Source organism: Planotetraspora sp. GP83 (assembly GCF_041262585.1).
GTDB lineage: Bacteria > Actinomycetota > Actinomycetes > Streptosporangiales > Streptosporangiaceae > JAOEGB01.
The window spans coordinates 173015-229593 of sequence record NZ_JBGCBZ010000010.1; the positions used below are offsets into that span (position 1 = coordinate 173015).

Sequence of the window (56579 nt, forward strand, 5' to 3'; positions counted from 1 at the left end):
TCGGGGCGGCCGTGGCGCGGCACAACCTGCTCGACATCAAGATCGGGATCCGCGGGTCGCGGCTGTATCTGGTCTTCGACCTCCGGCCGACGGTCGATGAGCTGCTGTCGGGCCTCGGACCGGCGCTGGAGGAGGCCGAGCCCGCCGAGCAGTTGAACCGCTTGGCGCAAGCCGTACGGGTAGGAGTGGACGTCCGGTGGGCGGCGGTCGAGCTGGCGGACGGCACCCGGGTGGTGGCGGGGCAGGAGGACGGAGAGCCGGTGCTGACCGTCCCGGCCGGACTCGGCAGCATCGCCTGCGGGCCCAAGGTCGCCGGCCGCCTGACGCGTGAGGACCGGCGGCTGCTCGGGGCTCTGGCCGTGCCGGTCGGGCTGGCCGTACAGAGCGTCGCCCTCGCCGCGCGGCTCATCAACGCGCAGGAGGCGGAGCGGCGGCGCATCGAACGCAACATCCACGACGGGGCGCAGCAGCAGCTCGTCGCCCTGATCGCCGGGCTGGAGGTCGCGCGCGCCACTGGAGGCGGCGCCGATGTCCTCGTGCTCCTCCGCGAGCAGGCCAGACAGGCCCTGACGGATCTGCGGGAGCTCGCGGCGGGCATCCACCCGTCCGTGCTGAGCCAGGGCGGTCTGGTGGAGGCGGTGGAGGAACGGTGCTCGGGTCTCCCCGTACCCATCACGGTGACGGCCGACCCGGGTCTACGCGTCAGGCGCTTCCCCGACGAGATCGAGGGGGCGATGTACTTCACGGTGAGTGAGGCGGTCGCCAATGCGCTGAAGCACGCGTCGGCCTCCAGAATCGAGGTGCGGCTCTCGCTCCGCGAAGGCCGCCTGGAGGCGACGGTGACCGACGACGGCAAGGGGTTCGACACGGGCGCCGTCGCGCGCCGAGGGCTGGCTACGCTGGCCGACCGGATGACGGCTCTTGGCGGGGGTCTGGAGCTGACGAGCGGACAGGGAGAGGGATCGCGGGTGCGAGCGTGGGTGACGACGCATGCCTGAGCCGCCGGGGAGCGGGCCGCCTGCTCCGCGCCGGTTGCGGGCGGTCCTGGCGGACGACCACTACCTCGTCCGTGAGGGCACACGGCAACTGCTGGAGACCTCCGGGGAGATCACGGTCGTGGGAGCGGTCGGCACCGCCGGCGAGTTGGTGGACGCGGTCCGCCGGCTCGGCCCGGACGTGGTCGTCACCGACATCCGCATGCCGGGCGGGGAGTGGCGGTCCGGCTTCGAGGGCATCGACGCGGCCCATTCGATTCGAGCCGGCCATCCCGGCGTCGGCGTCGTCGTGCTCTCCCAGTTCTCGGACTCCCTGTACGCCTTCGAGCTGTTCAAGCACGGCACCGAGGGCTTCGCCTACCTGCTCAAGGACCGGGTCGGCGACCTCGACGAGCTGCTCGGCGCGATCCGGTCGGTGGCCTCGGGCGGCTCCGTGATCGATCCCAAGGTGGTGGAGGGGCTCCTGGCCCGCCGTGCCGTACGGGGAGATCATGAGGCGCTGACGCCACGCGAGCGGGACGTGCTGCGGGAGATGGCCCACGGCAGGTCCAACGGCGGCATCGCGAGGGCGCTGATGCTGTCGGTTTCGGCCGTCGAGAAGAACGTCAACTCGATCTTCCTCAAGCTGGGACTGGAGAACACCCCCGACACCCACCGCCGCGTCGCCGCCGTCCTGGCGTATCTCGGCGCGTCGTAGGAGTCGTAGGACGAGTCCCCCGCGAAAAGCGGACGGCCACCGCGAGAACGCGGTGGCCGTCGCCGGTCGTGCGAGTGAATCCCCTGGAATCCGAGGTGTCCGAGGAGTCCTAGTGGCCGACGGCGCGGAGGGCGTCGACGATGCCCCTGCCGTAGAAGCCGTTGTTGGACGCCGTTCCCTCACAGGTGTGCGTCGCGGTGACCGTGGCGCCGCTCGGCAGGTGCCGCGTGTAGGTGTAGGCGGGCGGGGTCGGGCAGGGCGTCTTGGTGGCCGTGCCCTTGAGGACGCCCTCCACGATGGACGGGTTCAGGGTCAGGCCGCCGTGCCGGAAGTCGCGATGGCCGTACCGGCTGACGATGAGCGCCGCGACGCCGGCCGCGCGCGGCGAGGCCATCGAGGTGCCCTGGAGGTACTGGTAGTACGCGCAGACGTCGCCCTCGCAGTCCTTCACGACATAGGGGACGGTCGGGTTGCCGTCGGCGTCGATCTCACCGTTGGCGACCGCCAGCGCCTTCGGGTAGGCCGACAGCGTCGCCTTGGTGATGTCGCGGGTGTTGTCCGGGGTGTCGTAGACGTCACCGCCGGGCGACGCCACGTCCACGTAGCCGTTGCCGTAGTCCGAGTAGTACGCCTTGCGGGTGCTGATGCCGGTCGAGGACACGTCGATCACGTGCTCGCCCTCGCTCGGCATGGAGACACAGCTCGTCGGGATCGTACGGCTGCGCGGCTGCCGGCCGGGCACCGACGCGAAGTCCGGGCTGGAGGCGTCGGTGATCGCCTTGGTGTAGTCGGTGGCGCCGTTGCCGGCCGCCGAGACCAGCGTGACCCCGTGCCGGTGGGCGTAGTCGAGCGCCCGCTGGACGGCCGTGATGATCGTCCGCTGCTCCAGCTGCTCGTCGGCGGTGTCGGCGGGGTTGTCCGCGCAGTTGAACAGCCACGGGTCGATGTAGTAGCTCATGTTGACCACGTCGACGCCGATGTCGCCGGCGTAGGTGAGCGCGTCGACGCTCGGCTGGAGGAAGAAGAAGCCGGAGTCCTGGCCGGCGCGCAGGTTCACCAGGGTGACCTTCGGCGCGACGCCCGCGATGCCGAGCTTGTTGATCGGGGAGGCGATCGAGGAGGCGACGTGCGTGCCGTGGCCGTCCTCGTCCACGTCGTTGGGGTCGGTGCAGGAGCCGTCGGGGTCGCTCTCGCACGGGCCGTCGACCACGGTGCCGTTGGCGTCCGCGGGCAGGTCCACGGTGAAGTTGCGGCTCAGGTTCTTGTTGAAGTTGGGCGCGATGTCAGGGTGGGAGCCGTCGATGCCGGTGTCGAGGACGCCGACGAGGACGCCCTTGTCGCCCGGCTCGTACTTGTGGGCCTGGTCCGCGTGGATCTGCTTCATGTCCCACTGGAGGTCGGCCAGGGGCTCGTCCTTGACGTCGCGCCGCCACTTGGCCGCGGAGGCGCCGTCGCGGCCCTCCCGCTCCACTGCCTTGCTCTGGACCGCCTTCTGGACGGCCGCGGCTGAGACGCGGGCCTCGGCGGGCACCTTGCCGATCGTGCGGTTGTGGGCAACGCCTTCGATGGCCGCGTTGTCCTTGATCGCGCCGATGAAGCCGGTGTTGGTGGTGCTGACGGTGGCGAGACCCACCTCGGTGTTGACCTTGATGATGCTGCCGCCCGCGGCCTCGATCGCCTTCTGGGCGTTCGCGGCGCCGGCGCCTTCCTTGTAGAGAACGACGTACTCGGTCTGAGCACCGGGCTCCGCGGTCGTTCCGACCGCCTGAGCTGGGGCCGCCAAGGTAGCCGCGACTATCGCGGCCGCCGTGGCGACGACTGTGACGCGCTTCACATCCACCTCCGTGTGGACTTCGAGGGCGCTGACCATGTTTCGAGATTTCGGGCGCTTGTCATAGCTCTGTGAAGATTTGCGACCAACGTGTGACATGACTGAGCTGTCAAGCGATCTCAGGCGGGCTTCCGAGATCGCTGTGCGGCCGCGGGGATCAATCACGTCACCGGACGGTTACGGCCCCGCATTGGCGGAGACTACTAGGACGTCCTAGTATTTTTCTCGGGATCTGAGATTTTTGGAGGGCCTCGTGGACCCGGAGCACACCACTGGCGAGATCGAGCCCGGCCGCAGCCGCTGGCAGGCACGATACGACGCCGCCTTCAAGCGCGCCCGCGAGTTCCGGACTCTTTCCGGCCTGGAGGTGGAACCCGTATACGGCCCGCCCTCTCCTGACCTCGCCGACGACCCGCGATTCGAGCGGATCGGCTGGCCCGGCGAGTTCCCCTTCACCCGCGGCCTCCACGCGACCGGCTACCGGGGGCGGCCCTGGACGATCCGGCAGTTCGCCGGCTTCGGCAACGCCCGGCAGACCAACGAGCGCTACAAGATGATCCTCGGCGCGGGCGGCGGCGGCCTGTCCGTGGCGTTCGACATGCCGACGCTCATGGGCCGCGACTCCGACGAGCCCCTCGCGCTCGGCGAGGTCGGCCACTGCGGCGTCGCCATCGACTCCGCCCTCGACATGGACCTGCTGTTCGACGGCATCCCGCTCGGGGACGTCACCACGTCGATGACCATCAGCGGCCCGGCCGTACCGATCTTCTGCATGTACGTGGTGGCGGCCGAGCGCCAGGGCGTGCCGGTCGGGAAGCTCAACGGGACGCTCCAGACCGACATCTTCAAGGAGTACATCGCGCAGAAGGAATGGCTGTTCGCCCCGGAGCCGCATCTGAGGCTGATCGGCGACCTCATGGAGTTCTGCGCCGCCGAGATCCCGGCGTACAAGCCGCTGTCGGTGTCGGGCTACCACATCCGCGAGGCCGGCTCCACAGCCGCGCAGGAGCTGGCCTTCACGCTGGCGGACGGGTTCGGCTACGTCGAGCTCGGCCTGTCCCGCGGCCTCGACGTGGACGTCTTCGCCCCTGGCCTGTCGTTCTTCTTCGACGCGCACATCGACTTCTTCGAGGAGATCGCCAAGTTCCGTGCCGCCCGGCGGATCTGGGCCCGCTGGATGCGTGACGTGTACGGCGCGCGGACCGAGAAGGCGCAGTGGCTGCGCTTCCACACCCAGACGGCGGGTGTCTCGCTGACCGCGCAGCAGCCGGACAACAACATCGTCCGCACGGCGATCGAGGCGCTCGCGGCCGTCCTCGGCGGCACGAACTCCCTCCACACCAACGCCCTGGACGAGGTGCTCGCCCTGCCGTCGCAGAAGGCGGCCGAGATCGCCCTCAGGACCCAGCAGGTGATCATGGAGGAGACCGAGGTCGTCAACGTCGTCGACCCGCTGGGTGGCTCCTGGTACGTCGAGGCTTTGACCGACCGCCTGGAGGCCGAAGCCGAGGCCATTTTCACGAAAATTCGGGAAATGGGGACCGGGGACATGACTTCCGGGATCCTGCGCGGCATCGAGGACGGCTGGTTCATGTCGGAGATCGCCGAGTCGGCCTTCGACTACCAGCGGAAGCTGGAGAAGGGCGACAAGCGGATCGTCGGGGTGAACTGCCACACCGCGACCGTCGAGGAGCCCCTGGAAATCCTCCGCATCAGCCACGAGGTCGAGCTGGAACAGCGCCGCGTGCTCGCGGAGCGCCGTGCCGTACGGGACCAGAAGGCCGTGGACGCCGCCCTCGCCGCTCTCGCGAGCGCGTCGCGGACCGAGACCAACATGATCCCGCCCATGCTCGACGCCGTCCGCGCCGAGGCCACGCTCGGCGAGATCTGCGACGTCCTCCGCACCGAATGGGGCACCTACACCGAACCCGCGCGTTTCTAACTGCATGATCACGCCGGAAAGGCGCGGGGTTGGCGTGGATTGGGTCCGGGGGTACGGCAGGATTGGGGGTATGGCAGCGGACTTCTCTCGACCTGGATCGCTCTACGGCGCCGTGGACCTCGGCGCGCGCAAGCAGGCTCTGGAGGCACAGGCGCGGCGCGAGACCGCCGGGCCCGCCGGAGCCGCCTCGGCCGTCATCGAGACGACCTCGGCCACCTTCAACGCCGACGTGGTCGAGCGCTCTCTGAACGTTCCCGTCATCGTCGAGGCGACGGTGCCGCGGGCCGAGCAGGTCCAGCAATTCAGCGGCACGATGGAGAAGCTGGCCGCAGAGGCCGGGGGAGCCTGGCTCCTCGCGAGGGTCGACGTCGAGGCGAACCCCGAGCTCGCCCAGGCCCTGCGGATGAGGGCCGTCCCGACCGTCTACCTGGCGTTCCAGGGCCAGCTGATGCCCCTGTTCGAAGGGCCGCTGCCGGAGGCTCAGCTCCGGCAGGCGCTGGCGCAGGTGTTCGAGCAGCTCGGCATCGAGCTCCTCGCCCCACCCGAGGGCGAGGGTCCGGCGGAGCCGCCCATTGACCCCGATCTTCTCGCCGCCGAGCAGGCCATCGAGAAGGGCGACCTCGACGCGGCCGCCGCGGCGTACGAGCGCCTGCTGGCGAGGAACCCGGGCGACGAGGACGCGAAGATCGGCCTCGCGGGCGTCGGCCTGGTCCGTCGCACGCAGCACCTGGACGAGGCCGGGGTCCTGCGCCGCGCGGCCGAGGATCCGGCTGACGTCGATCTGCAGATCCAGGCGGCCGACCTGCAGATGCTGAGCGGGGCCGTGGACGAGGCCTTCGAGCGGCTCGTCGGAGTCGTGAGGCGCACCAGCGGCGCGGACCGCGACAAGGCCAGAGTCCACCTGCTCGGGCTCTTCGACGCGCTGCCCTCCGACGACCCGTCGGTAACCAAGGGCCGGCGCAACCTCGCCAACGCGCTCTTCTGAGAACACCCCGGCCCGCTGCCGCGGGCGTTCATGGACATTGATGAACATGGCCACAGCGATCCCTCGGCAGTCCGGCTGTTTGCCGCACGATGAGGTCCGGTAGGGGCATAAAGGGAACGTGCAGGTCGTCACCATCTCCGCGACGTACGGCACGGGCGGCAGCGTCGTCGGGCCCGCGGTGGCCGACCGGCTGGGCGTGCCGTTCCTCGACCGTGCGATCCCGAGCACGGTCGCCCAGGAGCTCGGGGTCACGCTGGAAGAGGCGCTGGCCCATGACGACCGGGCTGACAGCGGGCTCGGGCGCCTGCTGGCCGGAATGATGCGGCTGCCGACCGTGACGCTGGGCGGCGTGGACCTCTATGTCCCGGCCGGGATGCCGCTGTCGCCGGACGAATTCTCCGCCCGGACCGAGCAGGTGATCCAGGAACTCGCGCGCTTCCATGGCGGCGTGATCCTCGGCAGGGCGGGGGCGATCGTGCTCGCCGACCATCCGGGGGCGCTGCACGTCCGCCTCGACGGCCCGCTGCGCCGGCGCATCCTGCAGACGGCCGCCTATTCCGGAGTGACCGAGCGTGAGGCCAAGAAGATCGTCTGCGACAACGACCGCGCGCGGAGCGCCTATGTGCGGCAGTTCTACCATGCCGACCCGGCTGACCCGGGGCTCTATCACATGGTCCTTGACAGCACGGTCATCCCGGTGTCCACGTGTGTGGAGCTGATCGTGGCGGCATCCGCCGTGCTGGGCTGAATCACCCGGCTCGGGATGGCACGATGGAGTACACCCCACGGAGCCGTTGAGCCGGGTGCGACCGTGAGACGAACGACGAACGACAAGTCGGGCGAACGCACAAGCAGCACTGGGCGAGCACGGCCGGAAAGACCGCAAAGGAGCGGATTCACGTGGCCACCGTGCCGAGCGTTTCGTACTCGATCACCGTTCGTCTTGAGGTGCCCGCGGGGGGCAAGGCCGTAAGCCTGCTCACCCACGCGGTGGAAAGCGCCGGCGGCGTGGTGACCGCCCTCGACGTGACCAACGCCGGCCACGAGAAGCTGCGCATCGACGTCACCTGCGCCGCCAAGGACACCGACCACGCTCAGGCGATCGTGGACAGCCTCGGCGCGATCGACGGCGTCGTCATCCATAAGGTGTCGGACCGGACCTTCCTCATGCACCTCGGCGGCAAGATCGAGATGCAGTCGAAGGTGCCGCTCCGCAACCGTGACGAGCTGTCCATGGCGTACACGCCGGGAGTGGCGCGGGTCAGCCTGGCCATCGCGCGCAACCCCGAGGACGCCCGCCGCCTCACGATCAAGCGCAACTCGGTCGCCGTGGTCACCGACGGCTCCGCCGTCCTCGGCCTGGGCAACATCGGCCCCGCCGCGGCGCTTCCGGTGATGGAGGGCAAGGCCGCCCTGTTCAAGCGGTTCGCCGGCATCGACGCGTGGCCGATCTGCCTCGACACGCAGGACGTGGACGAGATCGTCCGCACGGTCCAGGTGATCGCACCGGGCTTCGGCGGCATCAACCTGGAGGACATCTCCGCGCCGCGCTGCTTCGAGGTCGAGCGGCGGCTCCGCGAGCTGCTCGACATCCCGGTGTTCCACGACGACCAGCACGGCACCGCGATCTGCGTGCTCGCCGCGCTGACCAACGCGCTGAAGGTCGTCGGCAAGGAGATGTCCGGCGTTCGGATCGCGATGGCGGGGGCGGGCGCGGCGGGCACCGCCGTGCTTCGCCTGCTGCTCGCGGCCGGAGCGACGGACGTGATCGTCTGCGACTACCGCGGCGCGGTCCACCCCGGGCGCGACGACCTGGACGACTCGCTACGCTGGATCGCCGAGCACACGAACGGCGAGGCGTACGACGGCGACCTGCGTGGCGCGATCAAGGGGGCCGACGTCTTCATCGGCGTCTCCGCGCCCGGCATCCTCACGGGGGAGGACATCGCCGCGATGGCGGACGGTGCGGTGGTGTTCGCGCTGGCCAACCCCGAGCCCGAGGTCTCGCCCGACGACGCCCGCGAGCACGCGGCGGTGGTCGCCACCGGGCGGTCGGACTACCCGAACCAGATCAACAACGTGCTGGCGTTCCCCGGCGTCTTCCGCGGCCTGCTCGACGCCCAGGCCGACGGCGTCACCCAGGAGATGCTGCTCGCCGCCGCCCGGGCGCTCGCGGCCGTCGTGACCGACGAGGAGCTGGGCCCCAACTACATCATCCCCAGCGTCTTCCACCCTGACGTGGCCAACGCGGTCGCGGCAGCCGTACGGGAGTCGGCCGGAGGGAAGGCGCGCGGCTTCACGGAGGCGTGATCCCGGCTACGCTGCGTGGACGGGTTGCCCGCGCTGAGTAATATTACGGGTCGAATAGGGAGTGACGTGCACGATTGGGTGTTCCTCCCTCATGATGGGATGTATGGCGGAAGCGATCTACGTCGGCGGGTTGCTCGTGGCGACGCCAATCCTTGACGACCCCAACTTCCGGCGTAGCGTCGTCCTGGTCCTTGAGCACGATGAGGACGGCGGCACTCTCGGCGTGGTTCTCAACCGCCCGAGCGAGATCGCGGTCACGCAGGTGCTGCCCTCCTGGGATCCCCTGGTCACCGGGCCCTCCGTGCTCTTCGAGGGCGGCCCGGTGCAGACCGACAGCGCCCTTGCCCTGGCCGTGGTCCTGAGTGGCGAGGAGCCCCTGGGCTGGCGGCGGCTGCAGGGCAGGTCCGCCGTCTCCCGCCTGGGCACGGTGGACCTCGACGCGCCCCCCGAGATCCTCGCCGGGGAGATCTCCCAGATGCGGATCTTCGCGGGGTACGCCGGCTGGACGGCCGGTCAGCTGGAGAACGAGCTCCAGGAGGGCGCCTGGTACGTCGTGGACTCCGAGCCGGGGGACACCTTCCACTCCGATCCGGCCACGCTCTGGCGCACGGTCCTGCGCCGCCAGCACGGCGACCTCGCCCTCGTCGCCACCTTCCCCGACGACCCCCTCCTGAACTAGGTCGCGCATGATCACGGACATGGTTTTCTGCGTGATCACCAGCCATTCCGCGCGGGCGCGGGGTCAGCTCGCGTGCAGTTGGGGCACGGGCTGAGGAGGGCCGGCCGGCTGGTCCCAGCCTGGGCGGAAGGACTCGCCGGCGAGCGCGAGGACGTCTTCGAGGCGTTTGGCGACGAGGCCGGGGTCGCGCGGGCCGGGGCCGAAGCAGACCCTGCTCATGCCCGTGAAGACGGACACGACGAATTGCGGGCGCAGGTCATCGGGCTCGGTCCCCTGTCTACGGGCGACCTCGGCGACGAGTTTCCTCTCGTTCTCCATGAGGAGGCACATCTGCCCGGCGAGCAGGGCGGGAGTCGCCTCGATCACCTGCTGCGCCTTCGTAAAACGCGTTGCCTCCTCGGGATCCTTGTCTCGTAGGATGCCGAGCATGGACCGCATGGCCTGACTCAACGCCGCGTGTGGAGACTCGCTCTCCGGGCGGGCCGCCAACTCGGTCAGGAAGATCTCCTGCCCCTCCGCCGGCAGCGCGAGCGCGACCTCCTCCTTCGACGCGAAGTAGCGGAAGAACGTCCGTGGTGAGACGTCGACTTCGGCCGCGATCTGGTCGACCGTCGTGGCCTCGTAACCCTGCGTCAGGAAGAGGTCGAGAGCCGCGTCTATCAGGGCGTTCCGCGTCTGCTCCTTCTTGCGCTCACGCAGACCCATGGCCGTCACCTCCTCGAAATGTGGGATTCACAAGCTGCCAGATGTCACCGTATGTCGGATAAAAGGGTTTGTCATCTGTCATGAACTGTCATAAGTTACGACGCGTTGACTGAGGATTTGCTGTCTGAGGCTTTCAAGGGGGACCACCCATGGCGCAAGCCGTAGCCGTACAACCCGAGGCCCGCGCGGGCCGGGGCCAGGGGCATCCCTGGCTCACCCTGCTCGCCGTGTCGCTCGGCGTCATCATGGTGATGCTCGATGGCACGGTCGTCGCCATCGCCAACCCGGTCATCGGCGTCGAACTCCACGCGTCGCTGTCGGACCTCCAGTGGATCACCAGTGGTTACCTGCTCGCCCTGGCGGTCTTTCTCATCACCGCGGGCAAGCTCGGCGACCTCTTCGGCCACAAGAAGATCTTCCTCATCGGTGTGACCGGCTTCGCCCTGACCTCGCTGGCCATCGGCCTGACGTCGTCGGTTGGGGCACTGATCGCCTTCCGCGTGCTGCAGGGTCTGTTCGGCGCGCTGCTCCAGCCCGCCGCGCTGGCGCTGCTGCGGTCGGCCTTTCCCGGTGACAAGCTGAACATGGCGATGGGCGCGTGGGGCGGCATCATCGGCCTGTCCAGCGCGGCCGGGCCGATCATCGGCGGCCTCCTGGTCGAGAACGTGAGCTGGCAGTCGGTCTTCTTCATCAACGTGCCCGTCGGCGTGGCCGCGCTCGCGTTCGGCCTGTGGGCGCTGAAGGAGAGCAAGGCGCAGACCCTGTCGAGGGTCGACTGGCTGGGCGTCCTGCTGCTGTCGGGTGCGATGTTCTCGCTGGTGTGGGCCATCATCAAGGCGCCCGAGTGGGGCTGGGGCGACAAGGCGACCATCGGCTTCCTCGTCGCGGCGGTCGTCATCGGGGCCGTCTTCCTGTTCTGGCAGACGCGGGTCAGGGAGCCGCTGCTGCCGCTCAGCCTGTTCCGCAATCCCTCACTGTCCATCGGCACCGTGCTGATGATCCTCATGGCGTTCTCGATGTTCGGGGCGATGTTCTTCCTCACGTTCTTCTTCCAGGGCGTGCACGGGCTGACGCCGCTGGAGTCGGGCCTGCGAATGCTGCCCATGAGCGCGGGCATGATCGTCGCGTCACCGATCGCCGGTGTCCTCATCGGCAAGATCGGTCCGAAGATCACCATAGCGGGCGGAATGCTGATCACCGCGATCGCCATGTTCCTGATGTCGCGGCTCGGCGTCGACGCCGCCTTCGTCGACAGCGCGATCCCGTTCGTCCTGCTGGCCTTCGGTCTCTCGCCGGTCTTCGTCGGCGCGACCGAGATCATCGTCGGCAACGCGCCCGAGGACCTCAGTGGCGTCGCAGGTGGCGTGCAGAACTCCGCCATGCAGGTCGGCGGCGCGCTCGGCACGGCCATCCTCGGAGCGGTCGTGGCGGCCAAGGTGTCGAGCGTGCTTCCCGGCTACCTCGGGCCCGCGGCGGAGACCATCCCGCCCGCGCAGCTGGAGGGGCTCAAGACGCTCGCCTCGGTCGGCATGGCGCCTCCCGGTCTCACGGGCCAGACGGCCGCTCTGATCGGCAACGCCTCGCACCTGTCCTTCATGGACGGCCTGCACCTCGGCTTCGTGGTCAGCACGGCCGTCGCCGTGATCGCCGCGATCCTGGCCCTGTTCGTCAAGGCCGGCCGCAAGTCCGAGGGCGCCCCGATCCACGTCGGCTGACGTTTCCGGTCGTTTCCGGTCGTTTCCGGTCGTTTGCCGGTCGTTCGAGGTCGTACGGCTCCCGCTCCGCTTGTGGGGCGGGAGCCGTACCGCTGTCTGAGGGGGCGTGAACCGGCGCGCGTCCCGGGCGGTGAGGGTCGCTCAGTAGACTCCGTATTCGTGAGTAGCACGAAGATTCTTCCCGAGAGCGACGTCGCACCGAGGCTGTCGCACGGCGACGGCGACCACGAGCGCTTCTCGCACTACGCCGACAAGAACAAGATCACGGAGAGCTACGTGACCGGCGCGCCGGTCCGGGCCCTCTGCGGCAAGGTGTGGGTGCCCAGCCGGGACCCGAAGAAGTATCCGGTGTGCCCGGAGTGCAAGGAGATCTACGAGGGCCTGCCCAAGGGCGAACCCTCCGGCGACTGAGTGTCGATCCGGGGTGATCACCTCCGAGACGGCTAACGTCAGGCTTCTGACCAGCCGTATCGGGGGAGCGAATGGCCCGGTGTGCGATCACCGTCCTTCTGGCGTGCCTGTTCACGCTGGGGGGCGTCCCTGCCGGAGCCCGCGCCGGCACGCGGGCCGGGGTCACGGCCGGGCCCGAGTGCCCGGACGGCAGCCGGCTCTCCAGAGGGGTCCCGAGGGCTCGGCCCGGCTGGGCGCGCTCGGGCCGGCTTGCGGCGCGGCCCCCGTACGGGCTGACGCATGCCTTGGAGCCGCGCGAGCCCGGGCCGGACGAGATGGCCCGGATGGCCGCGGATCTGCGCCGGGGGCTCCGTGACACGAACGGCGTGCGGCGCGTCTCCGCCCCCGCCGTGGGGTTCACGGTTCCGCTGTGGGTGCACGTCATCAAGGACGGCGCTCTGGGCGCGCCCGACAGCGCCGTCGCGCGGCAGGTCGAGGCGCTCAACGCGGCCTACGCCGGGAAGTTCGGCGGGGCCGACACCGGCGTCCACTTCCAGCTCATGGGGATCACCCACACGGCCAACCGGGAATGGTTCCGCGACCCGCTGGGTGACGAGGCCGCCATGAAGACCAAGCTCCACGTGGGCGGCCCCGAGACGCTGAACCTCTACATCGCCCAGCTCAGCGAGCTCGTGCTCGGCTACGCGACCTACCCGTACTGGTACAGGGACGAGCCTGGCATGGACGGCGTGGTGATCGACTGGCGCAGCGTGCCGGGCGGCCCGCTCCGCAGCTTCGACAGGGGCTTCACGGCCGTCCACGAGATCGGCCACTGGCTCGGCCTCATGCACACCTTCGACAACGGCTGCGCCGCCCTGGGCGACTCCGTCGACGACACCCCCGCCGAGGCCTCTCCGACCACGGGCTGCCCGGCGAGCAAGGACACCTGTCCGGCGCCGGGCGACGACCCGATCCACAACTTCATGGATTACGCCCAGGACCGGTGCATGACCCAGTTCACCGCGGGACAGGCCGTACGGATGCGGCAGATGTGGGACGTCTACCGGCGGCCGCGGTCACCGCTCGTCTAGATCCGATTGCAATGTCCGGTGGTCCGTTGACTGGGCACCGCCTCTGTGAGTAACTCCACAGCAGCGCTCATGGGAGTCATGGGTCGCTTCGGTGCTTCTGCCGGTCCCGTCCCCCCATGCGCGCGCCCGGCTCGGCCGCTCCGGGAGGGCTCTTTGGACGATCAGTGGACGCGCCGGGTGTGGCCGCCCGCTGGGCAGGATTCCCCCGCCGGGCCCGGCCGGGAGGACCCGGGCAGATCCGGCGGCAGCTCCGGTCAGGACGTTTCCGGCAGGTCCGGGCGGGATCCCTTCGGCCGGTCCAGCCGCGACGTTCCGACCTGGGCCGGGCAGGACGCTTTCGGCGGGCCCAGGCAGGACGCTTTCGGCGGGGCTGGGCGGGACTTCGGCGGGGCCGGGCGGGACGCTTTCGGCGGGCCCGAGCAGGAGGACGCCACCGAGCCCGAGCAGGACCTTCCGCCCTCCGCCCGCTGGTACGGCGCGCCGGCCCCGCCTCCGCGCCAGATGCCGAGCTGGCTGCAGCGTCTCCTCGTCGGCGCGGCCGCTCTGGTGGCCGCCGGGGTGGTGATCGGCGCCGTCGTCCTGACGATCCTCAACCGCGCTGAGCACGTGCCCCCGACCGTGGTGACCGACCCGCTGGCGGGGGTCTCCTACTCGCTGCCCAAGGACTGGACCGAGGGAGTGGTCGCCCCCGTGACCGGCTTCACCTCCGTCGCGGCCGACGGCGACCTGGCGACGGTCATGGCGAGACCGGGCGACCGGGTGGACCCGCCCAACCTCCGCTCGGCCGTACTCGATCTCAGCGAGCTCTACACGCGGCTTCTGCTCCACGGTGACAAGGTCGACGTGGTCGACGACCGGGCCGTCACGGTCAACGGGCGGCCCGGCCACACGCGGGCGATCCGGGCCGAATACCGAGATGTCGTCAACCAGCCGGCCTTCATGAGGGTGACCTTGCTCACTCGCCCGGACGGCAAGAGCACGGTGCTGCTCGCCCTCGCGCACCCCGACGAGCCTCGTACACGTGCGGACATCGAGGCGGTGATGTCCGGCGCCAGGTGACCTCCACAACGCCTATATCACAGCCGATACCGGGTGACGCGAATCTCGGCGGGTCGGCACGTCTTGTCGGTCGGTCCGACTACCCTGAGGTCACTGTGAGGGAGCGAACCGATAGATACAGCATTGTCCCGACGAGCTCGGGGAGGCGTCGTTGAGCGTTTCGGCCGCGTCCCATCTCTCCCCTTCCTACCCCGATCGAGCCGCCTGGGGCACCGCGCCCAAGCTGCGCGCCTGGCAGCAGGAAGCCTTTGACCTCTACTTTCAGCGCGAACCGCGAGATTTCCTCACGGTCGCCACGCCGGGCGCGGGCAAGACCACCTACGCCCTGCGGATCGCCAGCGAGCTGCTGAGCCGGGGGATCGTGCGGGCCCTGACGATCGTCACGCCCACCGAGCACCTGAAGCGCCAGTGGGCCGACGCGGCGGCCAAGGTCGGCATCGGCATCGACCCCGAGTTCAAGAACAGCCAGGGCGCGACCTCGCGCGACTACATCGGCGTCGCCATCACCTACGCCCAGGTGGCGATGCACCCCGCGCTCCACCGCGCCCGCACGGAGGCCCGCAGGACGCTGGTCATCTTCGACGAGATCCACCACGCGGGCGACGCCAAGTCATGGGGCGACGGCGTGCGTGAGGCGTTCGAGCCCGCGACCCGGCGGCTGGGCCTGACCGGCACGCCGTTCCGGTCCGACGACAGCCCGATCCCGTTCGTGTCCTACGTGGAGGACGGCGAGGGCGCGCTGCGGAGCGCCTCCGACTACTCCTACGGGTACGGCCCCGCCCTCGCCGACGGCGTGGTCCGGCCCGTCATCTTCCTGGCGTACTCCGGCGAGATGAAGTGGCGGACGCGCGCGGGCGACGAGATCGCCGCCACGCTCGGCACGCCGCTGACCAAGGACCAGCTCTCCCAGGCGTGGCGGGCCGCGCTCGACCCCAAGGGCGACTGGATCCGCCAGGTCATCCACGCGGCGGATCGGCGGCTCACCGAGGTCAGGCGCGGCATGCCCGACGCGGGAGGCCTGGTCATCGCGTCCGACCACGAGTCGGCCCGCGCCTACGCCAAGCACATCCGGACCGTCACGGGCGAGGGCGCGGAGGTCGTGCTCTCCGACGACCCGGGCGCCTCCAAGAAGATCAAGGGCTTCTCCTCCTCCGAGGCCCGGTGGCTGGTCGCGGTGCGGATGGTGTCCGAGGGCGTCGACATTCCCCGGCTGGCCGTCGGCGTCTACGCCACCAGCATCTCCACCCCGCTGTTCTTCGCCCAGGCCGTCGGGCGCTTCGTCCGGGCCCGCAAGCGCGGGGAGACCGCCTCGGTGTTCGTGCCGTCGGTGCCGATCCTCATGGGTCTCGCGGCCGAGCTGGAGGCCGAGCGCGACCACGTGCTCGGCCGGCGGCGCGACGAGGACGGGCTCGACGACCTGCTGCTGGAGCAGGCACAGCAGGAGAAGAAGCAGCCTGACGCGGTGGGCGACGAGCTGCCCTTCCAGACGCTGGAAGCGTCCGCGACCTTCGACCGGGTGCTCTTCGACGGTGGCGAGTTCGGCACGGCCGCCGCCCCGGGATCGCCCGAGGAGGAAGACTTCCTCGGCCTTCCCGGCCTTCTGGAACCGGACCAGGTGGCCTCGCTGCTGCGCAAGCGTCAGGCCGACCAGCAGGCCGCCCGGCGGAAGGCCAAGCCCGCCGAGGAGGCGGCGCCCGCCTTGGCCCCCCACGAGCAGATGCACGAGCTGCGCAAGGAGCTCAACGGCCTCGTGGGCGCCTGGAACCACCGCACCGGGCAGCCGCACGGCGTCATCCACGCCGAGCTGCGCCGGGCGTGCGGCGGTCCCGCCATCGCACAGGCCTCCGCCGACCAGATCCGCGAGCGCATCGCCATGATCCGCAAGTGGGCCACCCAGCGTAAGTAACGCCCTCACTGCTCAGGGCTCCGGCCCCGCGGACCGGCCCCCGCGGACCGGCCCCCGCGCGTCGCGGAGTCGGCACGCGTACGGCCCCGGCTCGGCCTCGTCGCCGAGCCGGCGCGGTGCACCCGCCGCCCTCTCGCGGCCGGGTTTCATGGCGGGGCCGCCACCCCGGCCCAGCTCTGCCGTACCGGTCAGGCGCCGGAAGGGTGAGGCCTCTGCGGGATGCGGTGGCCGGTGCGGGCGTCGACAGCCACATAGTGGGCGCGTGGCCGGAGCGGCCGGTTGAGGTGGAGGTCGAGCGAGGCGAGCCCGTCGGCCACGCGGACGGGCAGCGTACGCGTCCCGTGGCGGTGGGCCTTGACCGTGCCTTCCCGTAGCCAGATCCGCAGCCGCCGTCCGCTGTGGTGTAGCGCCACCGTGGCCGTGCCGCACTCGTGGGTGGCGGCTGCCCAGTAGACGGTGACGTCGTCCAGGCCCGTGGCATGGCGCGACAGCCGTACGGCCTGCGGGGCGAGAGCACGGACGGCGCAGCGCGGAGACGCGCCATCCGAACGGCCGGCCTGCTCATCCGGCTGCGAGGACCCGGGATCAGCGGCACCACTACCTGTGGCGGGTCCGGCAGGACGGCCGGGGCCGAAGAGCTTCCCGTAGCCGCCATGATCGGCGTCGGCATGGCGGGCGAGGACGGAGGCCGGTGCGATGGGTCCGAGGGGCTCCTCGCCGAACCCGACGACCAGCGTGGCCGCCTGTAGTGCCGCCAGCGTCAGCGCCGCCGTGGTGCGCAGCATCCCGTGGTGCGCCCGGCCGAAGAGCAGCCAGACGCAGACCGGGGTCAGGACGAGCCAGGAGAGGCCGAGCAGGAACACGAACATCGGAGGCTGCCAATCACGAGGAGTTGTCGCTCTCCGTAATACACCTATGACACGCCGTAGTGTAGCCATTGAACACCCCATGACGCTCGCGTCGGCCTGCCGTGGCGATCACATGGACCGCGCGTCGGATCCCGCCCGAATGATCAGACCTTCCGCTGACCGCCGCGGGTGCGGCTCCTCAGGCGTGGACGACGGGGGTGCCGACGAGTTCGACTCCGGCTTGGGAGAGCTGGGCGAGGGCGGCGTCGGTCGTCTCCCGCGCGACGCCGGCCGTCAGGTCCAGCAGGACCCGTACGGCGAAGCCGTTCCGAGCGCCGTCGAGGGCGGTGGCCCGGACGCAGTGGTCGGTGGCGATCCCGACGACGTCGAGGGCCTCCACGCCACGCTCGTGGAGCCATTCGCTGAGGCCGGTCCCGCTCGCGGTGGACCCCTCGAAGCCGCTGTAGGCGGCCTGGTGGGCGCCCTTGCTGAAGATCTCCTCGACCTTGGCGGTGTCGAAGGCCGGGTGGAAATCGGCTCCCGGCGTGCCGACGACGCAGTGCGTGGGCCAGGTGTTCACGTAGTCCGGCTCGGCGGCGAAGTGCGCCCCCGGGTCGACGTGGTAGTCACGGGTCGCGACCACGTGGTCGTAGCCGTGCCGGGCGGCGTGCTCGCTGATCGCGGCGGCCACCTCGGCGCCGCCGCCGACGGGCAGGCTGCCGCCTTCGCAGAAGTCGTTCTGCACGTCCACGATGACGAACGCGGTTCTCATGGGGTCACCTCACGACGATCGCGGGAGACGGGCGTCGTCCTCATGCGCCGGTCTCCCGCGATCAATTGAAGATAGTAGGGACTGCGGGGTCTCCAGGGGAGAGGCTGTGGGCCATCGACGGCAATTCGGCCAGCGTCGCCCGATGCCGTTCGCGCGCGCTTTCCAGGGGCTCACGGCCGACGACCCGCCCGTCGCGGACGAGTTCGGCGAGTAAGGGCCGGTCAGCGGCGTCCGCGACCATTGCGCTCCGCTGGCCGGGCTCGCCGGTGACGACGACCTCGGCGGTCGCCGTGCCGCCGCTGGTCCGGCGGTAGGCCCACTTGCGGCCGCCCTTGCTCGGCTTGCCGACCGACCGCTTGGCGACCGGCTGCAGCCGTCCGGAGGCGTCCTCGCGGGCGACGAGCTTGTAGACCAGGTTGGCGGTCGGATGGCCGGAGCCGGTGACGAGCGCGGTGCCCACGCCGTACCCGTCGACCGGGGCGGCGGCGAGCGCGGCGATGGCGAACTCGTCCAGGTCGCCGGTGACGATGATCCGGGTGCCGCTCGCGCCGTACGCGTCGAGCGCCCGCCGCACCTCCAGCGCCGCCACCCCCAGGTCGCCCGAGTCGATCCGGACCGCCCCCAGGTCGGGCCCCGCCAGCTCCACCGCCGTCCGTACGGCTTTCGCCACGTCATAGGTGTCCACGAGCAGGGTCGTGCCCACCCCGAGGGATTCCAGCTGTGCCCGGAAGGCGTCCTCCTCGGAGTCGTGGAGCAGGATGAACGCGTGGGCGGCGGTGCCCGCGGTCGGCACGCCGTACCGGTAACCGGCCATGAGGTTGGAGGTCGAGGAGAAACCGCACAGGTAGGCCGACCTGGCCGCGGCGACGGCGGCCAGCTCGTGGGTGCGGCGCGAGCCCATCTCGATCAGCGGCCGGCCGCCCGCGGCATGGGCCATCCGGGAGGCGGCGGAGGCGATGGCGCAGTCGTGGTTGAGGATCGACAGCACCACGGTCTCCAACAGCACGGCCTCGGCGAACGTGCCCTCCACCACCATGATCGGGGAGCCGGGGAAGTAGGCCTCGCCTTCGCGATAGCCGTACGCATTTCCGGAGAACCGGTAATCGGCGAGAAACGCCAAGGTCGGCTCGTCGACCACGCGGGCGGCGCGGAGGAACTCGATGTCGGCGGGCTCGAAGCGGAAGTCCTCCAGCGCGTCGAGGACTCTGGCGGTCCCCGAGACCACGCCATACCGCCGCCCTCCGGGCAGCCGCCGGGCGAAGACCTCGAAGACGGCCCGCCGATGCGCCGCCCCGCTCGCCAGGGCTGCCTGGAGCATCGTCAGCTCATAATGATCAGTGAGCAGGGCGGATCCCATGGTCGTTCGCACGAGGTGAAGACTACGACCGTCGTGGTGCAGGATGGTGATGTGGGTAGCACCGCTCCAGCCGAGGTCGAGCGTCCGTCGTCGGACGTCCGGCCCGATCTGCCATGGCTGACGATCGTCTGGAACGACCCGGTCAACCTCATGTCTTACGTCACCTACGTCTTCCAGACGGTGTTCGGCTATCCGCGCGGGAAGGCGGAGAAGCTGATGATGGACGTGCACCACAAGGGCAAGGCCGTGGTCGCGAGCGGCACCCGCGAGGAGATGGAGCGTGACGTCCAGATCCTCCACTCGTACGGCCTGTGGGCCACCGTCCAGCAGGACTCCTGACCGGGGAGCAGGGCTATCTGAATGAGCACGGGTTTCAGGTCGACGCGTAAGGGCGTCTCCGTCCATCTCGACGCGGGAGAGGTCTCCATCCTGCGGTCGCTGGTGTCACAGATCCTCGGCCTCGTGGAGCCGGGGGCCACGGGCGACGACCCGCTGGAGCGCGCCCTCGGCATCGGGTCCCCGGAGCCCCCGTCGGATCCCGTGCTGGCCCGGCTGTTCCCGCCGGCGTACGGGGACGACGACAAGGCGGCGGGGGAGTTCCGCCGCTACACCGAGGCGACGCTGCGCGACGCCAAGCGGGCGGACGCCACGACGCTGCTGGAGACCGCCGAGCCGGGGAAGCTGGAGCTGTCGCCCGAGCAGGGCCAGGCGTGGCTGCGGGCCATCAACGACGTGCGGCTCGCGCTCGGCGTGCGGCTGGACGTGACCGAGGAGATCCACGAGGAGATCGCCTCGATGCCGGAGGACGACCCGCGCTACCCGGCCCTCGTGACCTACGACTGGCTGACCTATCTCCAGGACACCCTCGTCCGCGCGCTTTGGTAGTTTTCACGCATGCTGACGATCGCACGCGAGCTGGTGGACAAGATCGTGGCCCATGCCCGCGCGGACCATCCCGACGAGGCATGCGGCGTGGTGGCGGGGCCGGCCGGATCCGACCGCCCGGAGCGGTTCATCCAGATGGAGAACGCCGAGCGTTCCCCGACGTTCTACCGGTTCGACTCGCGCGAGCAGCTCAAGGTGTGGCGTGAGATGGACGACCGGGACGAGGTGCCCGTGGTGATCTACCACTCGCACACCGCCACCGAGGCGTACCCGTCGCGCACGGACATCACCTACGCCTCGGAGCCGGACACCCATTACGTGCTGGTCTCCACGGCCACCGACGAGCCCGAGTTCCGCTCGTACCGGATCCTCGGCGGCGTCGTCACCGAGGAGGAAGTCAAGATCGTCGAGGCGAACGGCTAAACTGGCGGTATGCCTTACGACGACGCTCGCCCGGTGTCGTTTCCGGCTGTCCTCTCACGCCGGGTCAACCCCGGATCTCCCGTGCAGAAGTTCCTCTTCGCGCATACTCCATCTGTCGTCGTCTACGACTGTCGTTGATAGTCCCCTTTCTGGAATCCGTTCTGGAATCCCCGCCTGCCTGACCATGTTCCAATCAGGTGGGTGCTCATCATCATGACGACCACTGATCAAGGAGATTGAGCCGCGATGGCCATCGAGGTCCGCATTCCGACCATCCTCCGCAGCTACACAGACGGCGCCAAGGCCGTCGACGCCAAGGGCTCCACGCTCGAAGAGCTCATCGGCGACCTCGACGCGCGCCACCCGGGGCTGAAGGGCCGCCTGGTGGACGACGCCGGGCTGCGCCGCTTCGTCAACGTCTACCTCAACGACGAGGACGTCCGGTTCCTCGGCGGCCTGGGCACGCCCGTGGCCGACGGCGACACCGTGACCGTGCTGCCCGCCGTGGCGGGCGGAGCCCGTTAGATGCGTTTCGACTCGTTGATCGACTCGGTCGGCCGGACTCCTCTGGTGGGCCTTCCCCGGCTGTCGCCGTCCGACGAGGTGCGGATCTGGGCGAAGCTGGAGGACCGGAACCCGACCGGGTCGGTCAAGGACCGGCCCGCGCTGTGGATGATCGAGCAGGCGGAGAAGGACGGCCTGCTCACACCCGGCTGCACGATCCTTGAGCCGACGTCGGGCAACACCGGCATCTCGCTGGCCATGTCGGCCCGGCTCAAGGGATATCGGCTGATCTGCGTCATGCCGGAGAACACCTCCGAGGAGCGCCGCCAGCTCCTCCGGATGTACGGCGCGGAGATCATCTCCTCACCGGCCGCCGGTGGGTCCAACGAGGCGGTCCGGGTGGCCAAGGGCCTGGCGGAGGAGCACCCCGAATGGGTGATGCTCTACCAGTACGGCAACCCGGCCAACTGGCGGTCGCACTACGAGTCCACCGGGCCGGAGATCCTCGAGGACCTGCCGACGGTGACCCACTTCGTGGCCGGCCTCGGCACGACCGGCACGCTCATGGGCGTCGGGCGCTACCTCCGCGAGCGGGTGCCCGGCGTGCAGATCGTCGCCGCCGAGCCCCGGTACGGCGAGCTCGTGTACGGCCTGCGCAACGTGGACGAGGGCTTCATCCCGGAGCTGTACGACGAGTCTGTGCTGACCACGCGGTTCTCGGTGACCTCGGCCGACGCCCTGCGGAGGACGCGCGAGCTGCTGGCGACCGAGGGCATCTTCGCGGGCATCTCGACGGGTTGCGCCCTGCACGCCGCCCTCGGCATCGCCCGCAAGGCCGTACAGGCGGGGGAGCGGGCCGACATCGCGTTCATCGTGGCGGACGGCGGCTGGAAGTACCTGTCCACCGGCGCCTACGAGGGCACCCTGGAAGAAGCCGAAGACCGCCTCGACGGCCAACTCTGGGCCTGACCCCCACCTCAGGGGGGTGATCATGCATGGGTTCCCGTGAACCCGCTTTGAGCTGGGCGAACGACGTTGATGACCATGCACTCAGCTCGAGTGCATGGTCACCAACGTTATTTCGCCAGGTCAGAACTGCGATCCAGGAATGTGTGCATGATCACGACCTGGGTTGTGGCAGTTGGACGGCCTTCCCGGGAATCTATGCATGATCACTCCCCATCGGTGGGGGGCTAGTTGAACAGGACGCGGAGGGTGAAGGTCGCCTCGGTGCCGCTGTACTTGCCGCTCAGGCCGACCGCGCGCAGCGCCTCGGCGTTGGCCTTCTCATCGCCCTGGAGGTTCGCCGCGTACAACGGCTCGAGCTTGTCGAGGTCCACGAACAGGGCGTAGGTCGCCGCGTCGGCGTCCGGGACGGCCCGCTTGAACGTCTCGCTGTCGCCCAGCGTGCCGCCCTTGGCCAGCTTGTCCGCGTACCCCTGCGCGCTCGCCACCACCAGCCGGCCATCGCCCGGGGCCTTCGCGAGCTGCAGCGGCGTTCCCGAGTCCGCGAGGAACTTCTCGACCTTGCCGAGCACCTCCTGCGCCTTGCCGGGATCCGTCGCGAGGACCGCGCCGACGTTGGGCTGGTCGCCGTTGAGGCCCTGCTGGTCGACCGCGACCGTGAGGCTTTTGCCGAGCAAGGTCACCAGGTCGTCCGGGAGCGCCAGGCCGTAGTTCTGCTGCGCCTGGTCGAGGAACTGGGTGAACGACTGCCCGTCGGAGGTCGACTCGGCGGCCTTCCGGATCTGGGGCCACTGCTTCTCCAGAACGTCGCCCAGGCCGGAGACCGACAGGGCGCCCACGGTCGAGTCGGGCAGCTCACCGATCTTGACGGGCTCCGGCTCGGTGGCGCCGGTGGCGCTCCCGCCACGGGTGATGCCGGTCAGCTCGGCGTAGTCGCCGTCGAACCGGAGAGCGCCGGCGAAGCGCGTGTTCTTGATCGGCTCCAGGATCGCGGCGTCGGCGCTCTGGTCCGCCCCGCTCGCCTTGGCGATCTGGCCCAGGTCGGCCCAGAAGGACAGCACGCCCGGCTCGCCGAGAGCCGACAGATCGTCGCTGAAGTCGGCGTTCTGCGTCAGCGGCGCGGCCTTGCCGTACGCGTCGGCCTCGACCTGCGTCTGCGCCAGGATCGCGTAGCCGTCGCGGAACGTGAGGCCGGGCTGCTTCCCGGTGGCCAGCTTGGCGATGCCCGTCCGCGCCGCCGCCTCATCCTTGACCTGTACGGCTACCGCGATGCCCGGGTCCGCTCCGGCCTTGGCGGGAGCGAGGACGGCCACGCCGATGCGGTCGCCGAGCCAGGGCTCGACGTCCTTGGCGTAGTCGACCTTCCCGAGGTCGGGGGCGTCCTTGCGCAGCGCCTCGAACACGGCCTTGCGCGGGTCGTCGCCGGTGAAGGAGTCCTTGGTGACGGAGAACTTCCGCGCGATGTTGAACAGGGCCACCTTCTGGTTGGCCGCGGGGTCGAGGTCGAGCCGCACGTACGCGATGGCGTTGCCGGGCAGGACCTCCTGCGGCTGGGTGCCGCCGCCGCTCAGCTTGGCGACCGCCCACACGCCGCCACCGCCGACCACGCCCACGAGGACGGCGGCGACGAGGGCGGCGATCCACCCCCGGCCGCGCTTCGGCGGCGCCGCGGGCGCGCCCGGGTTGCCGTGGGCGGCACCCGCGTAGTCGCCCGCGTTTCCGTACGCGCCCGCGTTTCCGTATGCGCCCGGGTTTCCGTATGCGTCAGCGGGCGGTGCCATGCCGTAGCCGAGCTCCTCCGGCTCGTGCCACTGCGGGAGCTGCTGGGTCCGCGGGTTGTCGTGTCCGGCGGGCTGGGCGGGGTGGACGGGCTGCGGCGTCCGGTACGCGATGGTCCGATCCGGATCCTGGTCGGGAGGGAATGGGTATCCGGGGGGAGTGTCGGCAGGCATGGCTCGCTCACAGTCTGATCATCAAGGACATCCCGCAGACTATGCCGCGAAGCTAGCGAATCGCTTGCAATGGACTTGATTGGCCCGAGCCGGACAGCCGACCGCCGCCGCCCTGCCGCCCCGCCGCACCCCCACACCCCCGCGGCGACGGCCGGACGGCATCGCTAAAGTACTCACCAGAACAACATTCGGGAGTCTTCCCGGCTGGACGGCGAGGAGAGCGGTGACCAAGTTCGACGAGGCGACGCAGGCGATCAGGGTCGACGACACCACGTATGACGTGTGTCTCGACGATGGATATTCGATGAGCGGCCCGCTGAACGGCGGTTATCTGCTGGCGACCGTCCTGCGGGCGGCGGTGGACGCCTCGCCGCACGCGCATCCGGTCTCGACGAGCGCCCAGTTCCTCCGCGCGCCCGTGCCGGGGCCGGCGAACGTGCGAATCGAGCAGCTCAAAACGGGCCGGACGGCGACGATGATCCGGGCGACGCTCGTCCAGGACGGCCGGCCGTACATCGAAACGCTGGTGACCACGGCCACGCTCGACGTGGCGGCCGTCCCCGACTGGTCCAGCGGGCCGTCCACGCCGATGCCGGATCCCGCCGGCTGCGTAAAGCTGCCCGAGCCCAAGCCCGAGTCGCGGATGAACTTCAGCGCCCAGATGGAGCTGCTGTTCGACCCGCCGACGATCGGATGGCTGTACGGCGACCCGACCGGGCGGCCGGAGTCGCGGGCGTACTTCAGGATGGCCGAGCCGCAGGATCCCGACCCCTACGTGCTCGCGTTCGCCGTGGACGCGCTGCCGCCTGTGGTGTTCTCGGCGGGCGCCAGAGGGTGGGCTCCCACGGTCGAGCTGACGTGGCATCTGCGCGCGCTGCCGGCGCCGGGCTGGCTGACCGTCCTCGGGAGTGGGCGGCTGATCAGCGACGGCTGGTTCGACGAGGACGTCGAAGTGTGGGACTCCGCGGGCCGTCTGGTGGCCCAATCGCGGCAGATCGCCCGGGTGGGCCGTGGTTAGCAAGCTTTCGCCTGAAACAGGGCTAAGGGTGAGTCTGATGTGAGGATTCTTACCGTGAGCGGCCGCGCGGGCTCCCCTAACCTTGGGAACCGTGACCTTGGAAAGCGTGCCGGACAACAGCAGGGCGATCGGAATCTTCGACAGCGGCGTGGGCGGCCTGACCGTCGCCCGGGCCATCATCGACCAACTTCCCCACGAATCGATCTTCTACGTGGCCGACACGGCGCGTCAGCCGTACGGGCCGAAGGGCATCGCCCAGGTTCGCAGGTACGCGCTGGAGGTGATGGACCACCTCGTCGAGCACGACGTAAAGATGCTGGTGATCGCCTGTAACAGTGCCAGCGCGGCGGTGCTCAGGGACGCCCGGGAGCGGTACGCCGTCCCGGTCGTCGAGGTCATCCAGCCCGCCACCCGGCGGGCCGTACGGGCCACGAGGAACGGGCGGGTCGGCGTGATCGGCACGCGGGCCACGATCGAGTCGATGGCCTACCACGACGCCTTCGCCGCGGCCCCCGACGTGGAGCTGGTGGGCGTCGCGGCCCCCCTGCTCGTCGACTTCGTCGAGCGGGGCGAGACGATGAGCGAAGAGCTCATCGAGGTCATTCGCGGCTATCTCAAGCCCGTCCAGGACGCCGGCTGCGACACCCTCATCCTGGGCTGCACGCACTATCCGCTGCTCGCGGGGGCGCTGTCCTACGTCGCGGGGGACGAGGTCACGCTGGTGTCCAGCGCCGACGAGACCGCCAAGGACGTCTATCGCATCCTCCACGACCGGGGGCTGTCGGGCGGGGCCGGAACGCCGCTCCACCGCTTCCGCGCCACCGGGGACACGGCTCTGTTCGCGCAGTTGGGGCAGAGGTTCCTCGGGCCGGAGATCCAGGCGGTCGAGCTCGCGGCAGTCGGTGAGGAATCCGGCATTGGGAGGTCGGTATGAAGTTGACGATCGTCGGGTGCTCGGGCAGCTTTCCCGGCCCGGACAGCCCCTCGTCCTGCTACCTGCTGGAAGCGGAGGGTTTCCGGCTGCTGCTTGACTTCGGCAACGGGTCGCTGGGGGCACTCCAGCGGCATGCCGGACTGTACGACGTGGACGCGATCTGCCTGTCCCACCTGCACGCCGACCACTGCCTCGACATCTGCGCCTACCACGTGGTGCGCACGTACACGCCCGTGGGTCCGCTGCCGAAGGTGCCCGTCCACGCGCCCAGCGGCGCCTCCCGCAGGCTCAACGCGGCGTACGGCATGCCCGATGAGCCGGTCCTGGAGAAGTCCTTCGACTTCGTGACGCTGTCGCCCGGCATGCGGGAGATCGGCCCCTTTCAGGTGACCGCCGCGCTGATGAACCACCCCATCGAGACGTACGGCTTCCGCGTCTCCCACGGCGGCCGCTCCGTGGCCTATTCGGCGGACACGGGCGAGTCGGCCGAGCTGGTCAAGCTGGCCCACGACGCCGACGTGCTGCTGTGCGAGGCAGCCCACATCGACGAACCGGGCCTTCCCGCCAATCTCCACCTGAACGGCCGGCAGGCCGCCGAATACGCGAGCCAGGCGAGGGCCGGAACCCTGGTTCTCACCCATCTCGTCCCGTGGTACGACCAGGCGCGAATTCTCGAGGACGCGTCGCGCGGCGACTTCGGCGGCCCAATCGAACTGGCCAGGAGCGGCGCGGTCTACGACCTCGGCTGAACGGCTGAACGCCTGGACGGCTGGCTGAACGTTGCGGGTGGACGCCTGGGCGAGCAGGTGAACGCCCGTCCAGCTCCGTCGCCCGGTCCCGAGCGGCCTGCTCGGTGCGGGCGATGATCGCAGCGGGCTGACTAGAATGAGGCCCGCGTTCGCCCTTGAGGGTGAGCTCGCACAAAGGCAGCGGAAGGAGGAAGGGGAAGTGTGCTTGGGAGAGTGCAGACCCCCTGACTGAGTATGGCTCGTGCAGACGGACGTCGACCCGATCAGCTTCGCCCCGTGACCATCACGCGGAACTGGCTCGCCCATGCCGAGGGCTCCGTGCTCGTGGAGTTCGGCGGCACGAAGGTGCTGTGCGCCGCGACAGTGGAAAGCGGCGTGCCGCGCTGGCGCAAGGGCAGCGGACTGGGGTGGGTGACGGCCGAGTACGCCATGCTGCCCCGCTCCACCAACACGCGCAGTGACCGGGAGTCGGTCCGCGGCAAGATCGGCGGCCGCACCCACGAGATCTCGCGGCTGATCGGCCGGTCCCTGCGGGCGTGCGTGGACTACAAGGCTCTCGGTGAGAACTCGATCCTCCTCGACTGCGACGTGCTCCAGGCCGACGGCGGCACCCGCACGGCCGCCATCACCGGCGCGTACGTGGCTCTCGCGGACGCCGTGGCCTGGATGCGGCAGCGGAAGATGTGCCCCGGCGACCCGCTGACGGACTCCGTCGCCGCCGTCTCCGTCGGAGTCGTCGGCTCCGAGTCGCTGCTCGACCTCTGCTACACCGAGGACGTCAAGGCCGAGACCGACATGAATGTGGTCATGACCGGCGCAGGTGACTTCGTCGAGGTGCAGGGGACTGCCGAGGGCGCGCCCTTCGACCGGGCCACGCTGAACGGTCTGCTCGACCTCGCCGCCGCCGGCTGCGCCGAGCTCACCCGCCTGCAGGCCGAGGCGCTCGCCTGACGCGCCGGACCTCGGACGGGCATGGACAGGGGCACGGATAGGGGTATGGAAAGGGAGGAGACGGCATGAACAAGCTGGTCCTGGCCACGCGGAACGCCGGAAAGATCGTGGAGCTCCGCAGGATCCTGGCCGAGACCGGTGTGCCGGTCGAGCTGGTCGGCCTGGACGCCTTCCCGCATATCGGCGACGTCGCCGAGACCGGCCTCACGTTCGCCGAGAACGCCCTGCTCAAGGCGCACGCCGTCGCGTCCGAGAGCGGCCTCCCCGCCATCGCCGACGACTCCGGGCTCTGCGTCGACGCCCTGAACGGCATGCCGGGGATCTTCTCCGCGCGCTGGTCCGGAGCGCACGGCGACGACAAGGCGAACCTCGACCTGCTGCTCGCCCAGGTGTCGGACGTGCCGGAGGGGCGCCGCCAGGCCCACTTCGCCTGTACGGCCGCGCTCGCGCTGCCCTCGGGGGAGGAGCACATCGTGGAGGGGGCCATGCACGGATTCCTCATCCGCGAGGCCAGGGGCACCAACGGCTTCGGCTACGACCCGATCTTCGTGCCGGACGGCGAGAGCCGTACGACGGCGGAGATGCCGGCCGCGGAGAAGGACGCCATCAGCCACCGTGGCCGGGCCTTCCGCGCCCTCGCCCCGGTCATCGCCCAGGTTCTCGCCTAGATCATGTCCCGCGGATCCGTGTAATCCCGCCGTAAGACCTTCCCCTCCCCGCCGGGCGTAGCGTTCGCACTGTGAACGTGAACGAAAGCGGCGTCCGCCTTCCCGGGTGGGCGGCCGCCACGATCGGCGTGGCCTCGGGCGCGGTGGCGCTCGGAGTCGCCGAGTTGGCTGCCGGTCTCATCAACCCCAGCGCCGCGCCGGTGATCGCGGTCGGCGGCGCCGTGGTCGACCGCACCCCGGCGGGGATCAAGGAATGGGCCATCAGGACCTTCGGGTCCAACGACAAGCCGGTGCTGATCAGCGGCATCGTCATCGTGGTCGCCCTCATCGCCGCCGGCATCGGACTTCTGGCGCGGAGAAGGATCGGGTACGGCAAGGCCGGGCTGGCCCTCTTCGGCCTTGTCGGAGCGGTCGCCGCGGTCAGCCGGCCGGATTCCGGGGGCCTCGACTTCCTCCCTTCGGTCCTCGGGGCGGCCGCCGGGGTCTGGGCACTGTCGTGGCTGTTCCGCCGGACGGAACTGCCCGAATGGGAGATCGCCCACCGCGAGCGCAGCCAGCCGCGTTATCTGGGTGATCGGCCTGAGCAGCGTGTACGGCATGAGCCGCGCGCAGCGCACGAGCCCGAGCCCCATGAGCTACGCGAACCGCATGAGCCCGAGCCTCAAGAGACCGAGCCCCATGAGCCGGAAGACGACGTCTACGCGTTCGACCGGCGGCGGCTGCTGACGGGTGTCGCCGTGGGGGTGGGCGTCGCCGGGGTGACCGGGCTCGGCGGCCGGCTGCTCGCCGGCTTCAACGACGCGGACGTGGCCCGCAGAAGCGTCGCCAGGGCGCTGCCTCGCCCGGCCGTTCCCGCGAAGGCGCTGCCGCCGGGCGCTGACCTGCGCATCAAGGGCCTGTCGTCGTTCGTCACGCCTAACCCGGAGTTCTATCGCGTGGACACGGCTCTGGTCGTGCCGTCGGTCGATCCCAAGAGCTGGACGCTGAAGATCCACGGACTGGTGGACAGACCCGTCGAGCTGACCTTCGCCGACCTCCTCAAACGCCCTCTCACCGAGGCGGACGTGACGCTGACCTGCGTGTCGAACGAGGTCGGCGGGCCGTACATCGGCAACGCGCGCTGGCTCGGCGCACGCCTGGCCGACGTGCTGCGCGACGCCGGGATCAAGCGGGACGCCGACATGCTGCTCAGCGTCTCGCAGGACGGCTGGACCTGCGGCACGCCGGTGGACGTCGTCATGGACGGCCGGGACGCACTGCTCGCGATCGCGATGAACGGCGAAGTGCTCCCCACCGCCCACGGCTTCCCAGTGCGCCAGGTCGTGCCGGGATTGTACGGATACGTGTCGGCCACGAAGTGGGTCACCGAGATCAAGGTCACCCGCTTCGACCAGGACGAGGCGTACTGGACACCGCGCGGCTGGGCTCCGAAGGGTCCGATCAAGACCCAGTCCAGGATCGACGTGCCGAGGAGCGGAGACGACGTCCCGGCGGGCCGTACGACGATCGCGGGCGTCGCCTGGGCGCAGCACCGCGGCGTCGACGCGGTCGAGGTGCAGGTGGACGGCGGCGAGTGGCGGCAGGCCACGCTCGCCCAGGTCCCCGGCCCCGACACGTGGCGGCAGTGGTCGATCGACTGGGACCTCGCCCGCGGACGGCACACCATCTCCGTGCGGGCGACCGACGCCACCGGCCACACCCAGACGCCCGAGCAGATGCCGCCCGCTCCGGACGGTGCCACGGGTTATCACTCCATCGTCGTCCAGGTCGGCTGACCAGCTAGAGCGCCGGTCAAGTAGGGGGAAGAGTCCACGTCCCCGAGCTTCCCGGGAAACCCTGCATGATCACGGCGACGGGTTATCTGACCTCTCTAGGACATTCCCGGTCGAAGGCCCTGGCGGTGGGTCGGGACTTCGGAAAATCCAGCGTGCCGTGCTTGGGGCGCCCCTACCATCGGCAGCCTGATGTGCGTGTCAGGGAGGGGGCCGCAGCACGTGACTCAGGAGATGGCTCGCCGGCATTCTCGATGGAGGTTGCCGGCCGGTGTGTACAACCCCGTCGTCAGCGCCGACGGACGCCGATGGCGTGACTACGAGCTGGCCGCGGAGGCCCCGGCACCCGTGGCCGAGGACCGCTGCCAGGAGACCCGCGCCACCGACCCGCCGAGCGTCACCGGGGCGTTGAACGGGCCGGCCGGCGGCGCGGCGAATGGGTCGGCCAACGGCTCGCTCAACGGCTCGCTCAACGGCTCGCTGAACGGCGTGGCGAACGGGTTGGCCAAAGGAAAGCTCAACGGGGCCGTCAATGGGGCGGCCAAAGGTCCGGTGGCCGGGGCGTCCGGCGCGGTGGCGGACAAGACCCCCACTGGGGCGGTCGCCGGTGCCGCCAAGACGAGTCCGAACGACGGCGAAGGCGACGCTGAGCCGGACGCCGAGGAGGACGGCGAAAAGGACTGGTTCAGCAGCTCTCGCCGGCCGCCCAGGCTTGAGGAGACCAGACCGTACGGCAGGCCGGGAGGGCTGGCGCGGCCGGGGCCCGAGGCTGAGGAGGGCCCGGCCCAGGAGGGCCTCGCCCAGGCGGTGAACGGGCGTTTCCCCGATCCGAGAGGCACGTGGATCCGCCTGATCAACGCGGAGGGACCGACGGAGGACCCGTTCAGGTCCACCAACGCGGTCGACTGCGCGCTGGCGGTCATGTCGACCTGGCACGGCGAGCCGGTCGTGGCCGCGCGCAGGCAGCCCGAGTACGACGCGGGAGGCAAGCCGCTGCTGACCGGCGAGACCGGAGGAGTGGCGAGGGCCGAGCAGTGGCTGGGGCATCGGTTCGAATACGTGGGTCACGGCCGCCGCGCCTACGTCGCCATCGCGCAGCGCCTCATCTTCGGGGGACACGGAGCGGCGGGCATGCTCATCACCCGATGGCCCGGGGGAGGCAGCCACGCGTGGAACGCCGTCAACTGCCGGGGCGAGGTGCTCTGGATCGACGCCCAGAGGGGGCACATGGCGGTGGAGCCGCCGTACGAGGACGTCACCGGGGTGTTCTGCGTGGTCATCGACCGGGAAGGGCAGCGCCTCTGATGGTCTCGCCCGACGAGGCGCGGGAGTTGGCGGAGCGATATTTCCGGGATCGCTCCGCCAAGGTGGAAATGCTCGCGGTCGAGGGCGGCTACGTGGCCTGGGTGGCCGACGATGAGCCCGAGGACCCGAGCATTCCACCGGAGACGGTCGGTGGCGGTTGCGTCGTCATCGACGGCACGACCGGCGACATCGCGGTCCGGCCCCTGCTCGGCTCCCATCACGTGGCCGAACAGTGGCCCTCGTCTGCGTGATCATGCTTAGGCGCTCGCGAGCGAGTCCACGATGGACGCCCTTGCGGCTCGCCGGGCCGGTAGGACCGCCGCGAGCACTCCGGCCAGGCCGGAAGCGGCGATGAACAGCAGGACCTGCGTGACCGGGAGCCGGAAGAGGACGGTCTCCGTGAGAGTCTTCGTGGCGGCCCAGCCGTACACGCCGCCGAGCACGACCCCGACGAGGGCGCCCACGACGCCGAGGACCAGCGCCTCGACCGACAGCATGCCGCGCAACTGCGGCTTGGTGAGCCCGAGGGCGCGCAGCAGCGCGGACTCGCGGGTCCGCTCGTAGACCGACAGCGACAGCGTGTTAGCGATGCCGAGCAGCGAGATGACGATCGCCAGGCCGAGCAGCCCGGTGACGATCAGGAGCATCGTGTCGATCGCGTCGTCGAACTCGCCGCGGATCTCAGTCGTGCTGCCGACCTTCACCGCGGGGTACGCCTCGGTCGCGCTATCTACGATTTTTCGCGACTTGTCGGCCGGAACTCCGTCCGCCGCGTTGATCAGAAGGTTGGTGTCGTCGACCTTGCCGAAGTACTGCTCGAAGGCCGGCTCCGGCACCATCACCCCCGGCAGCAGGGAGATTTCGGAATCGAGCAGCGCGACGATCCGCAGGCTCGTGCTGGTCTTGTCCGTCTCCAGCTTGAGGGTGTCGCCGACCTTGAGCCCCATGTCCTTCGCGATGGGGGCGTTCAGCGCGACCTGGCCCGGCCTGAAGCCGTCCATGGAGCCGGATGTGGCCGACGGCTTGATGGTGGTCCCCAGCGCCGACTGGTTCACCGTGCCGATGGTGAACCGCTCGCCGTTGAGCTTGGCCTCTTTCCCCCTGATCTCGGTCACGGAGGCCAGCTCTGGCCGGCCGCGAAGCGCGTCCGCCACCGAACGGGGGACCGCGCCCGACTGGGCGGTGACCAGGTAGTCCGCCGGGAACTGCTGGTCGAGTTCGTTGCCGATGGTCGCGCGCATCGTCGCCGTGAGGACCGACATGAAGGTCATCAGGGTGACGCCGACGGTCAGCGCGATGGTGGTCGTGGCCGCCCGCTTCGGGTTGCGCCGCGAATTGTCCACGGCCAGGCGGCCCGGCACTCCGAAAAGCCGTGCCGGCAGCCAGCCGGTGAGTCCGCTGAGCGGCTTGACGATCACCGGACCCAGGATGAGAACGGCGAAGAAGATCAGCACGCCGCCCGCCATCACGACCATGAGCGCGCTCTCGCCGGGCTTCATGGTCACGCCCGCCGCCGTCAGCCCCGCGCCTCCCAGCCCGAACAGGGCGGCGAAGATCACCCGGACGACCCCGGCGCGGAACGTGTGCTCCTCGACCTGCGTGCGCAGCGCCGCGATCGGGGCGACCTTGGTGGCCTGGCGGGCGGGCAGCAGCGCCGCGCCGACCGTCACGACCAGGCCGGTCGCGAGCCCGATGACGATCACCTGTGGCGTGAGCGCGACCGTGCCCGTGGGGATCTCCGCGCCCACGTTCCTGAGCACGAGGACGGCGACAGCTCCCAGGCCGAGGCCCATCAGCAGACCGAGGACGGCCGAAATCAGGCCGACCACGGCCGACTCCAGCACGATCGACCCGAAGACCTGGCCACGGGTGGCGCCGATGCAGCGCAGCAGGGCCATCTCCCGCATCCGCTGGGCCACCAGGATGTTGAACGTGTTGTAGATCACCAGGGCGGCCACCAGCAGCGCGACCACGCCGAACATCAGCAGCCCGAGCTTCAGGAAGCCGGTGTCGGCGCCGTTGGCCTTCGCCAGGTCGTGGGTCAGCTCCTCCCCGGTCTGCACCTCGACCTTCGAGCCCAGACCTGAACGGCCCACGGCAGCGGCGACAGCCGTACGGAGACTGTCCGGGGCCGGGCCGGCGGTGAGGACGTCGATCTCCTGGAAGCCCTTCACGCCGGTCATCCGCTGCGCGGTGGCGGCGGTGAAGGCCACCGCTCCCCTGTAGGCCAGGTCCTGCTCGACGCCGACGTCGAAAACGCCGACGAGCTGGAACTCATGCCGGGCGTTCTTGTGGTCGAGGACCGCGATGGTGTCGCCCGGCGCGAAGCCCTGCGCCTTCGCGGTGTTCTTGTCGAGCGCGGCCTGGCCCTCCGCCGAGGGAGCCTTGCCGCTCGTGATGTCGATCCGGTTGGCCGGAATGGACACCCCCGCGGTGGGGAAATCGCCGACGACCTTGCCGTCCTTGCCGATCAGAGCGGCATCGCCGTACACGACGGGCTGGGCGTCCTTGACCCCCGCGACGGATCTGACGGTGTCCAGCAGCTTCGCGGGGAGCGGGTCCTCCTTCGGGAGGACCGCCACGTCGATCTTGTCGGCCGCGGCGGTGAACGACTTGGTGAAGCCCGCCTCGATGGTGTCGGTGAGCACGAACGTGCCCGCGATGAAGCCGACGCCCAGCGTGATCGCCAGGGAGGTCAGCAGTAGCCGGAGCTTGTGCGCCCGGAGGCCGGCCAGAGTGGTCTTGAACACGGCTCAGGCCTCCAGTGCCATGAGCATGTCGAGCACGGTCTGCTGAGTCGGCTGTGCCAGCTCGCTCACCAGCAGCCCGTCCCGGAGGAAAACCACCCGGTCGGCGTAGGAGGCCGCCATCGGGTCATGGGTCACCATGACGATCGTTTGGCCGAGCTCCCGCACCGACCGGCGCAGGAACGACAGCACCTCCGCGCCGCTGCGCGAGTCGAGGTTGCCGGTCGGCTCGTCGGCGAAGATCACCTGTGGCTTGCTGATGAGCGCCCGCGCCACGGCGACGCGCTGCTGCTGGCCGCCCGACAGCTCGTTCGGCCGGTGCTTCAGCCGGTCCCGGAGGCCGACCGTGTCGATCACCTGGTCGTAGAGCGCCCGGTCGGCCTGCCGTCCCGCGATCTCCAGCGGAAGCCGGATGTTCTGCTCGGCGGTCAGGGTCGGCAGCAGGTTGAACGCCTGGAAGACGAAGCCGACCCGCTCGCGGCGCAGCAGCGTGAGCTGCTTGTCGTTCAACCGGGTGATCTCCACGTCACCGATGCTGACGTGGCCGTCCGTGACCGAGTCGAGCCCGGCGAGGCAGTGCATCAGCGTCGACTTCCCGGAACCCGACGGCCCCATGATGGCCGTGAACGCTCCCGTGGCGAAGCTCACGTCGATCCCGCGCAGAGCGCGCACCGCCGCGTCGCCCTCGCCGTATACCTTGGTCAGTCCCCTCGCGACTACGGCGCTGCGGACATCGATGGTTGTCGTCATACAGCGAGGCTATGGTCGTGATCATGACCGATCCTCGGCCCGCCGGATGGACTTCGCGTCCACTTTCCGATGGTCCGTACGGCACGCGTGCGACTTCTGATGTAGTCCCGCCTCAGCCGTTGGGACGATCTGGCGCGACCAGCCCGCTCTCGTACGCGTAGACGACGGCCTGGGCCCGGTCGCGCAGCCCCAGCTTCGCAAGGATCCGGCCCAGGTGGGTCTTCACGGTCGCCTCCGCGAGCTGCAACTCCTTGGCGATCTCGGTGTTGGAGAGCCCCCGGGCCACGTGGAGCAGGACCTCCCGCTCGCGCACCGTCAGCACGTCCGCGTCCCGCCTGGGGGTCTGCGACGCCGGCAGGTGTACGGCGAAGCGGTCGAGCAGCCGGCGGGTCGTGCTGGGGGCGACGACCGCGTCACCGGAGTGAACCGACCGGATGGCGCTGACCAGCTCCGCGGGCGGCACGTCCTTGAGGAGGAAGCCGGAGGCCCCCGCCTTGATGGCGGCGAAGGCGTATTCGTCAAGGTCGAAGGTCGTCAGGATCAGCACCTTCGGCCCGCCGGGGCTAGAACAGATCAGCCGCGCGGCCTCGACGCCGTCCATCCGCGGCATGCGCACGTCCATCAGGACCACGTCGGCCTCGGTCGTACGCAGCGTCTCGATGGCCGCCGCCCCATCCGCGGCCTCCCCGACCACCTCGATGTCCGGCTGCGCGCCGAGCACCATCCGGAACCCGGTCCGCACCAGCTCCTGGTCGTCGACCAGCATGACTCGTATCACTGCCGCCCTGCTCTCGTCGCCGTTACGTCTCCGCGCCCACCCAGTGTCGTGCCTGTCGTGTTCCGGCATCGGGGTGGTCACGCCGCCACGCCGACCGGGATTCGGGCGACCACCTGGAACCCTCCGCCGGTCCGGGGCGCCGCCTCGACGGTCCCGCCGTACATCGACGCCCTCTCCCGCATGCCGACGAGCCCATGGCCGCCCTCGACCCATGGCGCGGACGCGCCCCGGCCGTCGTCGGCGACCCGCAGCACGATCTCGCCCCTCCCGTAATGGACGTCGACCTCGGCGCGGACACCCGGCCCGCCGTGCTTGAGGGTGTTGGTCAGCGCCTCCTGGACGATCCGGTAGATCGCGAGTTGTTCTCCCTCGGGGAGGGCACAGGGCGTTCCGGACACGGTGAAGCCGATCGGCAGCCCGGAGTCGCTGACCTGCCTGACCAGGTCGCCGAGCTGCGCCACCCCCGGCTGGGGCGCGTACTCCTCGCCGCCCGCGGCGTCCTGACGCAGCACGCCCACCAGACGGCGCATCTCCGCGAGCGCCTGCCGCCCGGTCGTCGAAATGGCCTGTACGGCACGGCGCGCCTGCTCCGGATCGCTGTCGATGGCGAACCCGGCGCCGTCGGCCTGGACGACCATCACGCTGACGTTGTGCGCGACGACGTCGTGCAGCTCTCGCGCGATGCGGGCGCGTTCGGCGGCGGCGGCGATGCGCGCCTGCTGGTCCCTCTCGCGCTCCGCCCGCTCCGCGCGCTCGACCAGGCTTTCGACGTAACGCCGCCGGGTGTTGGCGTAGATGCCCGCGAGCCAGATGGCGATCACGAACACCGACATCGACGGGAACGCGTCCAACTGGGAGAAGTCCCAGCGGAGCACGGCCAGCAGCAGGCCGAACTCCGCGACGAGTCCCGCCGCCACCGCCCAGCGAGCCGTGCACCGGGCGGCCACGCCGTACATCGCGATCATGACGGCGAAGTCCGCGGGGAGCAGCGTCACGTCGGCGACCCACTGGGCGAAGCACACGAGAGCCACGACCGCGAACACCTCGCGGGGGCGGTTCCTCCGCCACAACAGCGGCGTGATCAGCGCGGCCGACAGCACGAGCGTGGCCGGTATTCCGATGTACCTTCCGAAGGGTGGGCCGCTCTTGTACACATCGAGGGTGAGCAGGCAGAACAGCACCAGCGGTGAGACCACGAGCGCGTCCACCAATTTGCTGTGGCGCCGACTCCAGGCGCGCAGTCTGCCGAACACGATTCCAACCATACGTATCCGCTGCTCAGCGATGTTCCGTCTTGGGGTGGATCCGAGAGTACGACTCAGGTCGCATACGGGGCGGGCTCGGCGTTTACGCCCTCCTTACGGATTGCCCCGCATTCTTGTCTCCGGGAGCGCCTCGCTGAGGCGGGTAAAGGGAGATCTGTGATGGCGGATCAAGACGCCGGGTCGCGCGGTGCTGAGGACGAGCCGCGCGACCCAAGGCCGGGAGAGGGCACCAGACCGCTTTCCTCCGAGGCGGCTCCCTCAGAGACCACGGCGGAGCCAGGCTCCGGACCTGCTGCGGGGTCCGGAGTAGGCTCCGCCGGCCAATCAACGGCGGGGCCAGGGTCCGCGGCGCCCTCCGGGCCTGCGGCCGCAGCGGAGGGGTCTGCGGCAGAACCCGGCCACGCGCGCCATGGGACGGAGCCCGGCCAAGCATCAGGCCCGGGTTATGGGGCGGGACAGGCATCGGGACCGGGTTATGGGGCTGGAGCGGGGCCCGCGGGTCCGTCCGGGCCAGGGACGACGCGCTCGCTCCCGGTCCCCGGCTCCGGCTCCGGCGGGTACGCGTACGGGCCCGGCGGCGCGGGCTGGAACGCCCCCGGATGGGGTACGGCACGGCCGACGCAGCCGGCAGCCGCCATGCCCGGCGGGTTCGCCGGAGGGCGGAGGACGCATGCGGGCCAACTGGTCGCCGTCGGCCTGGCCGGGGTGCTCATCGGGGCGATCCTCGGGGGAGGCGTCGTAGCCGTCGGCGGCGCGTTATGGAACCGGGTCCACGGCCACTACTACCGGGTGAGCTACGAGAACCAGGACCCTCGCGCGGGTCGAGGGCCCTGGGAACGGCCGTTCGGACGCCGCTTCGGCGAGGACATACCGCCCGGGGTCGGGCAACTGCCGCGGTTCTGCCAGCGCACTGACACAGGATTCCGCTGTGACATGCCCGGGCCGGGCAGCCCCATGGCACCCTCCGCGCCTACGCCGCCGACGGCGCCCAAGCCGCTCACCCCGATCCCCTCCCCGACCTCGTAGCGCCACAAGTCTCGAGGGTGACCAATCCCCTTGAGTACGACTGCTTGGCCGGTTCAGCGCGCTCGCGCGTCGCCTTCCTCGGCAGGCTCTGGGCGCGGAGCAGGCTGATGGCCTTGCGGATGGCCGCCGACCGTGACCGGGCGCCCTCATCGGCCACATACCTTTCCAGGAAATCGACATCGTCCGCCGCGACAGTCAAGTGCAACTTGGAAATCGCCGTACGGGGTTCCGAAGGCTGATCGACATTAATTCGATTTGAATTCGAGTGGGGTCGACGAGATTCGAACTCGCACTGAACGGCACCTAAAACCGTCGCCTCTACCGATTGGGCTACGACCCCTTTTCCTCTTCCTTTGCCTGCGAAATTCGCCGTTTGTGAATGGCAATTCGGGCAGAGAAAGCGGAGGTTCTCTATTCTATTGTCGAGCCAGTTTCCATTGATATGGTCGATGTGCAGCGTCAACGGCCGCCCCTGCCAATCGTTGCCTATCCTACAGGTCGCGCACTCATAGGGGACACCGATTTCTCGCAGCGCACGCCGCAAGGTCGTGGGCTTCTGGCGCGGTGACCCGACCGGCATCATGACCAGGATCTCCGCCGGGAGATGCCGTCGGGGCGAGGGCTTGCCCTTGTTCGGAGACACCCTGCCGAAGTGGGATGTGTCGATGGCGAAGTGCTTGAGGCGGCGACTGATGTGCGCGTGGGTGCCACCCGACCAGGGAATGTTCAGGTAGCGCAGTACGTCTGCGATGCTTTTCGAGTTGGCCGCCGCTTCGGCGAGAAGTTCGGGGGTGTACTTGTACTTCTGCACGCCGTAAGGCTATTGACTGGCACTGACATTTTCGGCGCCAGTCGCACGCCGTACAAATCAGGAAATGCCGAGCTCTTTCACCAGGCGGGCGACGTGGCCGGTGGCCTTCACGTTGTAGAGGGCCTTCTCGATCTTCCCGTCGGCGTCGATGACGAAGGTCGAGCGGATGACGCCCATGATCGTCTTGCCGTAGTTCGTCTTCTCGCCGTACGCGTCGTATGCCTTGTGCACGTCGAGGCCCACGTCCGACAGGAGCGGGAAGGTCAGGCCGTCGCGCTCCCGGAACTGCTGGAGCTTGGCCGGCTTGTCCTTCGAGACGCCGAGCACGACGAAGCCCTTGCCGGTCAGGGCGCCCAGGTTGTCGCGGAAGTCGCAGGCCTGCTTGGTGCAGCCTGGCGTCATCGCGGCTGGGTAGAAATAGAGGATGACACGCTTGCCGCGGAACGACTCCAGCGACACGTCGTTGCCGTCGGCGTCGGTAAGGGTGAAGTCCGGCGCGGCGTCGCCGGGCTCGAGCCTGCTCATGAAGTCCTCCTGCGAAGGTGACCCGCGGCGATGCGCGGGCAAGCGTCAACCAAACTACCGGCTCGGCCGCTGTGCGGGGTGCTTGCCGGACCTGGCAGACTGATCACAACGGATATCACAGGAGGGGATCGTATGGCGGACACCGATCCCGATGCGCTGGAGCGAGAGATCGAGCGCACCCGGGAGGAGTTGGCTCGCACGGTCGATGCCATCGCGGACCGGGTGAGCCCTAGACGAGTGGCGGAGCGTGGCGTGGCCAAGGTCAAGGCCAATGCCGAGCACCTGGTGTCGTCCCTCGGGGACCTGGTCGGGGGCGTCGCGCCGCATCCCGCCACGTCCTCGGAGGAAGTGGGGCCCTGGGAGGAGGAGTACCCGGCGCGCACCGTGGCTCCGGTCCTCATCGGCCTCGGCGCCGTCCTGGTGGTGGGCGCCGCGATCATTCTGCTGCGCCGCCGTAACCGCTAACCCCAGGCGTGAATGCATGATCACGGCCCGTTCGGGGGGCGGGGATCGCGTGATTACAGGCGGTTAGAGGAACGTCTTGCCCTCGCCTCGATAGGTGGGGACCTCATCGACGACGCGGTCGCCTTCGATGAGATAGACGCTGGCGAAGCGCTCGGACAACTCGCCCGCCTTGGCGTGGCGGAACCAGACGCGGTCGCCGATGCGCAGGTCGTCGGCGGCTTCGCCCTTCAGCGGAGTCTGGACCTCGCCCGCTCCCTCGTTGGCGTCGTACCGCAGCCCGGCCGGCAGGTACGGCTGGGGCAACCGGCTCGGCCCCGGCGCGCCGGAGGCCGGATATCCGCCGCCGAGCACCGTGGCGACGTCCGGGGACGGCTTGCGCACCACGGGCAGCGCGAACAGCGCGGCGGGCCGGCCGGTGAAATTCCGGTAGAAGTCGAACAGCCGGGGGTGGAAGAAGCCCGAGCCGGCCGCGACCTCGGTGATCGCCCGCTCGCTCACCGTCTTCTCGATGCTCCCGGTCCCGCCGCCGTTGACGAACTCCAGGTCGGCGACCTGCCGTACGGCATGCGCGATCCGGCCGCGCCGGACAATCAACTCCCGCTGGGAGCGCCGCTGCATCCAGCGGATCGCCCGGCCGTAGGGCCCGGGGACCTTGTCGCCCACACCGGCGATCTGGGCCTCGTATGACATGAGCCCCACGAGGCGCAGGCCGGGGCGGCCGGCGATGTCGGCGGCGATGGCCGCGGCCTGCTCGGGTTCGCGGACGGGTGACCGGAGGGCTCCCGCCCTGAGCTTTCCGGCGAGAGAGACGAACCCGGAGTCGATGTCCACACACACCCGGATCCGGTGGGCGAGCCCCAGGCTCTCGATGAGATCCAGGTGGCCGGGGGAGTCCACCATCACCGTGATCTCACGGGCCGCGCGCTCGTCGGAGCCGAGGGCCCGCAGGGCCGCCCTGTCCACTGTCGGATATGCCACGAGCACGTCACGCAGCCCGGTGGAGACCAGCCACAGCGCCTCGGGCAGCGTGAAGGCCATGATCCCGGCGAAGCCGTCCATGGCCAGCACCCGCTCCAGGATCGCTCGGCTGCGGATCGACTTGCTCGCCACGCGGATCGGCTTCCCGTGAGCCCGCCGCACCATGTCGGCGGCGTTCGACCGCAGCGCGTCCATATCGACGACCGCGAAGGGGGGTTCCAGCTCGGCCGTGGTCCTGTCGAGACGCTGTCGGTCGTCCATGGCGGCAGCCTAGTCCCCTCCGGGCGAATTACATGAGCACTATTCATGTTAACGGCGCGACGGCAAAAAGTCTGGTAGCGACGCTTCACGATCGCGCAAGAGCGCGGGTGATCGCCACGTCGAAGCCCCACGCCGTGTACTCATGGGCAGGTGACTACGGACCGGACCCGACGCGGTGCTCGGGAGGGGTGAGCGGCTGGTGAGCGTCGTCCAGGAGATCTTCGCGGGTTCCCCGGCCAGGGGCGTGAGAGAGAGCCGGAGGGCCGTCCGGCGCCATGCCGTACGTGCTCTGCGGCCAGGCCGTACGCCCGCCGGGATCCTGGTGGCGGCGGCGCTCTCGGCCTGTGCCTGGGCCGTGACGGTCGAGATCATCGCGGCCATGTTCGGCTCGCCCGCCGTGTGGCCGCCGCTTCGCCGCCTTCTCTCGCTGACCTTGGGCGACCCGGCCGTTCCAGGAACCGCCGCCGCAGTGATCGTCGCCGGAGCGGGCCTGGTGGCTCTCGCCGTCCTGCCCGGCCGGCCCCGCCTGGTGCCCCTGGAGGCGACGGACCCGCTGCTCGTCATGGGGCTGACGCGAAGCGGCCTGCGCAGGACGCTCTCCGGCGCCGCCGAGGCCGTCGACGGAGTGAAGCGTGCCCGGGTGCGGATCCGCCGCAGGCAGATCGAGGTGATCGTGCTCACCGACACCAAGCGCACCGGCGAGTCGCTGCGCGAGGTCGGCGCGGCGGTCGGGGACCAGCTGTCCGGCCTCGGCCCGCAGTGCCGTCACGAGGTGGTCGTACGGCTGCGCAGGAGGAGGACCTGACGATGCGCCCGCACGTGGGAAACCGCATCGGGATCGCCCTGGTGGGGCTGGCACTGCTCGCCGGGGGCGTCTGCGCGCTGGCCGCCAGGGAGGACCATCCCAGGGTCCGGCTCGCCGACCTGGGCTCCTTCTTCGCTCAGAACGCCTGGGCCCGCCCCCTCGCCGCGGCCGTCGCCATGCTGCTGGCCCTGGTCACGACCCGATGGCTGTTGGTCGCTCTGGGCTGGGGGCGTTGCGGCAGCCGTACCGGAACGGGCACCGCGATGCTGGGCGTCGCGCTCAAGGGGATCGAGGACGTCGGCAGGATCCAGGTCAGGCTGGTGGGGGACAAGAGGATGCGGGTCTCGGTCTCGCTCCTGCGCCGCGCCGATCTGCACGAGGTGATCGGCCGTCTCGACGGCCAGGCGATCTCACGCGTGCGCGGGGCCGTCGACCGGCAGGACATGCCCGCGCTCGTCAGGGTGCACGTCCGCCGCCGCTGACCGTCTCCGCGCCCCCGTGGCCGCCGTCTTCAGCCGGGGCCCGAAGGCCAGCCCGGCGGCGAGGCAGGCGAGCGGCACGACCGGCACCACGTAGCGGTGGTCGAACGCGGCGATGAGCGGCGGCAGGAAGAGCAGCGTCATCGCGGCGGCCCAGGGGAGCAGCGCGGCCCACCGCCGCGCGATCAGCCCGCCGAGCCCCACCAGGAGGATCGCCGCCAGCAGCGGGCCTCGCACGAACCCCTGCCGCTGGTAGGCGCGCAGCAGGCCGGCGTACGGCTCGACGATCCGCGTGGCCCCGGTCGTGCCCTGGTAGGCCACGGTGAGCCGCGTCGCCGTACGGCCCGCGGAGGCGACCTTCGGCGTGAACGGCTTGGCGGTGTCCGGGAAGACGTACGCGCTCTGCGGTCCGGGTGAGGGATAGACCCGGCGATCCCATTCGAAGGCCCACAGTGAGTCGCGCAACCCGGTCAGCAGGAAGTCGGCGGGCTGGCTGCGGATCGCCAGCGAGGCGAACTCGCCCGCCAGCCTCTCCCGGTCCGCCCCCGCGCCCTGGATCGGTGAATGGGCGTCCCAGATGTACGCGGGAGCCGCCAGCCGGGGTTCGGACGGGCAGAGGACGGCCAGTTCCCGAGGCGGGTGCATCGCCGCGCAGTCGGCGAACGTCATCGTGCGCGACCACAGCCACAAGCCGCTGCCGCCCATGCCGTACGACCCGTACGCGCTGTGGAACCAGACCGCGTAGCCCCCGAGCACCACCGACGCGGCGGCGAGACCGGCCAGCGCGGACCTCCAGCCCGCCCTTCCCAGCATCAGCATGACGGCGACCAGCGCGACGGCGATCAGCGGCAGCCCGACGGTCCTGGTCACCGTGGCGAGGGCCAGCAGGATCAGCGCCACGACCACCGTCCGCGGCGACGGCCGGGGGCGCCACAGGAGCACCGTCACCGCCGCGACGACGAGGGCGGTGAACAGCAGGTCGGCCATGATGAGGTGCTCGAGCTGGATCTGGTGCGCGTCGAGCAGCACCGGCGCCGCCGCGAGCGCCGCGCCCCACCCGGGCAGTCTCGTACGGCGGCGCAGCACGGCGTACACGCAGGTGGCGATGCCGAGCCCCAGCAGGTGCTGGGCGACCGTGACCGCCGTGACGCTCTGCAGCGGGCCGAGTAGCCACAGGAACAGCGAGTAGCCTGACGGCCGCGACTCCAGCGGCCGGAGGTCGAGGGCCGAGCTGAGGTAGGCGAACGAGTCGGCCCAGAACCAGAGCGCGGGCCGGTATCCGAGCACGGCGAGCGCCCGCAGAGCCGCACCGGCCGCGAGGGCGACCAGGAAGACCACGTGGGTGCGCAGGAACGAGGTCACGGTCAGCTCCTGCGGTTCACGTCGGGGGCCGGTATGAATCAAGAGAAGTCAGGATAAGACACGACTGCCAGATCACGCCGGATGTCCCCGCAGGTCAGGCGGCGTGAGCGAGAACTTGTGCATGATCGCGTGCGGGAGAGGGGCAGGCCGGGCCCGGGACCCGGGACCCTGTGCATGATCACGCCGGGTGAAGGGGCAGGTCAGGCGCCCAAGGTGGGACCCTGTGCATGATCACGCCGAAGGGGTGGGGTCAGCATTCGATGACATTGACGGCGAGGCCGCCGCGGGAGGTCTCCTTGTACTTGTCGAGCATGTCCCGGCCGGTGTCGCGCATCGTCTTGATGGCCTTGTCGAGCGACACGAAGTGGCGGCCGTCCCCCCGCAGGGCGATCCTGGCGGCGGCGATCGCCTTGATGGAGGCCACCGCGTTCCGCTCGATGCAGGGGATCTGCACGAGGCCGCCGATGGGGTCGCAGGTCAGGCCCAGGTTGTGCTCGATGCCGATCTCGGCGGCGTTCTCCACCTGCTCGGGGGTGCCGCCCAGCACCTCCGTCAGCCCGGCGGCGGCCATCGAGCAGGCCGAGCCGACCTCTCCCTGGCAGCCGACCTCGGCCCCCGAGATCGAGGCGTTCTCCTTGAACAGGACGCCGGTGGCCCCGGCCGTCAGCAGGAACCGGACGATCCCGTCGTCGTCGGCTCCCGGGACGAACTTCGTGTAGTACGACAGCACGGCCGGGATGATCCCCGCCGCGCCGTTCGTGGGGGCCGTGACGATGCGGCCGCCCGCCGCGTTCTCCTCGTTGACCGCGAGGGCGAACAGCGTGACCCAGTCCATCGCCCGGAGCGGATCGGCGTCCGTCTCGCTCTGGAGCCTGCGCTGGAGCTGGTTGGCCCGCCGCTTCACCTTCAACCCGCCCGGCAGGACGCCCTCGCGGGTGCTGCCCCGCCGCACGCACTCCGCCATGACCGACCACAGGTGCAGCAGGCCCTCGCGAATCTCCTCGGTCGTACGGCCGAAGGCCTTCTCGTTCTCCAGCATCAGGCCGGAGATCGACAGGCCGGTGTCGGCGCAGTGGGCGAGGAGCCCGGCGGCGGTCGTGAAGGGGTACGGCACGACGGTGTCGTCCGGCTTGATCCGGTCGGCGCCCGTCGCGTTCTCGTCCACCACGAAGCCACCGCCGACCGAGTAGTAGATCTTCTCCCGGAGCGGCGTGCCGTCGGAGCCGGAGCCGGAGCCGGAGCCGGAGAAGGCCGTGAAGCGCATGCCGTTCGGATGGTGCGGCAGCGACAGCTTCCGCTCGAAGATCAGGTGCTCGCCCACCACGAACGGGATCTCGCGCGAGCCGTACAGCAGGACGGTCCCCCGTGACCGCATGGCTGCCAGCGCGTCCTCGACGCCGTCGACGTCGACCAGCTCCGGCTTCTCACCGGACAGGCCCAGCAGGACGGCCTTGTCGCTGCCGTGGCCCTTGCCGGTCAGGCCGAGCGAGCCGTAGAGGATGACCTCGACCCGGGCGACCTTCTCCAACAGGCCGTCGTCGCGGAGGCCGCGGGCGAACTTGTGCGCCGCCGCCATCGGGCCGCCAGTGTGCGAGCTGGACGGCCCGATCCCCACCTTGAACAGGTCGAACACACTGATCGCCATTGATCGGTGCCCTTCGGGGGAGAGTGGGTCAGGACTCGGCCGCGGTGAGCGCGCCGTACTCGGCCGAGGACAGCAGGTCCTCCGGCTCCTCCTCGATGCGGACGCGGAACAGCCAACCCTCGCCGTACGGGTCGGAGTTGACCAGCGACGGGTCGTCCACGACGGCCGGGTTGATCTCCACGACCTCGCCGCCGACGGGGGCGAAGATGTCGCTCACCGACTTCGTCGACTCGACCTCGCCGACCGCGTCTCCGGCGGCGACGCTGGCGCCCACCTCGGGCACCTGCACGTAGACGACGTCGCCGAGCTGCTCGGCGGCGTACGCCGTGATGCCCACCGTCACGGTGAGGCCGTCATCGAGACCGGCCACCCACTCGTGCTCCTTGGTGTAGCTCAGCTCGTCGGGAATGCTGCTCACTTGCTCCTCCTGTAGAAAGGCAGGTCAACGACGTCGACCGGTTCATGGCTACCACGGATGTCGACCGCCAGGCTCCCGCCGCCGTCCAGAGCGGCCGCGGACACGTAGGCCATGGCGATGGGCTTGCCGAGCGTCTGCGACGGGGCGCCGCTGGTCACCTCGCCGACGACCACGCCGTCCTGGGTGACGGGATAGCCGTGGCGGGGCACCCTGCGGTCGCGCGCCACCAGGCCGACGAGCCGGCGATCGCCCCCACCCCGCGAGGACAGGGCCTCCCGGCCCACGAAGTCGCCAGGCTTGTCGAACCGCACGACGCGGCCGAGCCCTGCGTCGAACGGCGTCAGGTCCGCGCTCAGCTCGTTGCCGTAGAGCGGCATGCCGGCCTCCAGCCGCAGCGTGTCGCGGGCGGACAGCCCGGCGGGGATGAGCCCCAGCCCGGCCCCCGCCTCGGCCAGCGCGTTCCAGAGCGGCACCGCGTCCTCGTCGCGGACGAACAGCTCGAACCCGTCCTCGCCGGTGTACCCGGTGCGGGCGATGAGGGCCTCGAACCCGGCGACGGTGCCGGGGAGACCCGCGTAGTACTTGAGGCCGTCCAGGTCGGCGTCGGTCAGCTTGCGCAGGATCTGGGTGCTGTTGGGTCCCTGCACCGCGACCAGCGCGTAGGAGTCGGACCGGTCCTCCACCCGCGCGTCGTACGGCGCGGCCCGCTCCGCCAGCGCCGCCGCGACCGCGGCGTAGTTGGACGCGTTGGCGACGACCATGAACTCCTCGCCTGCGAGCCGGTAGACGATCAGGTCGTCGAGGACGCCGCCGTCCTCGTTCACGATCATGGTGTAGCGGGCCCGGCCGGGGTCCAGGACGCTGAGGTGCCCGACCAGCGCGTAGTCGAGCGCCTCACCCGCCTGCGGCCCGGTGATGAAGATCTCCCCCATGTGGGACAGGTCGAAGAGGCCCGCGGCGGTCCGCACGGCGTTGTGCTCGGCCGACTCGCTGCCGTAGCGGAGCGGCATCAGCCATCCGGCGAAGTCGGTAAGCGTCGCGCCCAGGCTTTCATGGACCTCACGCAACGGAGTAGATCGGGACATGAACGGCACCTCAGGAGGACGGATGCTGCGTCGGACTATTGGGCATCCTCCCCCTCTGTCATCGGTGCCTGAGAGCTTCGCCCGTTCTTTGCCGGACTTTCACCTTCGGCGAGGCCGTACCGTCGGCACGTGCCTTCTTTCCAGAGGTCACCTGGCCCGCACGGTCCTTTTCCTTGAGAGGTTCGCGGGGAGGGCTTGCTCCTTCAGGGGCCCTGACCGGATGCCAGGACGCTCTCCCGCACGGGATCACCGGTGTGCGGCCCAGCCTAGCGGTTCAGATCCCTCCGCCCTAACCGTGCGTTCCTCACCCTTTCCGGCGGGCCTTGGGCGTGGTCTCTCGCCGGAACCGGCTCATCAGCCCCGCGCTGGATGCTCGATGTAAGGCCAGGGAGTGTGTGTCGAATGTGTCGGGTGTGTCGTATCAGGGCGTGGAAGAGGGGACCGTCCTCGTCGGCTTCGGGGTGCCACTGGACGGCGAGGGCGAAGGGGTGGCCGGGCAGTCCGACGGCCTCGATCGTGCCGTCGTCAGACTCGGCGGTGACTTCCAGCCCGTCTCCGAGGCGGTCGACCGCCTGGTGGTGGTAGTGCGCGGGGGTCAGGTCCTCGGAGTCGTAGACCTTGGCCAGGCCGGGCGAGAGCCGTACGGGGACGCGGCCGAAGGTCCCCGGGGCGGGGGAGTGGGCGGTGTGGCCCACCACGTCGGGGAGGTGCTGGTGGAGCGTGCCGCCCCTGGCCACGTTGAGGACCTGGAGCCCGCGGCAGATGCCGAGGAACGGCAGGCCGGAGCCGAGAGCGGCCTCCATCAGCCCAAACTCGGCCTCATCGCGAAATTTCCGGACATAGCCGGTCTGCTCTTGCGGGCGAGCGCCGTACCTCGCCGGATCGATGTCGCCCCCGCCCGCGATGATCAGCCCGTCGAGCCGTTCGACCAGCGCGGACGGGTCTCCGGCAGGCGGCAGGATGACGGCCTGCCCGCCGGCCCGGGTGACGTGCTCGACGTACATGTACGGCAGCAGCGCGGTCGTCATCTCCCACACGGTGAACTTGGCGGGTTCGACGTAACACGTGATGCCGATGACGGGCCGAGACATGCTCTCCCTCGTTCAGACGAAATCGCGAAAGCCGGGCGGATGGCCGGGTGGCGGCGAGCGCCGCCACCGCCCGGCTTGTCTTGGATGTCCTACAGAACCGGCATGCCCTAAAGGGGGGTGACGTACGCGCCGGAGATGCCGCCGTCGACGAGGAACTCCGACGCGGTGATGAAGCTGGAGTCGTCGGAGGCGAGGAACGCGACCGCGGCCGCGATCTCCTCGGCGCGGGCGAACCGGCCGATCGGCACGTGGACGAGGCGGCGCTGGGCCCGCTCGGGGTCCTTGGCGAACAGTTCGCGCAGCAGCGGGGTGTCGACCGGGCCGGGGCAGAGCGCGTTCACCCGGATGCCCTCTCGGGCGAACTGGACGCCCAGCTCCCGGCTCATGGCGAGGACGCCGCCCTTGGAGGCCGTGTACGAGATCTGCGAGGTCGCCGAGCCCATCACCGCCACGAACGACGCGGTGTTGATGATCGACCCCTTGCCCTGCCTCCGCATGTACGGGATGGCGTGCTTGCAGCACAGGTACACGCTGGTGAGGTTGACCTCCTGCACCCGGCGCCAGGCGTCGATGCCGGTGTCGAGGATGGAGTCGTCGTCGGGCGGCGAGATCCCCGCGTTGTTGAACGCGATGTCGACGCTTCCGAACGCGTCGAACGCGGTCTGGTACATCCGGACGACGTCGTCCTCGCTGGCCACGTCGGCCTTCACGAACAGGCCGCCGACCTCGTCGGCCACCTTGGCGCCGGCCACCTCGTCGAGGTCCACGGCCACGATCTTCGCGCCCTCCTGGGCGAACCGCTGGGCCGTGGCCAGCCCGATGCCGCTTCCCGCTCCCGTGATGACGGCGACGCGGTCCTGCAAACGCTGCATGTGTCTACTCCGTGGAAATGAAGACGTTCTTGGTCTCGGTGAAGGCGGCGAGCGCGTCGGGGCCGAGCTCCCGGCCGAGGCCGGACTGCTTGAAGCCGCCGAACGGCGTCCAGTAGCGGACGCTGGAATGCGAGTTCACCGACAGGTTGCCCGCCTCGACGGCCCGGGCCACCCGCAGCGCCCGCCCGACGTCCCGCGTCCAGATCGACCCCGAAAGGCCATAGGTCGTGTTGTTCGCGATCTGTACGGCATGGGCCTCGTCGTCGAACGGCACGACGGAGACCACCGGCCCGAAGATCTCCTCGGTGAACGCCCGGTGGAAGGCCCCTGACCCTCCCGCGAGCGGGTCGAATCCGGCGGGCGCCGCCAGCACGGTCGGCGCGAACCAGTAGCCCGGCCCGCTCGGGCACGACCCCGCCGCGTGGACGCCCTCCGCGCCGACGAACGACGCCACCCGGTCCCGGTGCTCGGCGCTGATCAACGGGCCCATCTCGCTGGCCGGATCGAGCGGATCGCCCACCTTGATCGCCTGTACGGCATGCGAGAGCCGTACGAGGAAGTCGTCGTAGACGGAACGCTCCACCAGGATGCGGGAGCGGGCGCAGCAGTCCTGGCCCGAGTTGTCGAACACCGCCATCGGAGCCGACGAGGCCGCCCTGTCCAGGTCGGAGTCGGCGAAGACGATGTTGGCGCTCTTGCCGCCGAGCTCCAGCGTCACCCGCTTGACCTGACTCGCCGCCTGGGCCGCGATCAGCTTGCCGACCTCGGTCGAGCCGGTGAAGACGATCTTGCGTACGCCGGGGTGGTCGACGAGCCGGGCGCCCGCGACCTCGCCCTCGCCGGGGAGGACCTGGAGGACGCCTTCCGGCAGCCCGGCTTCGAGTGCCAGCTCGGCGAGCCTCCGCGCGGTCAGCGGCGTCCACTCGGCGGGCTTGACGATCACGGTGTTCCCGGCGGCGAGCGCCGGGGCGACTCCCCAGGTCATGATGACCATCGGGAAGTTCCACGGCACGATCACGCCGACGACGCCCAGCGGCTCCTGGAAGGTGATGTCCACGCCGCCGGCGACGGGGATCTGCCTGCCGTGGTCCCGCTCCGGCGCCCCCGCGTAGAAGTGGAGCACGTCCCGGACGTTTCCGGCCTCCCAGCGGGCGTTCCCGGCCGTGTGCCCGGCGTTGGCGATCTCCAGGCGGGCCAGCTCCTCGGCGTGGTCCTCGACCTTCTCGGCGAACCGCCGCAGCAGCCGCGCCCGGTCTCCGGGGCTCACGGACCGCCAGGTCGCGAACGCGGCCTTCGCCCGCTCCACCGCGCGGTCCACCTCGGCGGCGTCCGCCATCTCGACCTCGGCGATCACTTCCTCGGTCGCCGGATTGACTATCTTCACAGCCTCTCGAACCCCCGATAGAGCTCCCAGTCGGTGACCGCCGCGTCGAAGGCGGCCAGCTCGACCCTTGCGTTGTTGGCGTAGTGCTCGACGACGTCCTTGCCGAAGGCCGCCTCGGCGAGCTCCGAGCCCTCCCACAGCGACAGGGCGTCGCGGAGCGTGGCCGGCACCGTCTCGGCTCCGGCCACGTATGCGTTCCCGGCGAACGGCTCCTCCAGGGGGAGCTCCTCCTCGATTCCCCGCAGGCCGGCGGCGATCAGCGCCGACACCGCGAGGTAGGGGTTGACGTCGCCGCCGGGCACGCGGTTCTCCACGCGCAGCGACGGCCCGTGGCCGACGAGGCGGAGCGAGCAGGTCCGGTTGTCGATGCCCCACTTCACGGCGGTGGGCGCGAAGCTGCCCGGCACGAACCGCTTGTAGGAGTTGATGTTGGGCGCGAAGAACAGGGTGAGCTCTCTCAGCGCCGCCAACTGGCCCGCGATGAAGTGCCGCCCGGTCTTCGACAGCCCGTACGGCTCCTGCCCCGCCATGACCGGGCGGCCGTCCTCGGCGCGCAGGGAGATGTGGATGTGGCAGGAGTTGCCCTCGCGCTGGTTCGGCTTGGCCATGAACGTGATCGACCTGCCCTCCTGGGCGGCGATCTCCTTGGCGCCGTTCTTGTAGATCACATGATTGTCGCAGGTCGCGAGCGCGTCGGCGTACCGGAAGGCGATCTCGTGCTGGCCGAGGTTGCACTCGCCCTTCGCGGACTCGACGTACAGCCCGGCTCCCTCCATGCCGCGCATGATCTTCCTGAGGAGCGGCTCGATCCGGGCCGTGCCGAGCAGGGAGTAGTCGACGTTGTAGAGGTTCGCGGGGGTCAGGTCGCGATAGGAGCGCTGCCACGCCTCTTCGTAGGTGTCGTTGTAGACGACGAACTCCAGCTCGGTGCCGACGAAGGCCGTCCAGCCGTGCTCGGCCAGCCGCGCCGCCTGCCGGCGCAGGATCTGCCTGGGGGAGGCGACGACGTCCGAGCCGTCCTCCCAGACCAGGTCGGCCAGCAGCAGGACCGTGCCCTCCTGCCACGGCACCCGGCGCAGCGTCGCGAGGTCGGGCTTCATCACGAAGTCGCCGTAGCCCCGCTCCCAGGACGACATCGCATAGCCGTCCACCGTGTTCATGTCGACGTCGACCGCCAGCAGGTAGTTGCAGCCCTCCGCGGCGTGGCCCAGCACCTCCTCCAGGAAGTACCGCGCCGAGAGTCGTTTCCCCTGCAAGCGGCCCTGCATGTCGGTGACGGCGAGCAGGACGGTGTCCACGCGGCCCGCCTCGACGTCGCCGCGAAGCTGCTCCACGCTCAGCACGGCGCCTCCTGTCCAAAAGTCTGGAATCAGACCATTGAAGGGCATGCAAGCACCAGGCCCCGCCCTTAGTCAACAATGCTCTTAGGGTTAACCTCAGGCCACGCGGGGGGTGTGGGGGCGGTCCGAACCTCCGCCCGTGCCTGGACTGGCCTGGACTGGCCTGGAAGCGAAGGGACGGCGGGCTCCATGAAGACGGGCTCCGTGAAGACGGGCTCCGTGAAGACGGGCTCCGTGAAGACGGGCGGCTTGGGGGCGAGCGGAGCGGGGGTGGTCTCGCTGCTCCGTCCCGTCCGGGCGGGAAACGCCTTCGAGGAGACCGTCGAACGGCTGCTCCAGGCGATCAAGCTCGGCGTCGTCGCGCACGGGGAGAAGCTGCCCCCCGAGCGGGAGCTCGCCGCCCAGCTCGGCATCAGCCGGGTCACCCTGCGGGAGGCCATCCGCGCGCTTCAGGACGCCGGTTACCTCGACGTACGGCGCGGCCGCTACGGCGGGGCCTTCGTGGTCTACCAGCCGCCCAACCCCCGGAAGGGCGACCTGCGCAGGGCCGTCAACGAGATGGGGCCCGGCGAGCTGGACGACGCGCTGACCTTCCGGATGGCCGTCGAATGCGGCGCGGCCCAGGTCCTGGCGTGCTCCGAGCTCACCCCGGCGCAGCGGGAGACGCTCACCTCCCGGCTGGCGGAGGTCAACGACGCGGCCCCGGCGGACTATCGCCGGATGGACACCGCGTTCCACCTCGCCATCGCGGAGCTGACCGGGTCGCGGCTGCTCGCCGCCGCCTGCGCGGACGCCCGCCTCCGGGTAACCGACCTGCTCAACGCCATTCCCGTGCTGCGGCCCAACATCGAGCACGCGGCGGCGCAGCACGCCGCCATCGTGGACGCGATTCTCGCGGGAGATCCCGGGGCCGCCCGCCGCGCGGTGGCCGAGCATCTGGAGGGCACGGCTGCCCTCCTGCGGGGTTTTCTCGCCTGACCACTCGATTGCCCCCGTAGCATCGGGGGTCGGGGATCTCATTTCATGACTGACTCGTACATGGCTGACTTGTTTCGCGAACGCGTCGTCGAGACGCACCGGCTGCCGCTGTTCTGCTTCTTCATGGCGCTGATCGTGTCTTTCGTGTGCACGCGCGTCAACGTCCGGCTGATCCGGGCGAGGGTGCGGTGGCTCGGCAATGTGAACGTGGGCGAGACGCACATCCACCACGTCGTCTTCGGCGTGGTGCTCATGCTGCTCGGAGGCGTCGCGGGGCTGATCCTCTCCGGCGCCTCCACCGGGTGGTACGCCTTCTCGGCCGCCGTCTTCGGAGCGGGATCCGCCCTGGTGCTCGACGAGTTCGCCCTGATCCTGCACCTGCGCGACGTCTACTGGCAGGAGGAGGGCCGCACCTCCGTGGACGCCGTCTTCGTGGCGGTCGCGGCCACCGGCCTGCTGCTCCTCGGCCTGCGTCCCCTCGGCTGGGGCGGCTCGGAGCAGGCGCTCGGCAGTCACTGGGCGGGGACGGGCCTCCTCGCGGTCAACCTCGTCTTCGCCGTGGTCACGCTGCTCAAGGGGAAGATCTGGAGCGGCATCCTGGGGCTGTTCGTGCCGCCGTTCATCTATGTCGGTGCGGTACGGCTCGCGCGCCCCGGATCGCCGTGGGCCCGCTGGTTCTACTCCGACGTGGCCAGGAGGCCCAAGCCCCGGCGGATGGCGAAAGCCGTACATCGGGAGGAGCGATGGAGGCGGCCGGTCATCCGTGCGAAGATCGCCTTCCAGGAGTTCGTGTCCGGCCGCCATGACCTCCCATCGCCGCAACGGCGTGTGCAGCGGCGGTAGCCCTCCGAATTTTCGGGCGATATGCGGGTATTTATCCATGCGTACTCGTTCGGTGTGGGTGGGGAGGCGGCGCATGGAGCTGCGGGAGCGGTTCGTGTTCCAGAAGATGGCGGCCCAGCTCAAACGGGAGGCGGCCCTCCTGACCGGTGACCGGCTGCTCGCCGCCGAGGCCCGCACCGAGGAGGCCGAGGCCCGGCTCTGCCTGATGTGGTACGAGATCATGGACACCACCCGGGAGCTCCGCCAGCTCTACGGCGTGCTGGGATAGGGGGCTCACTCCGGGTGAAGGAGTCATACTGAAGTGGTGATCGCGGTGATCTCCTCCCGATGGGACGGCGTTTTCCCCAGCCCGGTCCCCGGTTCCATGCCCCGCCCAGTGCTCGGGCTTCCGCGTGCGGCCGGGCCCGTCGCGTTCGCCGGCCGTACGGTTGAGGATCCCCACGATGGCCTGCCGTCCATTTCCGAGGGGGCCCGCGGATAGTGGAGATGCCGCCGTTTCACCTCCGCCTGATCGAGGACGCCCGCGCGGTCTCCGAGCGGTACGGCCTGCTGCTCGCCGGTGGCTACGCCCTCAGCGCGCATGGCTACACCGAGCGGCCGGCCGAAAATCTCGAATTCGCCACCACGGATGAGACGCCGCTGTCCGAGGTCGCCGCAGAACTGGCCGGCGCGTTCGGCAGGAAGGGCCTGGCCGCCAAGGTCTGCGAGGTCACGGCCCGGGTGGCCCGTCTCGTCGCCACCGACGAGGTCACTGGTCAGGCGTGCGAGGTCTACCTGCTGCGGGAGGCCCTCCGGGACAGGCCCGCCGCCGAGGACCCCTGCCCGGTCGTCGGCCTCGACGACGCGGTGGGCCTCAAGGTCCGCGCCCTCCGCGACCAGGGCCTCCCACGTGACTTCGCCGACGTCGCGGCCGTCGCCGACCTGTACAGCTTCCGGGAGCTGGAGCAGCTCGGCGCCCTGCACGATGACGAGTGGCGTACGGATGACCTGGTTCAGCGCCTGGAGTCCGTCGACCTCCTCGCGGACGAGGCGTTCACGGCCTACGGCCTGGACGAGGAGGGCATCCGCGATGTCCGGCGCTTCGCGTACGCCTGGGCCGAGGACATCAAGCTCCGCCGCGTGGACGACGGCGACGCCGACTACGACGACTACGACATCCCCGACCTCGACTGACAGTCAGTCGCCACAAGTTCTAGACAACGCAGAACTCGTTGCCCTCTGGGTCCTGTAGCACCACGGCGTAGTACTCCATGCCGGGCTCATCCATGATCCGCAGCACAGTTGCGCCGGCCCTGGTCAGCCGTTCCACCATGGCGGTGACCCGCTGCGTGCGGAGCGCCAATGGGGCGTCGCGCCCGCCGCCCACCTTCAGATCAAGGTGCACCCGGTTCTTAGCGACCTTGGGTTCTGGAACCCGCTGAAACCACACCCGCGGCCCCTGTCCGGCGGGATGAACGATCGACTCCGGGCTCTCGCCTGCACCGCCGGCCAGCTCCTCTTCGGGCACCCCCATGTCCGCCCAATAATCCCGCCACGTGGTATGCCCGTCCGGTGGAGGTTCGGGCACGTATCCCAGAGCCTCGCTCCAGAACGCCACCAATCTCCGCGGCTCGGCGCAGTCGATCGTCAGTTGCAGTGTCATCTCCATGCCCGGAGCCTGCCAGACAGCTCTGACAAACATCGGTCACGACTGCCGCCCGACCGGCCCTCCGGCTGGAAAGCCGCTTTCACAACAGTCCCTGAAACCCGCCCCAAGGGGGCCAGGTCGCGTCTTGGATTAAGCGCGGTTTTGTCGTAGGCGCCGGATAGCGTGAGGGCAGACCGTTCGCCTTCTGTAGGCGGTTGGACTGCGGTAATGCACGTGAATGGCAGCCAGTTCACGCCATGGGCGGCCGTCCGGGTACATCCGGCCATAGCCGCCCCGAGGTGAAGTCTTGTTTCGGCGGGCCCGAGGGGACGGAACTCCGGTCACAGCGCGCCTGCGAGGGAACGAAGGGCAAGCCCCGTGCCGAGAAGCATGACGACGGCGGCGGTGCCTGTGGGCGCGAGACCGGCCAGGCGGGCCGGCAGCCCGCTGCGTGCCAGCGCCAGGCGGTCCAGCCTGCCGGCCAGCGTGACCAGCAGCAGGCCGGTGGCTGTCAGCGTGGCCGCCATGCCGAGGCCGTAGGCGGCCACCAGGCCCACTCCGAACCAGGTCCGCCCCAGGGCGATGGCGCCCAGGAGGACGATCAGGGCCGAAGGGCTGGGCACCAGGCCGCCCGCGATTCCCAACCCCACAAGCCCCGGCCACCGTCGCCTCACTCCGCGCGGCGTCACCCTCCGACCCGGAGAGTCCCCATCCCCATCCCCGTGGCCGTGGCCGTGGCCGTGTCCGTGGCCGTGTCCGTGCTCGTGCCTGTGTCCGTGCGCGTGCTCGGCCGATCCTCGGTGCCTGACGGAGGACCAGAACAAACGGGCTCCGATGACGGTGATCAGAAGGCCGCTCGTGAGACCGAGCCACGCCAGCACGGACTCTCCTGCCAGCGCCGAGAACGCGGTGAGCAGCAGGCCGACGCCCAGCACTCCGACGGTGTGCGTGAGCGTCACCGTCATGCCGACGATCAGGGCGTCTCGCGGGCGCCCCCGGCGTCCGGCCAGGTACGCGGCCATGATGGTCTTTCCGTGGCCGGGGATCAGGGCGTGTCCGGCGCCCAGGGCGGCGGCCAGCAGGACGGCCAGGAGGCCGAGGGGCACGGTGAGGGAGGAGGCGCCGACCAGTTGAGTGAATGTCTGGTCGAGCCCGGCCAGCCACCAGCCGATCGGTCCTGGGAGCGCCGGGCCGCCGAGCGGCGTCTTCACCGTAGGGTCCTGACGCCCGCTGCCGCCGTTCCGAGCCGGGTTGCCGTTCCCCGCCGGGCTGCCGTTCGAGGTTTGGCCGGCGGTTGGGGCTGCGGCTCCGGCCACTCGCAGAGAGGCGGACCGCTGGTCGAGGGGCGACGACAGCAGGTCGCTCGGATACGTCCGCAGTTCGTCGCTCGCGCTGGTCGCCGGGGTCGCCGAGGGCGAGAGCCGTACCCCGTCGCCCATGGCTGTGATCTCACGCCAGCCGATCCGGTCGGCGAGGAACCCGTCGCGGAACTCCACGCCCCCCGACACGCGGGCGGGCGCGGCGAGCTCGCATGTCAGCCTGCTGGTCTCCAGGCCGCCTTGGCCAGGCTGGTAGGTGAAGGCGGCCGACCGCAGCGACCACTTCGCCGCCACCCCGTCCACGGCCAGGCTCTGG

Annotated in this window: 55 protein-coding genes, 1 tRNA gene, 1 pseudogene and 1 riboswitch (2 of these 58 running past the window's edge); of the genes and pseudogenes, 33 read left to right on the forward strand and 24 right to left on the reverse strand. The window is 70.1% G+C overall.

Going from position 1 to position 56579, the window contains the following annotated elements; genetic code table 11:
• Both ABH927_RS16490 and ABH927_RS16495 read left to right on the forward strand, forming a co-directional pair.
• Positions 1–998: the 3' portion of a sensor histidine kinase gene (locus ABH927_RS16490; protein WP_370022390.1), read on the forward strand. The gene continues 772 nt to the left of window position 1, outside the view; only the last 998 of its 1770 coding nucleotides appear in the window; its start codon lies beyond the left edge, outside the window; it ends in the stop codon at positions 996–998.
• Complete coding sequence (locus ABH927_RS16495) at positions 991–1692, forward strand: response regulator (RefSeq protein ID WP_370022392.1); 702 nt, start codon at positions 991–993, stop codon at positions 1690–1692. The genes ABH927_RS16490 and ABH927_RS16495 overlap by 8 nt, the downstream gene beginning before the upstream one ends.
• Before the next feature lie 109 nt (positions 1693–1801).
• Here the strand turns inward: ABH927_RS16495 and ABH927_RS16500 are convergent, their stop codons facing one another.
• Positions 1802–3526, reverse strand: a complete 1725-nt coding sequence (locus ABH927_RS16500) for a S8 family serine peptidase (protein WP_370022394.1) — start codon at positions 3524–3526, stop codon at positions 1802–1804.
• 250 nt (positions 3527–3776) lie between these two features.
• Between ABH927_RS16500 and ABH927_RS16505 the strand changes: the two genes are divergently transcribed.
• The 5 genes from ABH927_RS16505 to ABH927_RS16525 all read left to right on the forward strand — a co-directional run bounded on the left by ABH927_RS16505 (position 3777) and on the right by ABH927_RS16525 (position 9439).
• The gene (locus tag ABH927_RS16505; protein WP_370022395.1) at positions 3777–5465 is read left to right on the forward strand and encodes a methylmalonyl-CoA mutase; all 1689 of its coding nucleotides are present in this window, start codon (positions 3777–3779) and stop codon (positions 5463–5465) included.
• Positions 5466–5535: 70 nt separating this feature from the next.
• Positions 5536–6450, forward strand: coding sequence for a tetratricopeptide repeat protein (locus tag ABH927_RS16510; RefSeq protein ID WP_370022397.1), 915 nt, complete (start codon positions 5536–5538; stop codon positions 6448–6450).
• 118 nt (positions 6451–6568) lie between these two features.
• Positions 6569–7198, forward strand: coding sequence for an AAA family ATPase (locus ABH927_RS16515; RefSeq protein ID WP_370022399.1), 630 nt, complete (start codon positions 6569–6571; stop codon positions 7196–7198).
• Positions 7199–7350: 152 nt separating this feature from the next.
• Positions 7351–8760 (forward strand): NAD-dependent malic enzyme, encoded by a 1410-nt coding sequence (locus tag ABH927_RS16520; RefSeq protein WP_370022401.1) that lies wholly within the window; start codon positions 7351–7353, stop codon positions 8758–8760.
• Between the two features lie 103 nt (positions 8761–8863).
• Positions 8864–9439 carry a YqgE/AlgH family protein gene (locus tag ABH927_RS16525; RefSeq protein WP_370022402.1) on the forward strand — a complete coding sequence of 192 codons (576 nt, stop codon included), beginning with the start codon at positions 8864–8866 and terminating at the stop codon, positions 9437–9439.
• A gap of 63 nt (positions 9440–9502) precedes the next feature.
• Here ABH927_RS16525 and ABH927_RS16530 read toward each other — a convergent pair whose 3' ends face one another.
• On the reverse strand, positions 9503–10144 hold the full coding sequence (locus tag ABH927_RS16530) for a TetR/AcrR family transcriptional regulator (RefSeq protein WP_370022404.1): 642 nt from the start codon (positions 10142–10144) through the stop codon (positions 9503–9505).
• 149 nt (positions 10145–10293) lie between these two features.
• On the opposite strand from ABH927_RS16530, the gene ABH927_RS16535 reads away from it, so the two are divergent.
• From ABH927_RS16535 to ABH927_RS16555, 5 genes are all read left to right on the forward strand, one after another.
• Positions 10294–11859, forward strand: a complete 1566-nt coding sequence (locus ABH927_RS16535) for a DHA2 family efflux MFS transporter permease subunit (RefSeq protein ID WP_370022406.1) — start codon at positions 10294–10296, stop codon at positions 11857–11859.
• Between the two features lie 159 nt (positions 11860–12018).
• Complete coding sequence (locus tag ABH927_RS16540; RefSeq protein WP_261581681.1) at positions 12019–12270, forward strand: DUF3039 domain-containing protein; 252 nt, start codon at positions 12019–12021, stop codon at positions 12268–12270.
• Positions 12271–12341: 71 nt separating this feature from the next.
• The gene (locus ABH927_RS16545; protein WP_370022408.1) at positions 12342–13340 is read left to right on the forward strand and encodes a zinc metalloprotease; all 999 of its coding nucleotides are present in this window, start codon (positions 12342–12344) and stop codon (positions 13338–13340) included.
• 153 nt (positions 13341–13493) lie between these two features.
• A complete protein-coding gene (locus ABH927_RS16550) occupies positions 13494–14399 on the forward strand; it encodes a hypothetical protein (RefSeq protein ID WP_370022410.1) in 906 nt (301 codons plus the stop codon).
• 151 nt (positions 14400–14550) lie between these two features.
• Positions 14551–16305: a DEAD/DEAH box helicase gene (locus ABH927_RS16555; RefSeq protein WP_370022411.1), complete on the forward strand. Its 1755-nt coding sequence runs from the start codon at positions 14551–14553 to the stop codon at positions 16303–16305.
• Positions 16306–16493: 188 nt separating this feature from the next.
• On the opposite strand, the gene ABH927_RS16560 is transcribed toward ABH927_RS16555, so the two are convergent.
• From ABH927_RS16560 to ABH927_RS16570, 3 genes are all read right to left on the reverse strand, one after another.
• Positions 16494–17174, reverse strand: a complete 681-nt coding sequence (locus tag ABH927_RS16560; RefSeq protein WP_370022413.1) for a hypothetical protein — start codon at positions 17172–17174, stop codon at positions 16494–16496.
• Positions 17175–17352: 178 nt separating this feature from the next.
• The gene (locus ABH927_RS16565; protein WP_370022415.1) at positions 17353–17925 is read right to left on the reverse strand and encodes a nicotinamidase; all 573 of its coding nucleotides are present in this window, start codon (positions 17923–17925) and stop codon (positions 17353–17355) included.
• A gap of 61 nt (positions 17926–17986) precedes the next feature.
• The gene (locus ABH927_RS16570; protein ID WP_370022533.1) at positions 17987–19282 is read right to left on the reverse strand and encodes a nicotinate phosphoribosyltransferase; all 1296 of its coding nucleotides are present in this window, start codon (positions 19280–19282) and stop codon (positions 17987–17989) included.
• 51 nt (positions 19283–19333) lie between these two features.
• Between ABH927_RS16570 and clpS the strand changes: the two genes are divergently transcribed.
• The 5 genes from clpS (at position 19334) to ABH927_RS16595 (ending at position 22063) form a co-directional block, all read left to right on the forward strand.
• On the forward strand, positions 19334–19621 hold the full coding sequence (clpS, locus tag ABH927_RS16575) for an ATP-dependent Clp protease adapter ClpS (RefSeq protein WP_370022416.1): 288 nt from the start codon (positions 19334–19336) through the stop codon (positions 19619–19621).
• 21 nt (positions 19622–19642) lie between these two features.
• Entirely contained in the window at positions 19643–20167 is a 525-nt protein-coding gene (locus ABH927_RS16580) for a DUF2017 domain-containing protein (protein ID WP_370022418.1), read from the forward strand.
• Between the two features lie 9 nt (positions 20168–20176).
• Positions 20177–20590 carry a Mov34/MPN/PAD-1 family protein gene (locus ABH927_RS16585; RefSeq protein ID WP_370022420.1) on the forward strand — a complete coding sequence of 138 codons (414 nt, stop codon included), beginning with the start codon at positions 20177–20179 and terminating at the stop codon, positions 20588–20590.
• A gap of 246 nt (positions 20591–20836) precedes the next feature.
• A complete protein-coding gene (locus tag ABH927_RS16590) occupies positions 20837–21115 on the forward strand; it encodes a MoaD/ThiS family protein (protein WP_370022421.1) in 279 nt (92 codons plus the stop codon).
• Entirely contained in the window at positions 21116–22063 is a 948-nt protein-coding gene (locus tag ABH927_RS16595) for a PLP-dependent cysteine synthase family protein (RefSeq protein ID WP_370022423.1), read from the forward strand.
• A 224-nt stretch (positions 22064–22287) separates the two neighbouring features.
• Here the strand turns inward: ABH927_RS16595 and ABH927_RS16600 are convergent, their stop codons facing one another.
• Positions 22288–24012, reverse strand: coding sequence for a DUF3352 domain-containing protein (locus ABH927_RS16600; protein WP_370022425.1), 1725 nt, complete (start codon positions 24010–24012; stop codon positions 22288–22290).
• A 223-nt stretch (positions 24013–24235) separates the two neighbouring features.
• Between ABH927_RS16600 and ABH927_RS16605 the strand changes: the two genes are divergently transcribed.
• From ABH927_RS16605 to ABH927_RS16640, 8 genes are all read left to right on the forward strand, one after another.
• Positions 24236–25030, forward strand: coding sequence for a thioesterase family protein (locus ABH927_RS16605; RefSeq protein ID WP_370022427.1), 795 nt, complete (start codon positions 24236–24238; stop codon positions 25028–25030).
• Between the two features lie 91 nt (positions 25031–25121).
• Entirely contained in the window at positions 25122–25964 is an 843-nt protein-coding gene (gene murI / locus ABH927_RS16610) for a glutamate racemase (RefSeq protein ID WP_370022429.1), read from the forward strand.
• Complete coding sequence (locus ABH927_RS16615; protein WP_370022431.1) at positions 25961–26713, forward strand: MBL fold metallo-hydrolase; 753 nt, start codon at positions 25961–25963, stop codon at positions 26711–26713. Before murI ends, ABH927_RS16615 begins: the two co-directional genes overlap by 4 nt.
• Before the next feature lie 234 nt (positions 26714–26947).
• Positions 26948–27664: a ribonuclease PH gene (gene rph, locus ABH927_RS16620; RefSeq protein WP_370022433.1), complete on the forward strand. Its 717-nt coding sequence runs from the start codon at positions 26948–26950 to the stop codon at positions 27662–27664.
• Positions 27665–27729: 65 nt separating this feature from the next.
• A complete protein-coding gene (rdgB, locus tag ABH927_RS16625) occupies positions 27730–28332 on the forward strand; it encodes an RdgB/HAM1 family non-canonical purine NTP pyrophosphatase (RefSeq protein ID WP_370022435.1) in 603 nt (200 codons plus the stop codon).
• A gap of 71 nt (positions 28333–28403) precedes the next feature.
• Positions 28404–30107, forward strand: a complete 1704-nt coding sequence (locus tag ABH927_RS16630; RefSeq protein ID WP_370022437.1) for a molybdopterin-dependent oxidoreductase — start codon at positions 28404–28406, stop codon at positions 30105–30107.
• 270 nt (positions 30108–30377) lie between these two features.
• A complete protein-coding gene (locus ABH927_RS16635; RefSeq protein WP_370022439.1) occupies positions 30378–31409 on the forward strand; it encodes a toxin glutamine deamidase domain-containing protein in 1032 nt (343 codons plus the stop codon).
• Complete coding sequence (locus ABH927_RS16640) at positions 31409–31660, forward strand: hypothetical protein (protein ID WP_370022441.1); 252 nt, start codon at positions 31409–31411, stop codon at positions 31658–31660. The genes ABH927_RS16635 and ABH927_RS16640 overlap by 1 nt, the downstream gene beginning before the upstream one ends.
• Before the next feature lie 6 nt (positions 31661–31666).
• Here ABH927_RS16640 and ABH927_RS16645 read toward each other — a convergent pair whose 3' ends face one another.
• The 4 genes from ABH927_RS16645 to ABH927_RS16660 all read right to left on the reverse strand — a co-directional run bounded on the left by ABH927_RS16645 (position 31667) and on the right by ABH927_RS16660 (position 36937).
• A complete protein-coding gene (locus ABH927_RS16645) occupies positions 31667–34159 on the reverse strand; it encodes an ABC transporter permease (protein WP_370022443.1) in 2493 nt (830 codons plus the stop codon).
• 3 nt (positions 34160–34162) lie between these two features.
• Positions 34163–34906, reverse strand: coding sequence for an ABC transporter ATP-binding protein (locus ABH927_RS16650; protein WP_370022445.1), 744 nt, complete (start codon positions 34904–34906; stop codon positions 34163–34165).
• Between the two features lie 112 nt (positions 34907–35018).
• Positions 35019–35684, reverse strand: a complete 666-nt coding sequence (locus ABH927_RS16655; protein ID WP_370022446.1) for a response regulator — start codon at positions 35682–35684, stop codon at positions 35019–35021.
• A 77-nt stretch (positions 35685–35761) separates the two neighbouring features.
• Positions 35762–36937 (reverse strand): sensor histidine kinase, encoded by a 1176-nt coding sequence (locus ABH927_RS16660; protein WP_370022448.1) that lies wholly within the window; start codon positions 36935–36937, stop codon positions 35762–35764.
• 648 nt (positions 36938–37585) lie between these two features.
• Here ABH927_RS16660 and ABH927_RS16665 point away from each other — a divergent pair.
• Positions 37586–37975: a hypothetical protein gene (locus tag ABH927_RS16665; RefSeq protein ID WP_370022450.1), complete on the forward strand. Its 390-nt coding sequence runs from the start codon at positions 37586–37588 to the stop codon at positions 37973–37975.
• A 266-nt stretch (positions 37976–38241) separates the two neighbouring features.
• Here ABH927_RS16665 and ABH927_RS16670 read toward each other — a convergent pair.
• From ABH927_RS16670 to bcp, 3 genes and pseudogenes are all read right to left on the reverse strand, one after another.
• Positions 38242–38315 (reverse strand) — tRNA-Leu (locus ABH927_RS16670).
• A 42-nt stretch (positions 38316–38357) separates the two neighbouring features.
• Positions 38358–38558: pseudogene (locus ABH927_RS16675) on the reverse strand (HNH endonuclease); the annotation flags it as partial.
• A gap of 285 nt (positions 38559–38843) precedes the next feature.
• A complete protein-coding gene (gene bcp / locus ABH927_RS16680; protein ID WP_370022452.1) occupies positions 38844–39311 on the reverse strand; it encodes a thioredoxin-dependent thiol peroxidase in 468 nt (155 codons plus the stop codon).
• A 132-nt stretch (positions 39312–39443) separates the two neighbouring features.
• Here bcp and ABH927_RS16685 point away from each other — a divergent pair, with 132 nt between their 5' ends.
• Positions 39444–39776, forward strand: coding sequence for a DUF3618 domain-containing protein (locus tag ABH927_RS16685; protein WP_370022454.1), 333 nt, complete (start codon positions 39444–39446; stop codon positions 39774–39776).
• A 63-nt stretch (positions 39777–39839) separates the two neighbouring features.
• On the opposite strand, the gene ABH927_RS16690 is transcribed toward ABH927_RS16685, so the two are convergent.
• Positions 39840–41015 (reverse strand): amino acid deaminase/aldolase, encoded by a 1176-nt coding sequence (locus ABH927_RS16690; RefSeq protein WP_370022456.1) that lies wholly within the window; start codon positions 41013–41015, stop codon positions 39840–39842.
• Between the two features lie 199 nt (positions 41016–41214).
• On the opposite strand from ABH927_RS16690, the gene ABH927_RS16695 reads away from it, so the two are divergent.
• Both ABH927_RS16695 and ABH927_RS16700 read left to right on the forward strand, forming a co-directional pair.
• Positions 41215–41820 (forward strand): DUF6286 domain-containing protein, encoded by a 606-nt coding sequence (locus ABH927_RS16695; protein ID WP_370022458.1) that lies wholly within the window; start codon positions 41215–41217, stop codon positions 41818–41820.
• A gap of 2 nt (positions 41821–41822) precedes the next feature.
• Complete coding sequence (locus ABH927_RS16700) at positions 41823–42302, forward strand: hypothetical protein (RefSeq protein WP_370022460.1); 480 nt, start codon at positions 41823–41825, stop codon at positions 42300–42302.
• Here ABH927_RS16700 and ABH927_RS16705 read toward each other — a convergent pair.
• From ABH927_RS16705 to ABH927_RS16740, 8 genes are all read right to left on the reverse strand, one after another.
• Positions 42231–43661, reverse strand: a complete 1431-nt coding sequence (locus ABH927_RS16705; RefSeq protein WP_370022462.1) for a hypothetical protein — start codon at positions 43659–43661, stop codon at positions 42231–42233. The two genes, ABH927_RS16700 and ABH927_RS16705, sit on opposite strands and share 72 nt — an antisense overlap.
• 250 nt (positions 43662–43911) lie before the next feature.
• On the reverse strand, positions 43912–45306 hold the full coding sequence (locus tag ABH927_RS16710; RefSeq protein ID WP_370022464.1) for an L-serine ammonia-lyase: 1395 nt from the start codon (positions 45304–45306) through the stop codon (positions 43912–43914).
• A 28-nt stretch (positions 45307–45334) separates the two neighbouring features.
• Positions 45335–45724 (reverse strand): glycine cleavage system protein GcvH, encoded by a 390-nt coding sequence (gene gcvH, locus ABH927_RS16715; RefSeq protein ID WP_370022466.1) that lies wholly within the window; start codon positions 45722–45724, stop codon positions 45335–45337.
• Complete coding sequence (gene gcvT, locus ABH927_RS16720) at positions 45721–46809, reverse strand: glycine cleavage system aminomethyltransferase GcvT (RefSeq protein ID WP_370022468.1); 1089 nt, start codon at positions 46807–46809, stop codon at positions 45721–45723. The genes gcvH and gcvT overlap by 4 nt, the downstream gene beginning before the upstream one ends.
• 151 nt (positions 46810–46960) lie before the next feature.
• Positions 46961–47058: riboswitch (glycine riboswitch) on the reverse strand.
• A gap of 17 nt (positions 47059–47075) precedes the next feature.
• Complete coding sequence (locus tag ABH927_RS16725) at positions 47076–47900, reverse strand: gamma-glutamyl-gamma-aminobutyrate hydrolase family protein (RefSeq protein ID WP_370022470.1); 825 nt, start codon at positions 47898–47900, stop codon at positions 47076–47078.
• Positions 47901–48007: 107 nt separating this feature from the next.
• Positions 48008–48772: a 3-oxoacyl-ACP reductase gene (locus tag ABH927_RS16730; RefSeq protein WP_370022472.1), complete on the reverse strand. Its 765-nt coding sequence runs from the start codon at positions 48770–48772 to the stop codon at positions 48008–48010.
• Positions 48773–48776: 4 nt separating this feature from the next.
• Complete coding sequence (locus tag ABH927_RS16735; RefSeq protein ID WP_370022535.1) at positions 48777–50108, reverse strand: aldehyde dehydrogenase; 1332 nt, start codon at positions 50106–50108, stop codon at positions 48777–48779.
• 44 nt (positions 50109–50152) lie between these two features.
• Positions 50153–51544 (reverse strand): glutamine synthetase family protein, encoded by a 1392-nt coding sequence (locus tag ABH927_RS16740; RefSeq protein WP_370022474.1) that lies wholly within the window; start codon positions 51542–51544, stop codon positions 50153–50155.
• 141 nt (positions 51545–51685) lie between these two features.
• Between ABH927_RS16740 and ABH927_RS16745 the strand changes: the two genes are divergently transcribed.
• The 4 genes from ABH927_RS16745 to ABH927_RS16760 all read left to right on the forward strand — a co-directional run bounded on the left by ABH927_RS16745 (position 51686) and on the right by ABH927_RS16760 (position 54490).
• Entirely contained in the window at positions 51686–52474 is a 789-nt protein-coding gene (locus ABH927_RS16745; RefSeq protein ID WP_370022476.1) for a FadR/GntR family transcriptional regulator, read from the forward strand.
• 60 nt (positions 52475–52534) lie between these two features.
• Positions 52535–53317 carry a hypothetical protein gene (locus ABH927_RS16750; protein ID WP_370022478.1) on the forward strand — a complete coding sequence of 261 codons (783 nt, stop codon included), beginning with the start codon at positions 52535–52537 and terminating at the stop codon, positions 53315–53317.
• A gap of 73 nt (positions 53318–53390) precedes the next feature.
• Positions 53391–53585: a hypothetical protein gene (locus ABH927_RS16755; RefSeq protein ID WP_370022479.1), complete on the forward strand. Its 195-nt coding sequence runs from the start codon at positions 53391–53393 to the stop codon at positions 53583–53585.
• Positions 53586–53803: 218 nt separating this feature from the next.
• Positions 53804–54490: a hypothetical protein gene (locus tag ABH927_RS16760; RefSeq protein WP_370022481.1), complete on the forward strand. Its 687-nt coding sequence runs from the start codon at positions 53804–53806 to the stop codon at positions 54488–54490.
• A gap of 19 nt (positions 54491–54509) precedes the next feature.
• On the opposite strand, the gene ABH927_RS16765 is transcribed toward ABH927_RS16760, so the two are convergent.
• Positions 54510–54965 carry a VOC family protein gene (locus tag ABH927_RS16765; protein WP_370022483.1) on the reverse strand — a complete coding sequence of 152 codons (456 nt, stop codon included), beginning with the start codon at positions 54963–54965 and terminating at the stop codon, positions 54510–54512.
• 320 nt (positions 54966–55285) lie between these two features.
• Positions 55286–56579, reverse strand: the 3' portion of a protein-coding gene (locus ABH927_RS16770) for a nickel/cobalt transporter (RefSeq protein ID WP_370022485.1). 299 nt of this gene lie beyond the right edge of the window; the window shows 1294 of its 1593 coding nt (coding positions 300–1593); its start codon lies off the right edge, out of view; the stop codon is at positions 55286–55288.

Coding starts and splice junctions, on each gene's coding strand:
- ABH927_RS16730 (WP_370022472.1), bottom strand. CDS start 48,772: ATGCAGCGTTTGCAGGACCGCGTCGCCGTCATCACGGGAGCGGGAAGC.
- rdgB (WP_370022435.1), top strand. CDS start 27,730: ATGAACAAGCTGGTCCTGGCCACGCGGAACGCCGGAAAGATCGTGGAG.
- ABH927_RS16565 (WP_370022415.1), bottom strand. CDS start 17,925: ATGAGAACCGCGTTCGTCATCGTGGACGTGCAGAACGACTTCTGCGAA.
- ABH927_RS16765 (WP_370022483.1), bottom strand. CDS start 54,965: ATGGAGATGACACTGCAACTGACGATCGACTGCGCCGAGCCGCGGAGA.
- ABH927_RS16595 (WP_370022423.1), top strand. CDS start 21,116: ATGCGTTTCGACTCGTTGATCGACTCGGTCGGCCGGACTCCTCTGGTG.
- gcvT (WP_370022468.1), bottom strand. CDS start 46,809: ATGTCCCGATCTACTCCGTTGCGTGAGGTCCATGAAAGCCTGGGCGCG.
- ABH927_RS16685 (WP_370022454.1), top strand. CDS start 39,444: ATGGCGGACACCGATCCCGATGCGCTGGAGCGAGAGATCGAGCGCACC.
- ABH927_RS16535 (WP_370022406.1), top strand. CDS start 10,294: ATGGCGCAAGCCGTAGCCGTACAACCCGAGGCCCGCGCGGGCCGGGGC.
- ABH927_RS16650 (WP_370022445.1), bottom strand. CDS start 34,906: ATGACGACAACCATCGATGTCCGCAGCGCCGTAGTCGCGAGGGGACTG.
- ABH927_RS16690 (WP_370022456.1), bottom strand. CDS start 41,015: ATGGACGACCGACAGCGTCTCGACAGGACCACGGCCGAGCTGGAACCC.
- ABH927_RS16640 (WP_370022441.1), top strand. CDS start 31,409: ATGGTCTCGCCCGACGAGGCGCGGGAGTTGGCGGAGCGATATTTCCGG.
- ABH927_RS16700 (WP_370022460.1), top strand. CDS start 41,823: ATGCGCCCGCACGTGGGAAACCGCATCGGGATCGCCCTGGTGGGGCTG.
- rph (WP_370022433.1), top strand. CDS start 26,948: ATGGCTCGTGCAGACGGACGTCGACCCGATCAGCTTCGCCCCGTGACC.
- ABH927_RS16590 (WP_370022421.1), top strand. CDS start 20,837: ATGGCCATCGAGGTCCGCATTCCGACCATCCTCCGCAGCTACACAGAC.
- ABH927_RS16580 (WP_370022418.1), top strand. CDS start 19,643: ATGAGCACGGGTTTCAGGTCGACGCGTAAGGGCGTCTCCGTCCATCTC.
- ABH927_RS16560 (WP_370022413.1), bottom strand. CDS start 17,174: ATGTTCGTGTTCCTGCTCGGCCTCTCCTGGCTCGTCCTGACCCCGGTC.
- ABH927_RS16495 (WP_370022392.1), top strand. CDS start 991: ATGCCTGAGCCGCCGGGGAGCGGGCCGCCTGCTCCGCGCCGGTTGCGG.
- ABH927_RS16665 (WP_370022450.1), top strand. CDS start 37,586: ATGCCCGGCGGGTTCGCCGGAGGGCGGAGGACGCATGCGGGCCAACTG.
- ABH927_RS16725 (WP_370022470.1), bottom strand. CDS start 47,900: ATGTCTCGGCCCGTCATCGGCATCACGTGTTACGTCGAACCCGCCAAG.
- ABH927_RS16760 (WP_370022481.1), top strand. CDS start 53,804: ATGCCGCCGTTTCACCTCCGCCTGATCGAGGACGCCCGCGCGGTCTCC.
- ABH927_RS16510 (WP_370022397.1), top strand. CDS start 5,536: ATGGCAGCGGACTTCTCTCGACCTGGATCGCTCTACGGCGCCGTGGAC.
- ABH927_RS16615 (WP_370022431.1), top strand. CDS start 25,961: ATGAAGTTGACGATCGTCGGGTGCTCGGGCAGCTTTCCCGGCCCGGAC.
- ABH927_RS16570 (WP_370022533.1), bottom strand. CDS start 19,282: ATGGGATCCGCCCTGCTCACTGATCATTATGAGCTGACGATGCTCCAG.
- ABH927_RS16750 (WP_370022478.1), top strand. CDS start 52,535: ATGGCTGACTTGTTTCGCGAACGCGTCGTCGAGACGCACCGGCTGCCG.
- ABH927_RS16600 (WP_370022425.1), bottom strand. CDS start 24,012: ATGCCTGCCGACACTCCCCCCGGATACCCATTCCCTCCCGACCAGGAT.
- ABH927_RS16745 (WP_370022476.1), top strand. CDS start 51,686: ATGAAGACGGGCTCCGTGAAGACGGGCTCCGTGAAGACGGGCTCCGTG.
- ABH927_RS16530 (WP_370022404.1), bottom strand. CDS start 10,144: ATGGGTCTGCGTGAGCGCAAGAAGGAGCAGACGCGGAACGCCCTGATA.
- ABH927_RS16545 (WP_370022408.1), top strand. CDS start 12,342: ATGGCCCGGTGTGCGATCACCGTCCTTCTGGCGTGCCTGTTCACGCTG.
- ABH927_RS16735 (WP_370022535.1), bottom strand. CDS start 50,108: ATGGCGGACGCCGCCGAGGTGGACCGCGCGGTGGAGCGGGCGAAGGCC.
- ABH927_RS16525 (WP_370022402.1), top strand. CDS start 8,864: ATGGCGGAAGCGATCTACGTCGGCGGGTTGCTCGTGGCGACGCCAATC.
- ABH927_RS16740 (WP_370022474.1), bottom strand. CDS start 51,544: ATGCCCTTCAATGGTCTGATTCCAGACTTTTGGACAGGAGGCGCCGTG.
- ABH927_RS16755 (WP_370022479.1), top strand. CDS start 53,391: ATGGAGCTGCGGGAGCGGTTCGTGTTCCAGAAGATGGCGGCCCAGCTC.
- ABH927_RS16585 (WP_370022420.1), top strand. CDS start 20,177: ATGCTGACGATCGCACGCGAGCTGGTGGACAAGATCGTGGCCCATGCC.
- bcp (WP_370022452.1), bottom strand. CDS start 39,311: ATGAGCAGGCTCGAGCCCGGCGACGCCGCGCCGGACTTCACCCTTACC.
- ABH927_RS16710 (WP_370022464.1), bottom strand. CDS start 45,306: ATGGCGATCAGTGTGTTCGACCTGTTCAAGGTGGGGATCGGGCCGTCC.